Below are 43,138 nucleotides of genomic sequence, written 5' to 3' on the forward strand. Positions count from 1 at the left end.
ACAACAGTATAATAATGGTCTTGACCAATCAAAATATCTCTTTTTATAGAGTATATAATCCTTAGAAAAACAAGAAAAAGTAGGGAAATAATAACAATGGTAAGTAACAATTCTTTTTTATTAGAACCTTCGGATAGTCCTATTACTGACGAAGGTATTATTGTAACGATGGCTATCCCAATTCCTATAAAAAAACTAAATCTGCTATCATTTAATTGTCTATAATAACTTAGCTCTTCTAATAAATGAGTAATGGTATCATTAAGCGATAAACTTGTCGTTTTTAAAATGTGGTTTTTAATTTTTTCTAGATTTTCTTTATAGTTATCATTTTTAAATTTCTTTTCTATATTCCAAATCTTTTTCAGATAATGTTGATATAGAAAAAAAGCTACGACAACTAGTAGTGAAAGAGAGAGGATAAAAATAATATATAAATTCCATCCCATTAAAAAAATCATTTCAAAACTTAAAACAGTAATAAGTAATAGAGGCGTCATCACTACCAAACATATCAAAAAATAATTCTTTGTATACTTAACAAAATCTTGCATCTTAAAAATATCATTGATTTTATTCAGAACATCATTAAAAAAATAACTTACTCTATCATTTGGTACAATAACAGCTTGTTTATCCTTCTTATTTTTACTATCTTTACTCAAAATCAATTCCCCTATTAAAACAAAAAATAGCCAAAACCCTCGAAAATTGTACGTCAAAAAGACCTACAATTCTCATGAGCTTTGACCATCATGATTATTGTTATCTTTATTTTATCATTCTGGAACAATTTGTCAATAATCATCTAAATCTAACATCAAAAAATAATTGACAAAACTGTCAAGTTAGATGTATTGACAAACCTTTTCTCCTTGATAAGCATTGTCAATCAATCCACCACCAAGGCATTCATCTCCATCATAAAAAACAACTGCTTGACCTGGTGTAATAGCACGCTGCGGTTCATCAAAGATAACTTCCGCCTTATCGCCCTTTACCTTGACAGTTACTTGACTATCTGGTTGACGGTAACGAAACTTGGCAGTACACTCCAATGTAAACTCATTAGGCATATCATGTGTAAAATGTACCTGACTAGCTGTCAAGCTAGTTGACATGAGTGCGTCATGGTAAAAACCTTGACCAACATAGAGAATATTTTGGGATAAGTCTTTTCCAACAACAAACCAAGGCGCATTATCTCCGCCTTTTTGACCGCCAATTCCCATGCCGCCACGTTGACCAATGGTATAATACATGAGACCATTGTGTCCACCCATATCACGGCCATCAACGGTCATCATACGACCCTTTTGGGCTGGAAGGTAGTTACTTAAAAATTCTTTAAAGTTCTTTTCACCAATGAAGCAGATTCCGGTAGAATCTTTTTTCTTGGCAGTTGCCAATCCGGCTTTTTCTGCAATTTCGCGAACTTGCGGTTTTTGTAAATGTCCCAAAGGAAACATTACTTTTTGCAGCTGTTCTTGAGATAATTGGCTTAAAAAGTAGGTTTGGTCCTTATTATTGTCTGCTCCGCGCAGCATGTGGACTGTGCCATCTTCATCACGCGACACTTGTGCGTAATGGCCGGTCGCCACATAATCAGCCCCCAATGTCATGGCATAGTCAAGAAAGGCCTTGAACTTAATTTCTTTGTTGCACATGACATCTGGATTGGGCGTACGCCCTGCACGGTATTCTGCCAGAAAATATTCGAAGACACGATCCCAGTACTCTTTTTCAAAGTTAACCGAATAATAAGGAATGCCAATCTGGTCAGCTACAGCTGCCACATCTTTATAGTCTTCGGTGGCTGTACAGACACCTGATTCATCTGTGTCATCCCAGTTTTTCATGAAGACGCCAATCACGTCGTAGCCTTGCTCCTTTAAAAGCAGAGCCGTTACAGACGAGTCAACGCCGCCACTCATACCGACAACAACACGTGTTTTTGAATTATCTGTCATTGATAATCCTCCCATCAAATTTTAAGATATATTAGCTAAAACATCGATAGAAAACAGAATATTGACCAAAAAATATAATCCTTCAGTCAGTATTATTTTCAGGACTCAGCTAATATTCAGTTTTTCTAACATAGACTTGAAGGGTCTAGTTTTCAAAAGTCGATTTGAAGGTCGATTTTGAAGCGCCGCAGCGCAAATCATATTATATCACAAAAGGCTCTAATCACCACTATATAACTTTAAGAAAAATTTCCGCATTTATTGATTGTCAACTTATTTATTACAGTTAACCAAAAAATTGACACTTTTGTCAATATCATCAATCTTATGGCTTATAAATTCAGCCTTAACAAGGTGTCAAATCTGTAAATCATTGTCAACCAATCTTTTACACTTAACCTTTAAGAAAGACGCTTAAAAAGCCATTAGCAAAATCCTAATGACTTTATTTTAAATTAAAATTTCTAAAATCTACATACCCCAGGCTGATAATCCTTGAGAATTGTAAGCATTAATGGCAGAATTGATTTGATCCTGAACAGTTGCTGTTGAACCCCAGCCAGGCATGGTTTGGAAAAGTCCTGAAGCTCCTGAACCATTAGCCGCATTTACTTGACCATTTGATTCGCGGGCAATAATGTATTCCCAAGTTGACTGCGGAACACCAGTTGCTGCTGCCATTTGTGCTGCTGCTTCTGAGCCAGTTGCACCAGCAGTATTACCATTAGCAAGATTGCTATTAGAGACTGCATTAGCCGCCTGAGCTTGCTGCGAAGCATAGGCAGTATTATTATAAGCTACATTGGTCGTGTTTTGAACAGCCGCAGTATCAGGTGCTGCAACTTCTGTCACAGGCTGCGCAGAAGAGACTTCCTCAGCAGCAGGCTGACTATTTTCAGGTGCTGCAACAGTCTGAGCTTGAGTTTGATCAGTATTTTGAGGCTGTACCACTGCAGCCTGAGCGAGAACAGATTCTGATTTCTTAATATGTGCTTCTGTATTTACAGATTCTCCTGTAAAAAGGGTCGCAAATCCTACAAAAAAAGGTAAAACTAAAAATTGGCTTTTAACAACTTTTTTGAATTTCGATTTTTTGACTCTACTGTACATAAAAAAACTTATTTCCTTTCATTATCTCGCTTTCTATCATATAAATTAATTGTTACTTTAACTTTATTTTTATATTAAAAATATTACAGTTACATTTAAAATAAATAAAAAACGCCCAAAACTATTGAAATTTTGAGCATTTTAGACATTTCTTCAAAATTAATACCAGCCATTAGCATTCCAAAAGGCTTGAGCTGCTGTCCATGAACCATAGCGGCTAGTGACATAAGCATCCGCCACACGCTCTTGGTTCTCAGCAGATAAATCTCCATTTAAATAAGAGCTGCTCAGCTGATAACGGCCATAATACTGCCCGTTCTGAGCACTATAGTTGCCGCCTGATTCTTTTTGAGCGATAAATTCTTTTGCAGCTGCATCCGATGCACTCAAACTGCTGCTGGTTGATGCTGATGATGTCTCAGTCTTCTGCGATTCAGCAGGAGCTGCCGTTGTTGCCTCTGTAGTCTGAGGGGCTTCGGAAGCTGTTGTTGCAGCTTCGCTAGTTTGTGTTGTTGCGGCTGGTGCTGCTGTCGTTGCTTCACTTGACTGGGTTTCTGCAGGAGCCGCCGTTGTTGCCTCTGTGGTCTGAGGGGCTTCGGAAGCTGTTGTTGCAGCTTCGCTAGTTTGTGTTGTTGCGGCTGGTGCTGCTGTCGTTGCTTCACTTGACTGGGTTTCTGCAGGAGCTGCCGTTGTTGCCTCTGTGGTCTGAGGGGCTTCGGAAGCTGTTGTTGCAGCTTCGCTAGCTTGTGTTTCTGCTGAAGCAGCCGGTGCTGTTTCTTCTGCTGCTTGAGGTACTTCGGTTTTTTCATCTAACTCTAAAACTTGATCAATATAGATAAGGTGGACATCCTTAATCTTATTTATTTTAGCAAGCTTTTTAACCGTTGTTCCATGAGCTGAAGCTATTTCTGATAGAGTGTCCCCTGATTTTACAGTATAGCTTTCTGCATGTGCCGCAATGGGCAGGATTAGACTGGCAGCTGTTGCAATTCCTGCAAAGCTAGTTTTTACTGTTTTACTTTTATTTTCTAAAATATTTTTTAATGACATAACTTACTCCTTTTAGTGTTATACATCCCATCATACAGCAGATATATTACTCATTTTTTAGAGTAAAGTTAAATATGTTACAATTAAGTTTTAATTAGAAAAAGAAAACGCCTTCTTTTGCTTTGTCAGCAATTATTTAAACTTGGTCAAATAATTACATCTCCGTACTTATTAAACGTTTTTCTCATTTTTTTAATAAAAATAAGATTAATCCAAGACAGCAGATACCAATAATAGCCATGCTGTCCTTATAGGTCCATTTTAACAATCGGTATTTACTGCGGCCTTCCCCCCCTTGATAGCCGCGCGCTTCCATTGCTGTTGCTAAAGCATCAGCTCTTTTAAAGCTGGAAGCAAAGAGAGGAATTAGGATAGGAATGATCGACTTTACTTTTTGAATGAGATTCCCTTCTCCAAAATCAACACCGCGTGCTTTTTGAGCATTCATAATGCGTGTCGTATCATCCATCAGTGTCGGTACAAAACGCAGACTCAGCGACAGCATCAAACCAATCTCATGCACAGGAACCTTCAAAGGTTCTAGAGGTTTTAAGAGAGACTCTACTGCATCTGCTAAACTAAGAGGAGTTGTTGTCAGGGTCAACAGTGTTGAAAAGATGATAATCAGCACAAAGCGCATAAAAATCAATGCCGCCTGCCCAAGACCGTAATCGGTAATTTTGATAATCCATAATTGGACTAAAACATCTCCTGCCTGAGTGAAAAAAACTTGAAACAGGGTCGTAAAAAGAATCAATCCTATCATAGGCTTTAAGCCTTTTAGGAAAAAACCAATTTTAATACGAGATAGCAACACCAAAACCATGGTAAAAGCAAACATTAAAAGATTTGTAATGACATTATTGGCCCAAAAAACAATAATAATGAAAATAAACATTGATAGCAGTTTGCTTCTTGGATCCAGACGATGAATGAACGAATCTCCGGGAATATAACGGCCAAGGATAAGATTATTCATTCTTAATCGCCTCCACAAATTCTTCTAGGGTAATGGGCAGAGAATCAAAAGCCATTCCTTTTTTCCTTAAATCAGCTGCAAACTGAGTAATTTTAGGAACGCCTAGTTGTTTGCTTTCTAAAAATTCGATTTCTTGAAAAACTGATTTAGGACTACCCGATAGAACAATCTTCCCCTTTTCCAAAACATAAACCCAGTCTGCATGATTAGACACATCATCCATTAAGTGAGTGACTAAAACAATTGTCATCCCTTGCTGGTGAAGCTCTTCAAACAAGTTCATCAGCTCACGCCGCCCCTTGGGATCAAGGCCGGCAGTGGGCTCATCTAAAACCAAAATACTCGGCTCCATAGCCAGAATACCTGCAATAGCAACCCTGCGCATCTGCCCGCCTGATAATTCAAAAGGATTTTTTTCAAATAAATGCTCAGCAATGCCAACTAAAGCTAGCTTCTCACGGGCTATTTTTTCAGCATCTTCCTGAGAAATACCAAAATTCTGCGGCCCAAAAGCAACGTCTTTTAAAACCGTTTCATCAAAAAGCTGACTTTCTGGAAATTGAAAAACTAGGCCAACTTTTTTACGAATACTTTTGATATCTTTATTTTTAGAATCGGGCTTGATGGCTACATCATCAACATAAACAGTTCCTTTAGTCGGTATGTTAAGACCATTTAAAAGCTGCATAATAGTAGATTTACCGCTGCCTGTGTGCCCTATAAAAGCTGTGAAACTGCCATCTTTAATTTCTAAATCAACATCGAAAAGGGCACGCCCTTCAAAAGGGGTTCCCGCCTGATAAGTATAACTTACTTTTTGGAGAATAATGCCCATAACTTATCTTCCAATTCCTTTTCTGGCAAATAACCTTCATTAAAGGTAAAACCGATTGGCTCCAAAGCTTTAATAATCGCTGAGGCGAAAGGAATATCCAATCCTAAGCTTAGCAGCTCATCTCCCCGAGAGAACAATTCTCGCGGGGTTGAACTGGATTCTATCTGACCTTCCTTCATCACCAAAACCCGATCGCTGAGAGCCACCTCATCTAAATCATGAGTGATGGATATAACCGTCATCCCACAGTCATCACGAATTTTTTGGATAATCTTAATTAACTCCAGACGCCCTTCCGGATCCAGTATGCTGGTTGCTTCATCCAAAATAATGATACTCGGCTGCATGGCCACTGCACCTGCAATCGCTACTCTTTGCTTTTGTCCCCCTGACAGTCTAGCGGGCTCTCTTGTCTTAAAATCAAGCATACCGACAAGACTTAAAGCTTCTCTAACACGTTCTTGCATTTTCTCGAGAGAAACACCTTGATTTTCCAGACCAAAAGCAACATCGTCTTCTACAGTTGCACCAACAAATTGATTGTCTGGATTTTGAAAAACCATGCCAATCTTATGACGAATATCCCAAATATTGCTGTCTGACAGCTCTTCGCCTTCTATGAAAATTTGTCCGGACTCAGCTTCCAGCAGGCCGTCAATCAAGCGAACAGCTGTTGATTTGCCGCTGCCGTTGTGACCGATAATGGCTAACCACTCTCCATGTTTCACGTGAAACGAAATATTATTTAATGTCGGTTCTTTTTGATTCTCATCATAACGAAATGTAACGTTTTTTAATTCAATCGTTTTATCTGCCATTGTCTATTTAAAAGTATCCTTGAAAAGGAAACCGGCTCCTTTGAAATAATCGTAACCTGAGTAAAGAGTGAAAAACAAAGAGATATACAGCAAAATAGTTCCCCAGGGTTCAAAGTGACAGAGCAAAAAAATGATGGAAAACATTTGAGTGGCTGTTTTAATTTTTCCGGGCATAGCAGCAGCCAAAACTTCCCCGCCCGTTTCAACCAACAGCAAGCGCAGACCTGTCACCGCCAATTCACGGCAGATGATAATTGCTGAAATCCAGGCCGGTGCTAAATCAAGACCAACAAGCATGATGAAAGCACTCATGACCAACATCTTATCTGCCAAAGGATCAGCAAATTTACCAAAATTAGTCACAACTTTCCATTTGCGTGCTAAGTAACCATCCAAATAATCAGTCAAACTTGCTACAGCAAAAATAATGGCTGCAGCAATATGCCAGGCTGTGCTGTTGCTTACAGAGGTTAAAAGCAAGAAAACCGGTATCAGTAAAATACGAATAAGCGTTAATAAATTGGGAATATTTTCTTTTTTAGCCATTAAAAACTCCTTTATTGGACAGTCACATTGATATTGGTCAAACCGGCATTAATGAGATTAGAAGTATCCAGTTTTTGACCATTTATGCTTATGTCAACACCATTCAGCACAGCAACTGTCAGCATGGAAGTTGTTGAACCTTCTGCCAAAGTTACTGTATAAGTCTTCTCAGCCGCCGTCAGAGTCGTTCCGGCTTCTCCGGTATCAGTATTGGTAGCTGAAACCCAGCTGTCTTCTGCTCCTGTCAAGGTAAAGGTAATTTCTACTTTACCATTTGTATTGCTCAAAGTGACATTATTTCCGCCTTCTGCGAAATCTGTTTCAATATTTGTCTGACTTTGTGCTGTTGTTGACGTTGAAGATTGATCGGTATTCTTTTTCTTTTTAGAAGAAGTGGTGAGTTGGGTTTTATCAGAATCACTATGCAATTGATTATAAGCAATATAGCCGACATAGCTGACAATAGCCAAAGCTAACAACACAAGCAAAATCAAAGCCCAAGGGAATCGTCTGCTTGGTTCTTCTTCATAATCATATTTACTAAGGCGAGATGGAATTTTTTCAGCTGCAGTATCTGTTTGCTCAAGTTCTTCCTCGGGGTCTTCCAATTGCGGTGTTTCCTCTGTCAAACTGATATTTTGAGTAACATCCAAATCAATGGACAAATCCTGAGGGGCCTCAACTGATTTTTCTTCTTTTTTAGCTTTAGACTCATCTTTATCTGCAGCTATTGTATCTGCTGAAGATGAAGAAGCGGACTCATCTTCTGAAGAAGGAAGGATCAAGTCATCGCTTAGCTCTTGATTGCGGTAGCCGTGGATGATGGAAACTGGATCCAGACCAACTACTTGGGCATACTTTTCTAAATACTCATTGGTCTTTCCTTCCGGCAGTAATTTAAGCTGATCCAGCTCCATAGCCAATATGTAATGAGGTCCAATGCCCGTTTTATCGACCACATCATCAAAGCTCAGTTTTTTTTCAATCCGCGCATCACGTAAAATATCACCTATTTTATTCATTTTAGTCTACACCAGTCCTTCCCGTCTCTATTAATCCTGTTTATTATAACAAATTTTAGACCGTTTTTCTGCCTATTTTGGAAATAGTGTAAAATCTGTCACTTGCATCTCTGTCATAATCTGCCGTCCAAATTCCATAACTTCTTTTATTTCCAGACTTTGCAAAACTTTTGGAAAATCAAAGTAAGTTTCTTTTTGCCATAAATTGTCAATAAATTGATTGGCAAGTGTATCAATGGTATCTAAACTGCTGATAAAATCTCCATACAGCTCATTTTTCAGAGTTTGTAAGTGGGTTTCCGATAAATTCTCATCTGTTTCAAACTTCTTAACTGCTTGGCGAATTTGATTGGACATGGCAATGGGTTCTTTTGTATCAAGCATGATGACAACAAATTGATAGGAAGCTGATACTTCAATTTTCATATCAAAAGAATCGTCAATCTTTCCCTCTTCATACCATTTTTGATAGCGCTGAGACGTCCAGCCAAACAAAAGGGAGAAAAAGAGCTTCAAAAGCAGTTTTTCTTTTAGCAAAGACTTGGTTTTCTTTCCAATAAAATTAAAACGAAATCCTACAGCTAATTTGGGAAGCGTGATGTCTTTTTGCAGTGAGCTGGCTGATGTAACAGGTAACAGCTTTAAGTCTGAGTGTTCAATTTGAGGGGGCTTGGTTTGAGGCCGTTCCTTTTGAACAGTGACAATATCCTTGTAAACCTGCTTGACATCAAAAGATCCTACAACTAAAAGAATAAGATTGGAAGGATGGTAAAAATAGTGAAAGTTTTCTTCCAAATCATGCTTGCTTAAACTGAGAATGCTCGCTTGACTGCCGGCAATATCTTTTGCCAGAGGACTTTTAGGATAAAGCTTAGCTAAAATACCTTGATATAGAAAGTCATCGGCATCGTCTTGATACATATCAATTTCCTGAGCAATGATGTTTTTTTCCTTTTCAATTGACACATCTGTAAAGACAGTTTTACTGGTAAAATCCTGCAGCAAGGCAAGATTTTCTTTAATGCTGTCAACTGCTGAAAAATAATATACCGTTTTGTCAAAATCTGTGTAGGCATTGCTGTCTGCCCCTAATTTTGTAAATTCATAGGAAGCATCTTTGCTGTTTTCCATTTCAAATAACTGATGCTCTAAAAAATGTGCAATACCTGCCGGATACTTCTTGGCTTTACCGTCTACTGTAAACTCTGTGTCAATAGAACCAAATCGGCTGCTTATGGCAGCAAAAGTTTCTTTAAAATCTTTTTTGGGTAGCAAAAAAACAGTGATTCCATTGTCCAGCTGATTGAAATAAAACTCTTCACCACTGTCTGGAAATTGACGCTTTTTTAATCTCGTTGCAGCCATTTATTCTCCTTCCAAAAAATAGATAGACTGTAGCTTAATAAGATTAGCCACCCTGACAACATCTTCTTTACTTATCTCATTAACCTTATCAATCCAATCTTTTGCAGCCAAGCACCGCTTTTTTAAAAATTGACAATTGTAATGATAGTTAATCATACTTTTAGGATGATCTTCTGATAGCTGGACGTTATTTATCAGCATTTTCTTGGTCTGATTTAATAAATGACTGGAAAAACGCCCCAACTTCAAATCATTAAACTGTTTATTGATTAACTGAAAAGTCTGAGGTCTTTTTTTACTGTCAATACCCGTGTAAATTTGCAGTAAACCTCTGTAACTGTCAAAATGACTGCCGATACTATAGGCCAGACCTTGTTTTTCTCTGATTTCAGTAAACAATTTTGAATGCGGAAAGGCACCTAAAATACCGTTAAAAACCAGCAAAGCATGGTAATTACTGTCACCGTAAGTTACTGGCAGATGGTAGCCCAACTGCAAAATGGATTGCTGATTTTCTCTTTGTTCAACCTTTTCCTGAACAACTTTGGAGTAATGCTGCTGATAAAAAAAGTTTAATTCTTTCTGCCGATCTTTTAAAGGAAACTCTTCAACCAACTGCAAAACGTGATAGTCATCAAAATTTCCTAAAGCAAAAATATCAATGCGGTCTTCCTTTAGCATTTTTTGAAATTCTTGATAGGCGGTGTAAGAATTTTCAGCGGCCACTAAATCAGCTGTCGCATCCTTTGAATGCTGCATGACTTTTTCTTTGAAAAAAAGTTTTTGCAGTTCCAAATGGCTGTAGTAAAAGGGATCCTCTTTATCAGCTTTTAAATACCTCATTAAGTTGGCTTTCTCAAGGTCAAAACTCTTGCTCTGATAATGCTCCACTGAAGCTAAAGGATTGAATAGGACTTCTCTTAAAAAACCTACTATTTCCTCCAAAATAGAACCGTCTTCTGGCACAAACCGATCCGATACAAAAGAAATGTCAATATCAACAATATGAACCTGGCCTTTGGCTGAGACCTGTGTGGAAAAACGAGCGCCATAAAGATTGGCCAATTTTTCTCTGAATATCTGCGGTGTTGGGTAGGCATTGTTTGCTGTTACTAACATTTGAGCAACCAGAACACGGCGGGCTAATGTTTTGCTGTTTAATTCTCCGGAAAAACGAAAAGTAATATGATTAGTCTTAAATTTGGTCGTTTTAATCAAGTGTAAATGTACATCTTGGGCTAATTTCATGGGACTTCCTTTAATATGTTATTCCGTTCAATTATATCATTTTATGCTATAATTATCCTTAGAGAAAGTTGAGGAATTTATGGAATATAAACTTTTTGGAGACTATATTACATTGCAGGCACTTTTGAAAAATTTAGGCATTATTTCAAGCGGAGGCGCCATTAAATCTTATCTGGCTAATACAGAGGTCTTATTTAATGGCCAAAGAGAAACACGCCGCGGGAAAAAGATTCGTTTAGGAGATCAAGTTGCTATTCCTGCATCAAATATTCTTATTACTATTGTTGAACCATCGTCAAAAGAGAAGGCAGAGTACCTTAGTCAGCTGGCAGAAAAAGAAAGAGTGGCGGCTCTTGTAAAAGAATTGAACCAAAAAAATAAAAAAACAAGCAGCATAAGGGATCAAAAATAGTCCCTAAAACTAAAAAAGCTGTTAAGTTCCCTGGCACTTAACTATGTGGATAGAAGAAATTAACTTAAAAAATTATCGTAATTATGAATCTGCTCAAGCTGTTTTTTCGCCAAATCTCAATGTCTTTATTGGCCAAAACGCTCAAGGAAAAACAAATTTCCTAGAAGCCATCTATTTCCTATCCTTAACACGCAGCCATCGAACACGATCAGATAAAGAACTTATTCAGTTTAACGAAAAAGAATTGAAAGTTTCTGGTGTTCTTCATCGGGTAAACGGTAAAATTCCTCTGGAAATCAATCTTTCTGATAAGGGACGAACAACCAAGGTAAACCATCTTAAACAATCTAAACTCTCTGATTATATCGGAATTATGACTGTAGTTCTGTTTGCTCCGGAAGACTTACAGCTCATCAAAGGAGCACCTAGTCTTAGAAGAAAGTTTATGGATATCGATTTAGGCCAAATAAAGCCTGTCTATCTAGCCGACCTATCAAATTATAATCACGTCCTAAAACAAAGAAATGCCTATTTGAAAACATCTGAAAAGGTTGATAACGATTTTCTTTCTGTCTTAGACCAGCAATTAGCTGATTATGGTGGAAGAGTGATTGAACATCGCTTTGATTTTATTCAAAATCTAACCAAAGAAGCCGATAAATATCATTTTTCTATTTCAAATCAACAAGAGCATCTAAAAATTTCCTATCTTTCTTCGGTTAAATTTGATTATAAGCAAAACATTCGAGATAACTTTTTGAATCAGTTACAAAAAAATCGACAGGGAGATATTTTCAAAAAGAACACTAGTATCGGACCTCATCGTGATGATTTGCTGTTTTTTATTAATGACATGAACGCTAGTTTTGGTAGTCAAGGTCAGCACCGCAGTCTTATTTTATCGCTGAAATTAGCTGAAATTGAGCTGATAAAAAAGACTACCGGTGATTATCCTATTCTCTTGTTAGATGATGTTATGAGTGAACTTGACAATTACAGACAAACTAAACTTTTAGAAGGTATCAAAGAAAATGTTCAAACTTTCATTACAACGACCAGTCTTAATCATTTACAACATCTTCCTAAGGAACTAAAATTATTTACAATTAATCAAGGACATATAACATCAGATTGACTAGGTGTCAATTTATTGTAAACTTACTTGACTATAATGTAATTTTTTTGTCAAAGTATCTATCAAAAAGCTCTCTAAAAGAGTATTATGTCTCAAATAATTGTAAATATATCATTGACAACCAAAAAGAGCTAGAATGGAATGTTCTAGCTCTTTTTATCAAACTTAAATTATTATTGTACCGAATAGTTGGGTGCTTCATTGGTAATTTGAACATCATGAGGATGACTTTCAATCAAACCAGCTCCTGACATTTCGATAAACTGAGCATTTTCACGAAGTTCCTGCAAATCAGCAGCTCCAACATAACCCATACCTGAGCGAATTCCTCCAAGCATTTGGAAAACAATATCTGCTGCCGCACCTTTATATGCTACACGGCCTTCAATCCCTTCTGGAACAAGCTTGTTAGCTTCATTGACAGAGCCTTGGAAATAACGATCACTTGAGCCTTTCTTCATAGCTGCAATTGAACCCATACCGCGGTAAGTCTTAAATTTACGGCCTTGGAAGATTTCCGTTTCACCCGGTGCTTCATCAGTACCGGCAAACATTGATCCAAGCATGACAGCATTGCCACCAGCAGCAAGAGCTTTGACAATATCACCTGAATACTTGATACCACCATCAGCAATAATTGTCTTACCGTATTCACGCGCAACACTGGCTGCATCATAAATAGCTGTAATTTGAGGAACACCAACACCAGCAACCACACGTGTTGTACAAATTGAACCAGGTCCAATTCCTACTTTAACCACATCAACACCAGCTTCATAAAGAGCACGAGCACCCTCAGCAGTTGCAATATTGCCTGCAATCAAAGTACGATCTGGGAAATGTGCTCTAATTTCAGCAATCTTACGAAGGACACCGGCAGAATGACCGTGAGCTGTATCAATAACAATAGCATCTGCACCAGCTTCAAAAAGAGCCTCTGCCCGCTCAAAAGTATCTGATGTAACGCCAACAGCACCAGCAACTAGAAGACGTCCAAATTCATCTTTTGCTGCATTTGGAAACTCGATAACTTTTTCGATATCCTTGATAGTAATAAGTCCAGACAGACGTCCTTTCTCATCGACTAAAGGCAATTTTTCAATACGGTGCTCATGCAAGATACGTTCAGCTGTCTCAAGATCTGTCCCGACAGGAGCTGTAACCAATTTTTCACTGGTCATATGCTCTGAGATAGGCGTATCGTAATTAGAAATAAAGCGCATATCGCGGTTGGTAATAATTCCAACTAATCTACGATTATCAAGAGTCTCAACAACAGGAACACCGCTAATACGATAACGCTGCATCAGTTCTTCGGCTTCAGAAACCTTATGTTCTGGTGTTAAAAAGAAGGGATCAATAATAACACCATTTTCTGACCGTTTTACTTTACGAACTTCCTCAGCCTGCTCCTTAATAGACATATTTTTGTGAACAACACCAAGACCGCCTGCACGCGCAATGGCAATAGCCATCTTACTGTCAGTAACAGTATCCATAGCTGCAGTGATAATTGGAATATTCAATGTCAAATTTTTTGCCAATTTCGTCTGCATATTGACTTCATTTGGAAGAACATGGCTTTCAGCCGGGATGAGTAATACATCATCAAAAGTATAACCTTTTTTCAAAAATTTTCTGTCCCAATTTGACATTAAAATAATCCTCTTTTCTATACATTTTTCGCCTATCGGCTATTTATTGTTACTATAATAACACGCTAAAATCATTTGTCAATGAATTCCAGAAAATTTACGAAAGAAAGGAGCAGAGTAAAAAACATTCTAAACTTCAGCTTTCCACTCCCTCTTTTTCGTCTTAGAAATAATTAATGCCCATAGCTGATTTAACTTCATCCAATGTTTGAGCTGCAACAGATTGCGCCTGTTCACTGCCTTTTTTCAGCATATTAAATACCTCTCCCATATCTTTAGCATATTCTAAACGGCGTTCACGAATTGGTGTTAACTCTCGTTCAAGAATTTCTAAAAGATAGCGTTTAGTTTTAACATCCCCAAGACCTCCGCGTTGGTAATGTTCTTTCATGGCAGCAATCTCTGCTTGATCCTCTTTACGGCCAAAAATATCAAGATAATGGAAAACCATATTACCTTCAATCTGACCTGGATCTTCAACACGAATATGATTTGGATCTGTGTACATGCTCATAACTTTTTTACGAACAGTATCAGCATCATCAGATAAGAAGATACCATTCCCCAAAGATTTAGACATTTTAGCATTGCCATCAAGTCCAGGCAATCGTCCAGCCGCTTCATTTTCAGGATAAATGCCTTCTGGTTCGACTAAAACATCGCATTTGTAAGTGTGATTAAAGCTGCGTGCAATCTCACGTGTTTGCTCAATCATTGGTTTTTGGTCATTGCCAACTGGCACATAATTTGCTTTAAAGGCTGTAATATCAGCTGCTTGGGAAATAGGATAAACTAAAAAACCTGTTGGAATAGACTCGCCAAACCCTTTTTGAGCAATTTCCGTTTTAACAGTTGGATTGCGCTCCAAACGAGCAAGAGAAACTAAATTCATATAATACATGGTCAATTCGGCTAGTTCAGGAATTTGACTCTGAATAAAAATAGTCACCTTTTGCGGATTAAGGCCTACTGCCAAATAATCAAGAGCGACATTGCCGACAGACTCCTTGATTATTTCAGATTCTTTAGCGTGATCGGTGAGGGCCTGCTGGTCTGCCAAAAAAACAAACATATCGTACTTGTCCTCATTTTGCAAAAGGACACGGTTTTTAAGGCTGCCGACATAATGCCCTAAGTGAAGTTTCCCTGTCGGACGGTCACCTGTCAAAATAATAGGTTTTGTCATTTCTGTTCTCCTAAATTACAATTAGTTCAATTATAACATAATTATAAGCAGCAGGAGGACAAAAGCAACAGTCAAAATTTAACAGACGAGGGATTTAATTGAAAAATAAGGGCTTTTCCTGTAAAATGTAGTAGTATCAAAAGATGAGGTGAAAAATTGTTAACTGTATCAGATATTTCGCTGCGTTTCAGCGATCGTAAACTTTTTGATGATGTCAATATTAAATTTACAGCAGGAAATACTTATGGATTGATTGGTGCTAATGGTGCTGGAAAATCAACATTTTTGAAAATTCTAGCTGGTGATATTGAACCGACAACCGGACATGTAACTCTCGGTCCTAATGAACGTTTGTCTGTTCTTCGTCAAAATCACTTTGACTATGAAGAAGAGCGTGTCATCGATGTTGTTATTATGGGCAATCAAGAGCTCTATGATATTATGAAAGAAAAAGATGCTATTTATATGAAGCCCGATTTTTCAGATGAAGATGGTGTTCGTGCTGCTGAATTGGAAGGACAGTTCGCTGAATTAGGCGGATGGGAAGCTGAAAGCGAGGCCGCTCAACTACTGCAAAATCTTAATATTCCTGAGGATCTCCACTATCAAAACATGTGTGAACTGTCTAACGGTGATAAGGTCAAGGTTTTGCTGGCTAAGGCTCTTTTTGGCAAACCGGACGTTCTCTTGCTTGATGAGCCCACTAATGGTCTTGATATTCAGTCCATTAATTGGCTGGAGGATTTTCTTGTAGACTTTGAAAATACGGTTATCGTTGTTTCCCATGACCGTCACTTTCTCAATAAGGTCTGTACCCATATGGCTGATTTAGATTTTGGAAAAATCACGCTCTATGTTGGTAATTATGATTTTTGGAAAGAGTCCAGCGAACTGGCAGCCAAACTTCAGGCTGACCGCAATGCTAAAGCAGAAGAAAAAATCAAAGAATTGCAAGAATTTGTAGCACGTTTTTCAGCCAATGCTTCTAAATCAAAACAGGCAACATCCCGTAAAAAAATGCTGGATAAAATTGAGCTGGAAGAGATTGTGCCGTCAAGCCGTAAATACCCATTTATTAAATTTCAAGCTGAACGTGAAATCGGCAATGATCTTCTAACAGTAGAAAATCTTTCCGTTAAAATTGACGGTGAGACCATTCTTGACAATATCAGCTTTATTTTAAATCCGGGAGATAAGACTGCCATCATCGGTCAAAATGATATTCAGACAACAGCTCTTATGCGCGCGCTTATGGGGGATATCGACTATGAAGGTACTATAAAATGGGGAGTTACAACAAGCCGCTCTTATCTTCCAAAGGACAACAGCAGTGATTTTGCAAGCGGGGAATCTATTTTAGAATGGCTGCGACAGTTTGCCAGCAAAGAAGAAGATGACAACACTTTTCTTCGCGGTTTCCTGGGCCGTATGCTCTTTTCCGGCGATGACGTTAACAAGTCTGTCAATGTCCTTTCCGGAGGAGAAAAGGTGCGCGTGATGCTCTCTAAATTAATGCTGCTCAAATCTAATGTGCTCGTCCTAGATGACCCTACCAACCACTTAGACTTAGAGTCTATCTCAAGCCTAAATGACGGTCTCAAAGATTTTAAAGAATCTATCATCTTTGCCAGCCATGACCACGAATTCATTCAAACATTGGCCAACCATATCATTGTCATCTCTAAAAACGGTGTTATTGACCGTATTGATGAGACTTATGATGAATTCCTTGAAAATGAAGAAGTACAGGCAAAAGTTGCTCAACTCTGGCAAGAGAATGGGGGAGAAAATCGGTAAATCGTCATGAAATGGCGATTTCGATTTCGTTGTCCCATCTCCGTACAGTTTAATTAGGATGACCGCTATCACTTGCCTAGCGGAACAAGGACTTCCAATAAGCTACTGCATCAAACATTTGATGCTGCATAGATGGAAAGAGTTTGAATTTTTTGTCCTAAACTCTTTTTTTATATCTAAAATTTATGATGAACTATTTAAAAAAACACAAACAGAGCTTTATTTTTTATTGTATCAGTTTTGTACTGCCCGCTTTTATCATGTTTACTGTTCTTTTTACCAAAAGCATTTACTGGGGCAGCGAGACAACTCTTTTAGCCAGCGACGGCTTTCATCAGTATGTCAATTTTGATACGCTTATTCGCAATATTTTTCATGGAACAGACAGCTTATTTTATTCTTTTAAAGGCGGACTAGGGTTTAACGTTTTCGCTCTGATGAGCTATTACTTAGGCAGCTTTTTGACACCTTTGACTTACTTTTTCACTGTTCAAACAATGGCTGATGCCTTTTACCTTTTTACCTTGATAAAATTCGGTTTGATTGGCTTGTCTGCTTTTTATTGTATGAACCAGCTTTATCCCAGCATAGCAAAACATCTGGTTCTGATACTGTCAACTTCCTATGCCCTGATGAGTTTTACCACCAGTCAGCTGGAGTTAAATAACTGGCTGGATATTTTTATTTTGCTGCCGCTTATTTTGCTGGGCTTGGATCGCTTAATAAACAAAAAAGGACTAACACTTTATTTTCTTACCTTAAGTTGTTTGTTTATCCAAAATTATTTTTTTGGCTTTATGACAGCTATTTTTCTGTTGCTTTGGTTTTTTGTCCAGACATCATGGCACTTTAAGGAAAGAATTAAAAGATTTACTGATTTTGCTTTGGTTTCTCTTTTTTCAGCCTTTACCAGTGCTTTCATGCTGCTTCCAGCCTTGTTTGATCTGAGCAGTCATGGAGAAAAAGCGGCTGATCATTTTGCCATATTGTCCGCAGATTTGAGCCTCTTTGACCTGTTTGCTAAAAATATGGTTGGTAGTTATGACACAACAAAATACGGATCCATCCCAACAATTTACATTGGATTATTCCCCTTAATTTTAGCTCTTGCTTTCTTTTTTATAAAAACTATTAAAGGTTCTGTCAAGATAGCCTACTTGCTTCTTATTGTTTTCATTATTGCCAGTTTTATTTTTCAGCCTCTCGATCTCTTTTGGCAGGGCATGCATTCACCCAATATGTTTCTTCACCGTTATTCTTGGGTTTTGTCCATCGTTATACTGATGATGGCAGCCGAAACCCTATCTAGAACAAAGTATTTGACATTCAAATCTTTTTTCCCTGCCTTTGTTCTGTTAGGCCTTGGATTTACAGGCGTCTTCTTTTCTAAGGAAAATTATGATTTTTTAACACCTGCTCAATTCATACTGACCGGGCTCTTTCTAACTGGATACGGTACAATTCTCTTCATTTTTTTCAATAAAGGAATTTCTCAAAAGCTGATTATTTCCTTTACACTTATCTTTACAGTTTTTGAATTGTCTTTAAACAGTTTTTTCCAAATTGAAGGGATTGAAAATGATTGGAACTTTCCTTCCAGAAATGTTTATGAAGATAATGTCAAAGAAGTTGACAATTATGTCAAGTTAGCTGATCGAGAAACATCTGGTTTTTTCCGTCTGGAGAAGCTGTTCCATCAGACTTTAAATGATGGCATGAAATTCAACTATAACAGTATTTCTCAATTTTCATCCGTCAAAAACACCCTGTCTGCTGAATTATTAAATGCTCTAGGTTACTATTCCCAAGGCAATCATGCTTTCATCAATTACCATAACAATACGGTTTTAATGGACAGCCTTTTCTCAGTTGCCTATAATATTAGTAGCCAAGAACCCAATAAATTCGGATTCCAGCTAAGAAAAAGTGGCAAACATTACAGCCTTTATAAAAATTCTTACCGTCTGCCTTTAGCGCTTATGTCAAAAGGTGTTTACAACGATGTCAAGTTAAATTCCGATCCACTAAACAATCAAGAAAAAATTGTCAAAGAATTAACAGGAGTAAAAGATAGGTTCTTTACAGAAATTCCTATTCTCTCAAGCAAAAATGGCCAAATTTTAAATGGCCGCACAGCTGTTACTGATTTTAAAGGAAGTCAAGCAAAAGTTTACTATAATGTAAAGGTACCTGCTAACAGTCAGCTTTATGTCAACCTTCCTAATATCAGTTTTAGCAATAAAGAAGAGAGAAATATTTTATTGACAGTTAAAAACCGAAAAATGCAGCAAACAGCAGATGATAGCTACTATTTGTTTAATTTAGGCCATTATAAACAAGAACAGCTTTTGACTTTCAAATTTGATTTTCCTAATAATAAAACAGTCAGCTATGATTTACCGCATGTTTATGCCTTAAATTTAACAGCCTACCAAAAAGCAATTGCACAATTAAAAGATTCGGCAGTTAAAGTATCAACTCGAGGAAATCAAATCGTTACGTCTTACACAGCTAAAAAGAAGAGCTCGCTGATTTATACCCTACCTTACGACAAAGGGTGGTCAGCAGTACAAAGCGGGAAAAAGCTGAACATTCAAAAAGCTCAGAAAGGCTTTATGAAAATCACCGTTAAAAAAGGCCAAGGCAAAATTACCATGACCTTTATTCCTCAAGGTTTGTATCTAGGAATTCTAATTTCTTTTTTGGGTCTCTTTCATTTTATACTTTATTCGCTTTATAACCAAAAATCTATTAGGGCTGACCCGCCATCAAGAGACTGAAGAACTCTAAAAAGGTGCAATAAAAAAACCTGCAATTATGCAGGATTAATGTCTTATCACTCCGGCAGTAGGACTCGAACCTACGACATCATGATTAACAGTCATGCGCTACTACCAACTGAGCTATGCCGGAATTAATAGTCCGTACGGGATTCGAACCCGTGTTACCGCCGTGAAAAGGCGGTGTCTTAACCCCTTGACCAACGGACCATTATTGATTAACACTCTTACTATTATAACAAATATCTTTGATTTGTCTAGCTTTTTTCAAAAAAATTATGAGAATATTTCTCCTTTACTGCTAGACAAACAGCTTAAAAATACACCAATCTGTAAAGATTGACAGCAGCCCATGAATTTTGGTAAAATAATATAGTTATAAGGTCTCATAGCTCAGCTGGATAGAGCATTCGCCTTCTAAGCGAACGGTCGCAGGTTCGAATCCTGCTGGGATCAAAAAACAGGACTGACATGTGCCAGTCCTTTTCTTATTGTCATGCTTAATGTTAATGTCCAAAAGCAGCTCATGAGTCCTTGATCTTATTTTCTTTTCGTTCCATATTTAGAAAATATACCAATACTAACATGGGTAAAAGCAAGAGATAAAGGCTGCTTTCAGTCAGGTAGCGGCACATAGCAGCGGACACCCATACACCAGCTATAAAAGTAATAATAACTGCAATGATATAGCACGACTGCTTTAAAATCTGCTCATCTTTTTCCACACTTCCTTTAAGAAAAAGATAGGCAGCATTTTTTATGTTTCCTGTCATCATCGTATTGGTATAAGCATATCCTCTGACCCGCTTAAAAGTCGCCAGCTGAATAGAGGCAAAAGTTGCCAACCCTGCAATCGTAAAAATAGAGGGCAAAAGAGGACTTAATACAGCTATCACCGCCAACAGAATCAGCAGCACATAAGTGCTAAATTTATGCCATCTCACGTTTTTAGGTGTGATCCATTTTTTAAGAAAATAATAGAAAAACTGTCCTAAAATAAAGAAAACAATGGGAATCAAAAAACTAAAGGCCTCTTTTAAATGTCCCTCTGCAATATTAATGGTCATATACAGTAAATTTCCCGTCTGCATGCTGGCAAAGCGCCCTTCTTGAGTGATAAAGGTATAAGCATCAATAAAACCACTAATAAACGTTAAGAGCATTGCGGCCCTCAATCCTTCAAAATTTTGATACTTTTTTGCCATTTTTCTCCTTTTTGTTTCACGTGAAACACCTTTCATAGATATTTACTGGCTTCTCGGACAGATAAACGGTTCATTTGTTCTTGATGGTTTTCAATAAAGTTATGAACCCAATTGGGATTAGTCTTTGAATACTCCCGCAAGGCCCAGCCAATAGCCTTGTTAATAAAAAACTCTTTAGCAAAAACAGAATCGGATAGATTATTTTCAATGATAGCTGCCAAAAGATGTTCATCAGTAGCTTTTTTAAAGGTCAGCTGATGGTCAATAGCCAAACGCCGCAGCCAAAAATTATCAGCCGCAGACCACTCCAACATAATCTCTTTAGCCTGAGGATTCTTTTTAACAATGACTCCAGCAACTTCATCCAAATTATCCACAGAATCCCACCACGCTTTGCTGACAGCGAGCTCTTTTATTTTGTCTAGATCAGATAGGAGCAGCTTCGCGCTGACTCTTGGCATCTGGAGATAATCACAGGCTAGATACTGACATTCACGGCAGTCTTCCTGCCACATTTCAAAAACAAATTTCCAATCAACAGCTTCCTCTAAAGACTTCTCCTTCAAAAATGCTTTAGACAGCTGGCGCCGCAATGGTGTTGGAATCCCATAAAACGCAAAATGATTTTTTTGATATTTAGCCATTTTAGCAGCTTTTTCTGAATCAGAATTCTTTTCAAATAGTTTAATCATTTCAGAATAAGTCATCATGTCTCCTATTTGTGATAAGGGCTTCCTTCCTGAATCATAAAAGATCGGTAAATTTGCTCTGTCAGCACTAAGCGCATCAGCTGATGGGGCAAGGTCATAAGGCCAAAACTAAGGAGCAGATCAGCTCTCTTTTTGACTTTCTGAGAAAGTCCAAGGCTCCCACCGATGATAAAAGTAATATTAGAATAACCTTTAAGTTTGGCATCAGACAGAATTTGACTGAACTTTTCAGAAGATATCTGCCTACCCTCAATGGCTAAAACAATCGCAAAATCTCGATTAGAAATTTTAGATATAATCCGCTGACCTTCTTTATCGAGAATCTGTTCATTCTGAGTCTGGCTGGCATTATCTGGCGTTTTTTCATCTGGCAGCTCTATCATTTCAAACTTAGTAAAACGGCTCAAACGCTTACTGTATTCGGCAATACCATCTTTTAGATACTTTTCCTTTAATTTGCCAACCGTTATTAATCTTACTTTCATACTTTCTATTATAACATCTTTTTCAGCAGACTTATCCACAGTTTTTCAAAGAAACTGCTTTTCTAAAAAACACTTATTTGCAAATATGAATCAACATTTTCAGAAAGTTTTCCACAACTTGTGGATTCTTTCTTTTTTTACTGTTTTAAGGTATAATTAAGTCAAATTTCTTAGACTGTTTCAGACTAATGATTGAAAAATTTGGAGGTTCTAAAAGTGAATAATGCAAAATCCCATACCTTCCTAAAATGGTTTATCCCTTTTCTGCTTATTTTTTTAAGCTTTATCTTAGGAATTGTCTCAACAGCGGTATTTTACTGGGTATCAGGTAACAAAACATTGTCTAACGGTGGAAAAACAACTGTCAGCAATGTGGTCTATAATACCAAATCTGACACCACTGAAGCTGTTAAAGATGTTAAAAATGCTGTTGTCTCAGTTATTAATTACCAAAAAACTGACAGTAGTTATTACAATGACTATGGCGACTATGGAGATGACTCACAAGACGAAAATAATTCAGAAAATGGTTTAAATGTTTATGGTGAAGGATCCGGTGTTATCTATAAAAAAGACGGAAGCAGTGCCTATTTGGTAACCAACAACCACGTCATAAAAGATGCTGAAAAACTGGAAATCATGCTGGCTAACGGGAAAAAAGTTGTCGGAAAATTAGTCGGTTCTGATACCTATTCTGATTTAGCTGTTGTGAAAATTTCTTCCAAAGAAGTCAGCACTGTTGCTAAATTTGCTAATTCAGATAAGATTAAGGTCGGCGAACCTGCTATTGCCATCGGTAGCCCTCTGGGAAGCGATTATGCTAATTCAGTAACGCAAGGTATCGTCTCCAGCCTCAGCCGCACGGTAACCTCACAAAATGAAAATGGCGAAACCATTTCAACCAACGCCATCCAAACCGATGCTGCTATCAATCCTGGTAATTCCGGCGGAGCTTTAATCAACATCAAAGGACAGGTTATCGGTATCAATTCAAGTAAAATCGCATCGAGCAGCAATTCAAGCAACGGGGTTTCTGTTGAAGGAATGGGCTTTGCCATCCCATCAAACGATGTGGTTTCTATCATTAACCAATTAGAAGAAAACGGTGAAGTTATCAGACCGGCTCTAGGTATTTCAATGGCTAATCTGAGTGAAGCTTCAACCAGCGGCAGAGAGTCCTTAAAACTTCCAAATGATATTACAAGCGGTATTGTTGTTCTTTCAACTCAAAATGGTATGCCGGCTGATGGTAAGCTGAAAAAATATGATGTCATCACAGAAATTGATGGCAAAAAAGTGTCTTCCATCAGTGATCTGCAAAGCACTCTTTACAAACATAAAAAAGGTGATACAATTAAAATTACCTTCTACCGCGGCAAAGATAAGAAGACAGTTGATATTCAGCTAACAAAAACAAGTCAGGATTTAAATAATTAATGGTGCAAAAATCGGCGAACAGCAACTGCTGTTAAAGCCGGTTTTTAAATCTGAATATTAATCCTTTAACAATCAATACCTGCTATTAAGCAAGATTTTTCAACTGTATCAGGAATGGACAAAAGAGTGTTCCTTTTAAACTCTAGCACATTTTTGTCCTTCCTTTTTCATGGAGTTAATGATGCCTGAAGAACTAAAATACCTTGACCCCAAAGATATTAATCCCAATCCTTATCAGCCAAGACTTCATTTTGAGCCTAAAGAACTGAAAGAGCTGACACAGTCCATTAAAGAAAATGGACTGATTCAGCCTATTATTGTCAGAAAGTCAGATATTTTCGGTTACGATTTAATTGCAGGAGAGCGGCGGTTAAAAGCGGTTAAGATGGCTGGATTAGATAAGATTCCTGTCATTATCAAAGATGTTTCCGACAAAGACAGTATGAAGCAGGCTATTATTGAAAATTTACAGCGTTCCGATCTTAATCCGATTGAAGAGGCTAAGGCCTATCAAAATCTTATCATCAAAAGTCAAATGACTCATGATGATATCGCAAAAGCCATCGGAAAATCCAGGCCTTATATTACTAACAGCATCAGACTCCTAAATCTGCCAGCTGACATCAAACAAGCCCTTGAAAAGGGAGTAATTTCTCAGGGACACGCGCGCCTGCTCTTAAGCATTAATAAGCAAGAGCTGCAGAATAGTTGGTTTCATAAAATTCTTGATGAACAGCTCAGTGTCCGCCAGCTTGAAAGAGCTTTGAAAAATCTGTCCAAAAAAGAAAACAAGAAAAAACCGCCAAAAGATATTTTCATTTCAGAAAAAGAAAAAGAAATCAGCCAGCTTCTGGGTCTGCCTGTTTCCATTCACTACAATAAACAGAACCAGGGACAGCTGAAAATTTCCTTTACATCTGAAGAAGAATTCAACAGAATAATGAACAGGCTTAATTAGCTTGTTCATTTTAACTTTTTTCTAACGCTTTTTTCCACAGCAAAAAACAGCTCAAACAGCTGAATTAACTGTTTTTATTTCTTTTTCCACAACTTGTGGAAAACTTTTATTTACAATGTGGATTTTTCATTTGCAGCTGTGGAAAACTTTTGTCTTTTATGGTAAAATTTTCTTATTACAAATCTTTATAGGAGCACACTATGACAAAAAATGACGAAATTTTTTGGAATAGGGTCTTAGAACTTGCACAAAGTCAATTAAAACAAGCTACATTTGATTTTTTCGTTTCAGATGCTAAACTGCAGAAAGTTGAAGGAAGCACTGCAACCATTGTGCTTGATGATATGAAAAAGCTGTTCTGGGAAAAAAATCTGCAGCCTGTTGTGCTGACAGCTGGTTTTGAAGTTTTCAATACTGAAATTTCTATTGACTATATTTCTGAAGAGGAAGAGCAACCACCAAACACTGATTCCCAAACTGATGAGTCTGCACCTTCAGTCCAGTCTCTGCCCATTGTGCAAAACGATCTTAATCCAAAATACAGCTTTAATAACTTTGTAATTGGTGATGAAAATCGCTGGGCCTTCACAGCTTCTGTATCTGTAGCAGACCTTCCGGGAACGACCTACAATCCTCTTTTTATTTACGGAGGACCTGGTTTAGGAAAAACCCATCTGTTAAATGCTATCGGCAATGCCGTTTTAGCCAATAATCCTAAGGCTCGGATTAAGTATATTTCTGCTGAAAACTTCATCAATGAATTTGTTGTCCACATCAGACTGCAAAATATGGATGAACTTAAGCAGAAATTTCGTAATTTAGATTTGTTGCTGATTGATGATATCCAATCTTTGGCCAAGAAAAGTTTGGCCGCTACACAGGAAGAATTTTTCAATACCTTTAATGCCCTTCACGATAATAATAAACAGATTGTTCTAACCAGTGACCGAACACCAGATGATCTTAATGATTTGGAACAGCGTTTGGTTACGCGCTTTAAATGGGGACTGACGGTTAACATTACACCCCCTGATTTTGAAACCCGTGTCGCTATTTTAAATAATAAAATTCAAGAATATAACTACAGCTTCCAGTCAGAAACAATTGAATATCTGGCAGGACAGTTTGATTCCAATGTCCGGGATTTAGAAGGTGCTTTGAAAGATATCAGCCTGGTGGCCAATTACAGAAATCTTGATGTTATAACCGTTGAAGTTGCAGCAGAAGCGATCAGAGCCAGAAAACAAGACAGCAGTCCTAAGATGATCGTTATTCCTATTGAAGACATTCAAAAGCAGGTAGGAAAATTTTACGGCGTAACTGTCAAGGAAATCAAATCGACCAAACGAACACAAAACATTGTTTTGGCACGTCAGGTTGGCATGTATTTAGCGCGTGAAATGACTGACAACAGCCTTCCAAAAATCGGGAAAGAGTTTGGCGGACGCGACCATTCAACCGTCCTGCACGCTTATAATAAAATAAAAAATATGCTAGCTCAGGATGACAGCCTAAAAATTGAGTTGGAGACGATAAAAAATAAAATAAAATAGGCATCTGTGCATAAGTCTAAGAAAACTAACTTTTTATCCACAAATTGTGAACAACTCTTAAGCTAGGCCGTAGCTCAGTTTCTCAGACTTATCCGCACTGTGCACAAGACCTACTACTACCACTAACTTAATACTTATAAAATAAAGGAGTATTCCATGATAAAATTCTCAATTAATAAAACCTTTTTCCTGCAGGCTCTAAATGCAACCAAACGAGCTATCAGTTCTAAAAATGCTATTCCTATTCTTTCCAGCTTAAAAATCGAAGTTCGTTCCCAATCAATCGTTTTAACCGGTTCTAACGGTCAGATTTCCATTGAAAATACCATTTCAGCCGATGATGAAAATGCAGGGCTGCTAATTACTTCTCCTGGTTCAATCCTGCTTGAAGCCAATTTCTTTATTAACGTTGTTTCCAGTCTGCCGGATGTTACTTTGGATTTTGAAGAAATCGAACAGCATCAAGTAGTTTTAAACAGCGGCAAATCAGAAATTACTCTCAAAGGAAAAGATGTTGAACAATATCCGCGTTTGCAGGAAGTTGTCACCAACAATCCTTTAATTTTGGAAACAAAACTGTTGAAAACGATTATTTCTGAAACAGCTTTTGCTGCCAGTACCCAAGAAAGCCGTCCAATTTTAACAGGTGTTCATTTAGTATTGACCAACCATAAAGAATTTAAAGCTGTGGCAACAGACTCTCATCGAATGAGTCAGCGCAAACTAATCCTAGAAAATTCGACTGATGATTTTGATGTGGTTATCCCTAGCCGTTCTTTGCGTGAATTTGCAGCGGTTTTCACTGAAGATGTGGAAACTGTAGAGGTGTTCTTTTCCAGCAGCCAAATCCTCTTTAGAAGTGAAACAATCAGCTTTTACACGCGCCTTTTAGAGGGCAATTATCCAGATACTGACCGTCTGCTGGCTAATAATTTTGAAACCGAAGTTGTTTTTAATACTAATTCTCTACGCTATGCCATGGAACGGGCGCATCTTATTTCCAATGCAACACAAAATGGCACAGTAAAATTAGAAATTATCAACAATCAAGTGACAGCCCATGTTAACTCACCCGAGGTCGGAAAAGTTAATGAAGAGCTTGACGTTGAAAACTTATCAGGAAATGATTTAACAATCAGTTTTAACCCAACTTATCTTATCGAAGCTCTAAAAGCTCTTAAAAGTGAGACGGTTACTATTCGTTTTATTTCGCCAATCCGTCCTTTCACTCTAACACCGGGTGATGACAGCGAAAACTTCATTCAGCTGATTACACCTGTCCGTACAAACTAAATAACGCAATAACGCCTGCAGCAGGCGTTATTTTTTATCAATATGATATAATGAACTTATGCTCTATATTTTAGTAAATCCTAATTCAGGGGATAAAAGCGGTCTAAAAAAAGCAACATTAATCAAAGAGACTTATCCACAGTTTAAGGCGAAAATTTACCAAACGCGCTATTTTAATGACGAAGCACACCAGCTAAAAAGAATTCTTGAATCTTATGATTCTCATCAAGATCAATTGTTAATTATTGGTGGAGATGGAACTTTATCTAAGACCTTGTATGTTTTACCCCAAGACATTCCCTTTGCTTACTTACCATCAGGTTCAGGCAATGATTTTGGTCGAGGTTTTTATTCTTTTCGTTTAGAAAAAATGATTGGAGCCTTACAGCAGCAAAAAACACAAACTATTAATGTTTTTCAATCAGCCAATCATCTCATTTTAAACAGTCTAGGCATTGGATTTAATGCGCGTGTGATTGTTTTATCTGAAAATTCAGCTTGGAAAAAACGATTAAATAAGATTCATTTGGGAAAATTAACTTATTTGTTTTTAGGAATACGTTCTATTTTTAATCAAGAAAGTGTCTCAGTAACAGTTACTGATGAAGAAGGAATGACTAAAACTCTTTCAAATTTATTCCTTTTTGTTTTAGCAAATAATGCTTATTTTGGAGGTGGTATTATGATTTGGCCAGAAGCCTCTCTTAAAACAAACCAACTTGATTTGGTTTACTTAGAAAAAGGGAATACTTTTCAAAATATAATGGGGCTGCTGACTTTGGTTTTAAAAAAACACCGTAAAAACGATCGTTTGAAGCATCAATCATACAGGACAATAACATTGAATTTTTCAAAGCCAGTCGTAGCACAAATAGACGGCGAAGTGGTTGAGCTATCGACTGAAAAATTTAGCGGTTATCAAAGGAAAATTTATCTGTAAAAGGAGAAAAAATGTACGAATTAGGATCTTTAGTTGAAATGAAAAAGCCGCATGCCTGTACCATCAAGGCGACAGGTAAAAAAGCTAATTGCTGGGAAGTAGTGCGTCTCGGTGCAGATATCAAAATTCGCTGTACCAATTGTGATCATGTCGTCATGATGAGCAGACATGATTTTGAAAGGAAGATGAAGAAAGTCTTATAAAAATGTTGCGCAACTTTAACTACTATTTTGCTTACAGTTGCTAGTAAGCATTAAATAAAAGATTTATGATAGGGAGGAGAAGGAGGAGCTACTATGTTACAGTTTTCAAATCAATTAAAAAAATTACGAACTGAGTGTGAACTTTCGCAGGAAGAACTGGCTAATCAACTTTTCATCTCCCGTCAAGCAATCTCCAAATGGGAAAATGGCGAAGCAGCGCCTGATATGAACAATCTGATAAAACTGGCAGATATTTTTGAAGTTAGCCTAGATAAGCTTGTTTTAGGAAAAGAAGATGAAAAAGTTGTTGAGAATGCTGTGGAGAAAAAAACTGAAAAACATATGAACGGCTGGGAATTTTTAGTAAACTATTGGTGGCTGTTATTTCCTCTTGGAGGTTTGGTATTATGGTTTCTAAGAGGTATTGCTGAGATTTTACATTAAGCTTGTTAATTGGCAAGCTTTTTCTTATCTTTTTTGCTATAATAGTCATGATTGAATAAAATAACGGAGACTAGAATTTATGGCTTTAACGGCAGGTATTGTTGGTTTGCCAAACGTTGGGAAATCAACTCTTTTTAATGCGATTACAAAGGCAGGTGCGGAAGCTGCCAACTACCCTTTCGCGACAATTGATCCCAATGTTGGCATGGTTGAGGTGCCGGATGCACGGCTGCAAAAACTGACAGAATTGATAAAACCTAAGAAAACTGTTCCAACAACTTTTGAATTTACTGATATTGCAGGTATTGTAAAGGGAGCGTCAAAGGGTGAAGGGCTTGGCAATAAATTTTTAGCTAATATCCGTGAAGTTGATGCCATTGTCCATGTTGTCCGTGCTTTTGATGATGAAAATGTCATGCGTGAACAAGGGCGTGAAGATGCCTTTGTTGACCCGATAGCAGATATTGAAACGATTAATTTAGAATTGATTTTAGCAGATTTGGAATCTGTCAATAAACGTTATGCTCGTGTTGAAAAGATTGCACGTACGCAAAAAGATAAGGATTCTGTAGCTGAATTTAAGGTACTTGAAAAAATCAAGCCAGTTCTTGAGGACGGTAAATCAGCCAGAACCATTGACTTTACAGAAGATGAACAAAAAATTGTCAAGGGCTTGTTTTTACTGACAACAAAACCGGTACTTTATGTAGCCAATGTGGATGAAGATAAGGTTGCTAATCCTGATGACATCGAATATGTTCAGCAAATTCGTAATTTTGCAGCTACTGAAAATGCTGAAGCTGTCGTGATTTCAGCGCGTGCTGAAGAAGAGATTTCAGAATTAGACGATGAGGATAAGGGAGAGTTTTTGGAGGCTCTTGGTTTAGCAGAATCTGGCGTGGATAAGTTGACACGTGCAGCCTATCAATTACTTGGTCTTGGAACTTACTTTACAGCAGGAGAAAAAGAAGTACGCGCTTGGACCTTCAAACGTGGAATAAAAGCTCCACAAGCTGCTGGTATCATTCATTCGGATTTTGAAAGGGGTTTTATCCGCGCTGTGACGATGTCCTATGATGATCTTATCAAATATGGCTCGGAAAAAGCTGTTAAAGAAGCTGGCCGGCTGCGTGAAGAGGGGAAAGATTACGTTGTTCAGGATGGAGACATCATGGAATTTCGTTTTAATGTTTAAAGTGCTAAAAAGAGGTATAAAATCACCTATAACCTAAAAAGAGTTGGGAAATTTTCCCAGCTCCCTTTTGGTCTTTGAAAGGAAAAAATGACAAAATTAATTGTTGGATTAGGCAATCCGGGAAGTAAGTATAAGGATACAAAGCATAATGTTGGCTTTATGACGGTTGACAAGATTGTCAACTCTTTGAATGTTAACTTTACAGAAAATAAAGTCTTCAAAGCAGAGGAAGCCAGTGCTTTTATTGATGGTGAAAAGATTTATTTTATTAAACCTACCACATTTATGAATGCCAGCGGCCTAGCTGTCAGAGCTTTTTTAGCATATTATAATTTAGGTCCTGAAGATTTGATTGTTATTTATGATGATTTGGATATGGAAGTGGGGAAAATACGCTTTCGGCAGAAAGGCTCTGCTGGTGGTCATAATGGAATTAAAAGTATTATTAAAGAACTTGGAACACAGGAATTTGATCGTGTTAAGATTGGGATTGGCCGTCCTAAAACTGATGTGAATGTTGTTCACCATGTTCTTGGAAAGTTTGATAAAGATGACCGTATAACCATTTTAAAGACAATTGACAAAGTTGACGAAGCTGTAAAGTATTATTTACAGACTAAAGATTTTAATATGACCATGCAAAAATTCAATGGATAAGATGACTATAATTGATTTATTTAAAGAAAATACTAAACTTAAAAAATTGACTGAGCTGCTGTCTGCTCCTAACAGACAGTTAGTAACAGGACTGTCAAACGCTAGTAAGGCTTTGGCAATAGCGGCAGTTTGGAGCGGCCGCCAAGGAAAAATAGTAATTGTTACTTCAACACAAAATGAGGCTGAAAAGCTATCAGATGATTTAATCAGTTTGATAGGCGAAGAAAAAGTCTATCGTTTTTTTGCTGACGATGCAGCGGCAGCTGAATTTATTTTTGCATCTCAAGACAAGACAAATTCTCGTGTCAAGAGCTTGAATTTTCTGTTAGACGAGCAAAAAGAGGGGGTCTTGATTACCAGTATTGCAGGAACTCGAATATTGCTGCCAAATCCACAAGATTATCAAGCTGCCAGATTAAAACTAGCTGTTGGTGAAGAATATGACCTTGACAATCTTGTAAAGCAATTATTAAATAATGGTTATGAAAAAGTGTCTCAGGTGTATAATCCGGGAGAATTCAGCAAAAGAGGAGATATTTTAGATATCTATGAAATTGAGCAAGAACTACCTTACCGCCTTGAGTTCTTTGGTGATGAAATAGATGGTATTCGTACTTTTGATGTTGATAGCCAAAAATCCCTTGCTAATCTTGATTCCTTCATTTTAACACCATCTGATGACATTGTTCTTGCGGAAAGTGATTTTGAGCGTGCCTGCCGCCAGCTGGAGAAAGTTCCCGTTACTGCTAGTGAGAATTTAAAATCCTATTTGAAGGAAGTCTTGGCAGTTACAAAAGATTATCATCGGCATCAGGATATTAGAAAATTTTTATCTTTTTTCTATCAAAAAGAATGGACGCTGCTGGATTATCTGCCTAAACAAATACCTATCTTTTTTGACGATTTTCAAAAGATTATAGACAGAAACAGCCGTTTTGATTTGGATGCGGCCACTCTTTTGACAGAAGATTTACAAAATGGTAAAGCGGTGTCAAGTTTATCTTATTTTGCGGATACTTATGGTTATTTGCGGCAGTATCAACCTGCTGTTTTCTTTTCAAATTTCCACAAAGGATTGGGAAATTTAAAGTTCAACTGTGTTTATAACTTTACGCAATATCCCATGCAGGAGTTTTTTAATCAGTTTCCCTTATTAGTTAGTGAAATCGAACGTTATCAGAAATCAGGCGCTACAGTTCTTTTACAGACAGATTCACAGCTCAGTCAAGAACGTTTACAAGAAACTTTACAGGAATATCATTTGATTTTACCAATGAGTGAAGCTGATAAGATCCTTGAAAATCAAGCACAGCTGATTATTGGAAATCTGTCCAGCGGATTTTATTTTGCTGATGAAAAGATTGCTCTTATCACTGAGCGTGAAATTTTCCATAAAAAAATCAAGCGAAAAATCCACCGTAAGACTGCCAGCAATGCTGAACGTCTTAAAAATTACAATGAGCTGGAAAAGGGAGATTATGTTGTTCATAATGTTCATGGAATTGGCCGTTTTCTGGGGATTGAAACTATTGAAGTATCAGGTGTCCATCGCGATTATTTAACCATCCAGTATCAAAATTCTGACCGTATTTCTATTCCTGTCGAACAGATAGAAATGCTTTCAAAATATGTTGCCAGTGACGGAAAAGAACCAAAGATTAATAAGCTAAATGACGGCCGTTTTCAGAGAGCTAAGCAAAAGGTATCGCGCCAGGTTGAGGATATCGCTGACGATCTTTTGAAACTGTACGCTGAACGCAGTCAGCTAAAGGGCTTTGCTTTTTCTGCGGATGATGACAGTCAAGAAGCTTTTGATAATCATTTTTCCTACATTGAAACTGAGGACCAGCTAAGATCTATTCAGGAAGTTAAAAAAGACATGGAAAAAGAGCAGCCCATGGATCGTTTACTTGTTGGAGATGTTGGTTTCGGAAAAACGGAAGTAGCCATGAGGGCAGCTTTTAAGGCTGTGAATGATGGCAAACAAGTAGCTGTTTTGGTGCCAACAACTGTTCTGGCTCAGCAGCATTACAATAATTTCAAAGAACGTTTTGAAAATTTTCCGGTCAATATTGATGTCATGAGCCGTTTTAAAACAAAAGCAGAGCAGCAGGAAACTCTGAAAAAATTAGCAAAGGGCCAAATTGATATTATTATTGGTACCCACCGTCTGCTTTCCAAAGATGTTACTTTTAAAGATTTAGGTTTTCTGGTCATTGATGAAGAGCAGCGTTTTGGCGTTAAACATAAGGAAACGCTGAAAAAACTGAAGACAAAAATTGATGTCTTAACCTTGACAGCTACTCCAATTCCGCGAACACTGCACATGTCTATGCTTGGAATACGTGATTTATCAGTGATTGAAACACCGCCAACTAACCGCTATCCTGTCCAGACTTATGTTATGGAAAACAATCAAGGGGTCATCCGTGAGGCCATTATCCGCGAAATTGACCGTGGCGGTCAGGTATTCTATGTTTACAATAAAGTTGACACAATTGACAAGAAAGTCTCAGAACTTCAGGAGTTAGTTCCAGAAGCCAGCATTGGTTTTGTTCATGGACAAATGAGCGAAATTCAGCTTGAAAATACTTTGATGGATTTTATTGATGGGGAGTATGATATTTTAGTAACAACGACAATCATTGAGACTGGTGTTGACATTTCAAATGTTAATACACTTTTCATTGAAAATGCGGATCATATGGGATTATCAACCCTGTATCAGCTTCGGGGCCGTGTTGGCCGAAGCAGCCGTATTGCTTATGCTTACCTTATGTATCATCCAGATAAAATTTTAACTGAAGTTTCAGAAAAACGTTTGGAAGCCATCAAAGGATTTACAGAACTTGGTTCAGGCTTTAAAATTGCCATGCGGGATTTGTCTATCCGCGGTGCTGGCAATCTTTTAGGGTCATCACAGAGCGGCTTTATTGATTCTGTAGGCTTTGAAATGTATTCGCAGCTGCTAGAAGAAGCTATTGCAGCAAAATTAGGGAAATCACAGGCTCGCTCCAAAGGAAATGCAGAAATTAATCTGCAAATCGATGCCTATCTGCCAGACAGCTACATTGCTGATGAACGGCAAAAAATAGACATTTATAAGAGAATCCGTGAAATTGACAGCCGTGAAGATTATCAAGAACTTCAAGATGAGCTGATAGATCGTTTTGGCGAATATCCAGACCAGGTAGCTTACTTGCTGGAAATCGGCCTTGTTAAGTCTTATATGGATAAAGCTTTTGTGATTTTATTGGAGAAAAAAGACGATCGTATTAGTGTTTTATTTGAAAAAGCCTCTCAGAAATTTTATCTGACTCAGGATTATTTTGAAGCCTTATCTAAAACCAGTCTTAAAGCTCAGATTAGTGAAGAAGAAGGACAGATTAAGATTATTTTTAATGTAAAAACAAAGAAAGATTATGAAATTTTAGAAGAGCTGCTCAAATTTGGAGAGGGTTTAAATGAGAAAAGTTAATCATTAAGTTAATGCCAATAAATTTTTTTAGCAGTTTTCAACAGAAAATATAGGTATGCAGCTAAGCTCTTCCTATCTTTTTAAAAAGAAAAATGTTAGAATAAAAAAATAGACTTGAGGTGATTAGTTGAGATTAGATAAGTATTTGAAAGTATCCCGTATTATAAAACGACGCCCGATAGCCAAGGAAGTGGCTGATAAGGGACGTGTCAAAGTTAATGGTATCTTGGCCAAAAGTTCAACAGATTTAAAAATTAACGATACTATTGAAATACGCTTTGGCAGTAAATTGCTGACAGTCCGTGTTTTAGAAATGAAAGACAGCACTAAAAAAGATGATGCTGCCAATATGTATGAAATCATAAGTGAGACGAGGATTGAACCAGATGGAGAAACCTAATATTGTTCAGCTTAATAATAAGTACATTAATGATGAAAACAGCAGAAAACGCTATGAAGAAGAGGAGATGAGACGCCGCCATCGCTTCATTGGTTGGATTTTAGTCTTTATTATTTTGCTTTTTATTTTGCCGGCCTACAATCTGGTTGCCAGTTATATGAATTTACAGGAGAAAAAAGAACAGATTGTCAAACTGCAAAAACAGCAAGAGCAGCTAAATGCTAAAACAGAGGCTGAACAAAAATTTGCTAAGCGTCTGAAAAATGACAGTTATGTTGAAAAGTATGCACGTGCTAAATATTATTACTCCATTGACGGAGAAAATATTTACCCTGCACCAAGTTTATTGCCGAAATAATGGAACATTTAATTGAAACAGTCGAAAAATTTTTAGCTTATTCTGATGATAAATTGGAAGAATTAGCTCAAAAAAATCAGGCTTTGCGAGAAAAGCCATCTCATAAAATTAAGGTTCAAAATAAAGTAGGAGGAGCAAAATGAAAAAACTGTTAGCCCTTATGTTAATGTTTGTTTTTTCTGCTCCTATTTTGGCGATTAGCACGGAAAAAGAACCTGCGGCGTTTTTTAATCACATTCCGACAAATCCCAATGTTTATCATGCTATTTCCAGTTTTCCGAAGGCTGATCTGACAGGAAAAACTCAAAAAATTAAGCCCGATTCTGCTTTGAAAATCAAGGCCTTGATTACAAAAAATGTCAAGACACCGGTCTTTAAGCTATCAGATGGCCGCTTTACAAAGGCTAGTTATGATAGTGTCTATGCTGATATTGTTCTTCGGCAGGATTATTTTTCCAGAAATTTTTGGCTTAAAAAAACATTTACCATTTATCAAGATCCTTATGTTGCAGGTGTAAAAAAGGTCAAAACGAAACTTACAGGCTACAGTAAGGTACATGTTTCTAAAAGAGCCGTTACCAACCATGGAATCTATTTAAAAGCTGACGGCCAAGGCTGGATTAATGAAAAAGATTTAGATGTCGCAGACAATCGTATGGAAAAAGTTCAGGATTTGTTAAATAAAAAATACAATAAATCTAACTATTCTATCTACATCAAGCAGCTGTATACGCAAAAGACAGCCGGGATTAACGAAGACAAGGCAATGTACTCTGCCAGTGTGACTAAGCTTCCTATTTTATATTTTGTTGAAAAACAAATTAAAGACAAAAAAGTAAAATTAACGGATAAACTGACCTATACCGAACAAGTTAATCAATTTAAAGGAGCCTATAAGACTGAGGGTAGCGGTAAAATGCCTAAAAAAGCAGATAATAAGGCCTATACTGTAGATAGCTTATTAAAAGCGGTAACTCAGCATTCAGACAACGTTGCCAGCAATATTTTAGGTTATTATATTGCCCACAAATATGATAGAACTTATCAGGAAACCATTCAAAGAGCAGCTGGTGCCCAGTGGAATATGGACACTCGAAAGGTTTCATCAAGGACAGCAGCAAACGTCATGGAAGCTCTCTATAATCAGAGCGGCTCAGCTTTAAATTATTTAAAAACAACTGAGTTTGACAGTAATCGGATTTCTCGTGATATTGCTGTTCCTGTTGCTCATAAAATCGGGGATGCCTATAACTATAAGCATGATGTAGCTGTCATTTACACTAGTGAACCCTTTGTCTTATCTATTTTTACAGATAAATCATCTTATAACAATATCTCAGCAATCGCTGATGATGTGTACGGTATCTTAAAATGATCTACGACAAGATTTTTAAATATGTTGAACATAAAAAGTTTTTTGACAAGCATGACAAAGTTTTAATAGCTGTATCAGGTGGAGTAGATTCTATGAATCTGCTGCACTTTTTGCATGCTTATCAAAAGCAGCTAAATATAAAAATAGGCCTAGCACACATTAATCATAAGCAGCGCCTTCAGTCTGATGAGGAAGAGACTTACCTTAAAAATTGGGCTGAGAAAAAGCAGCTCCCTTTTTACAGCGATACTTATAAAGGACCGTTTTCCGAAAAAAAAGCGCGTGATTTTCGTTATGCTTTTTTTAAAAAGATTATGTTCAAGTATGGTTACACAGCTCTTGTCACTGCCCATCATGCTGATGATCAGGCTGAGACGGTTTTCTTGCGTTTACTGAGAGGATCACGCCTGCGTTATTTAACTGGAATTAAGGAAGTGCAGCCTTTTGCCTGCGGTCAGCTAATCCGGCCCTTTTTGACTTTTTCTAAAAAAGATTTACCGTATATTTTTCACTTTGACGACAGCTCAAACAAGGAGAGCCGCTATTTAAGAAATAGAATCAGAAATACTTACCTACCAACGTTAAAGCAGGAAAATCCTCAAATAGCTCGGCATTTAATTGACCTAGGCGCAGAAACAGACAAGCTTTTTCAGGCCTTTGCTGATTTAAGCAAGCAGTTGGATCCTCAGGACTGTCAGGTTTTTCAAAACCAAAGTGAGTCCGTTCAGTATTTTTTGCTACAAGGCTATCTCGAAAAATTTCCTGATTTAAATATAAGCAAGAAGCAGTTTAACGACCTGCTGCATATTCTTAGAACAAAAAATTATTATCACCATTACTTAAAAAATGGCTATTATTTAAAAAAAGATGATAAAATGTTTGAAATTGCTAAAATAGGTCTTAAGACGGATGGAGATGATGAACAAAGAGTGCTAGAATGTGACAGTATGGTCAAATATGGTCAGTACATTTTTTCTTTCCAAAAAGAGTCAGATTCTAAAGAAGGGTTTCCTTTAAAGAGTGACGCTCCTATTTTGATCAGAAAACGCAGACCGGGGGATAAAATTCAGCTGGGATCTTATTCTAAAAAAGTACGGCGCCTGTTTATTGATGAAAAAATTCCTCCTGCTAAACGCTCAGAAGCGGTTATTATTGAGCAGGCTGGCGAAATCATTTTAATTCTTTTAGATGATGTTACTTATTTGAGAAAAGATTTTAAAGATGGTATAATGAAAGGCAGACTTTATATTCAAAATAGAAATTGGTGAGAGATGCTCGAACAAGATATTAAAAAAGTTCTCTATTCTGAAGAAGAAATTATCCTTAAAACCAAAGAGTTAGGTGCTCAGTTAACCAAAGACTATGCCGGAAAAAATCCTCTTTTAGTCGGTGTTTTAAAGGGTTCTGTTCCTTTTATGGCTGAGTTAATGAAACATATTGATACGCATGTTGAAATTGATTTCATGGTTGTATCAAGTTATCATGGCGGCACTACCAGCAGCGGTGAAGTCAAGATATTAAAAGATGTTGACACTAATATCGAGGGCCGCGATGTTGTCTTTATTGAAGATATTATCGATACCGGCCGCACTTTAAAATATCTGCGTGATATGTTTAAGTACCGTCGGGCAAAATCTGTCAAGATTGCTACATTGTTTGATAAACCTGAAGGCCGTGTCGTTGACATTGATGCTGATTATGTCTGTTACGATGTTCCAAATGAATTTATCGTTGGCTTTGGTTTGGATTACGCTGAAAATTACCGTAATCTTCCTTATGTAGGAGTGCTGAAAGAAGAAGTTTATTCAAAATAAGAAAAAAGGTTGTTAGTAATACATGAAAAATAATCGAAATAATGGATTTGTGAGAAACTCCTTTGTTTATATCATACTGATTTTGGCTATTGTAACTGGTTTTCAGTATTTTTTTAGAGGAACAGGTTCACAGAGTGAAAAAATCAGTTACACGACCCTTGTTAAACATGTCAAAGCAGGTGATATAAAATCAATTACCTATCAGCCCAGCGGCAGCATCGTTCAAGTAACAGGTGAGTATGAAAAGGCTAAAGAAATAAAGACAAATAGTGACTTGGCCTTCTTTAACGGCAGTACTACAAAAGTTAAGAAGTTTACATCAATTGTTCTGCCTAACAGCGCTTCTATTGAAAAAATTGAAAAGCTGGCAGAAGATCAAGGAACAAAAATTTCTGTTAAGCAAGAGAGTTCAAGCGGTGCCTGGATTTCTTTCCTCATAAGCTTCCTGCCAATTCTCATTATGATCTTCTTCTTTACCATGATGATGAATCAAGGCGGTGGCGGTGCCCGCGGCGCTATGAGCTTTGGTAAAAACAAGGCGCGTTCATCTTCTAAAAGTGATATTAAAGTGCGCTTTTCAGATGTTGCCGGTGCAGAAGAAGAAAAACAAGAACTTATTGAAGTGGTTGATTTCTTAAAGGAGCCAAAACGCTATAAAGCTTTAGGAGCTCGTATTCCGTCAGGCGTCCTCCTTGAAGGGCCTCCAGGTACTGGTAAAACCTTGCTTGCTAAAGCAGTAGCTGGGGAAGCAGGTGTTCCTTTCTTCAGCATTTCAGGCTCAGATTTTGTTGAAATGTTTGTCGGTGTCGGAGCCAGCCGTGTCCGTTCCCTCTTTGAAGATGCCAAAAAGGCTGAGCGTGCTATTATCTTTATTGATGAAATCGATGCTGTCGGACGTCGCCGCGGAGCCGGAATGGGAGGCGGAAACGATGAGCGTGAACAAACCCTCAACCAGCTGCTGATTGAAATGGATGGTTTTGAAGGGAATGAAAATATCATTGTTATTGCTGCAACCAACCGCAGCGATGTTCTGGATCCTGCGCTTCTTCGTCCCGGACGCTTTGACCGTAAGGTTCTTGTCGGTAGACCGGATGTTAAGGGCCGCGAAGCTATCCTTCGCGTCCATTCGAAGAATAAACCTCTGGCTAAAGATGTTGACTTAAAAGTCATTGCTCAGCAAACACCAGGATTTGTCGGTGCAGACTTAGAAAATGTTTTGAATGAAGCTGCTCTTGTCGCAGCCCGCCGTAATAAGAAAACAATTGATGCCAGTGATATTGATGAGGCTGAAGACCGTGTTATTGCTGGTCCTTCTAAGAAGGATAAAACCATTTCTGAACATGAGCGTCAGATGGTTGCTTATCATGAAGCTGGACATACTATTGTAGGACTTGTTTTATCAAATGCGCGTGTTGTTCATAAGGTTACAATTGTTCCGCGCGGCCGCGCCGGCGGTTACATGATTGCACTTCCAAAGGAAGATCAGAATCTGCTGTCTAAAGATGACTTGAAAGAGCAACTGGCTGGACTCATGGGAGGCCGTGTTGCCGAAGAAATCATTTTTAATGCTCAAACAACGGGTGCTTCCAACGACTTTGAACAGGCAACACAGTTAGCTCGTGCAATGGTAACCGAATATGGTATGAGTGAGAAACTCGGCCCTGTTCAATATGAAGGCGATCATTCAATGATGCCAGGTCAGTTTGCGCCTGAAAAGACCTATTCAGCTCAGACAGCCCTTCTTATTGATGAAGAGGTCCGCGATCTGCTAAATGAAGCTCGCAATAAGGCAGCTGATATTATTAATGGCAATCGGGAAACACATAAATTAATTGCAGAAGCCTTGCTTAAGTATGAAACACTTGATGCTGCACAAATCAAGTTTATTTACGAAACAGGAAAGATTCCTGAAAAGTCAGATGATGATTCAGAGGAAGCTCATGCATTGTCTTATGATGAAATCAAAGAAAAAATGACTGAAGATAAGGCTGACTGATATTAAAAAAGAGGCTGGGTAAAAACTCTTTAGAATAGCAAAAGTCCTAAAATCAACGTTTTTGACAACACGATTTTAGGACTTTTTAGCATTATTCTTTTTAAAATTTGAGTTTTTACCCAGCCCTCCCATAGACTATAATTCAAATTTCTAAGTAAGCTGTCGATCGTTGCTAGAAAAGTCTGCCTTGATATGCTAAAATAAAGGCAACAGAACAAGTCAAAGGAGGTAAAAAAGTGGACTTATACACAAAAGTAGAAGAAACCTTAAACAAACTAAATATTCCATTTGAAATTGTGGAACACGAACCGGCACTTACGACCGAGCAAGCAGATAGCTTTATCGAAGGTATTGAAGGTGTCCGCACCAAAACCATGTTTCTCACTAACAAAAAGAAAACTGCTTACTACTTACTCATCATGGACGACAAAAAACGCTTGGACATGGACTTGTTTAAAGAACTGGTAGGAGCCAATAGAATCCGCATGGCGTCCTCTGACAGTCTATTTGAAAAAATGATGTTGCCGGCAGGCATCGTCTCTCCTTTTGGATTGTTGAACAATGAAGATAAAGATATTCAAGTTTATTTTGACAAAGAAATCATGTCGGAAAAACGAATGAGTTTTCACCCCAACACCAATGAAAAAACACTCTTTTTAGACACGACAGATCTACTCAAATTTCTAGAGGCTATTGGCTACGAACCGAATATTATCGAATTATAAAACAAAGAGAAAGTGGGACAGAAATCAAGTCTTAATTCTAGTTGCTGAACAAAAACGGTCTATCCCCAGACCGTTTTTGTTCAGGTTCTTTTTTTTGCTCAATTAAATTTACAAGGACTGTTTACTGTGATAAACTAATATGGTTGTTAAAACTATTTAGGAGAAATGATGACTATATTCAGAAAGAAGAATACAAAGTTAGATAAAACAGAAATGAAGCGCCACCTCAAAATAGTGGACTTGATTTTTCTTGGTTTGGGTTCAATGGTAGGAACAGGAATCTTTACGATTACTGGTATAGGTGCTGCGCAATATGCAGGTCCAGCTTTGGTAATTTCGATCATTATTGCGGCAGTGGCTGTTGGAATTTCGGCTCTTTTTTATGCAGAATTTGCATCAAGAATTCCGGCAAATGGGGGAGCGTACAGTTATTTATATGCTACTTTAGGAGAATTTCCTGCTTGGATGGCCGGTTGGTATATTATCATGGAATTTCTGACTGCGGTATCCAGCGTTGCTTCTGGCTGGGGAAGCTATCTCAAGGGGCTGTTATTGAGCTATAATATAAAGCTGCCAACATCTTTAAATGGTACTTTCAATCCAAGTAAGGGCAGTTATATTGATTTGCTGCCGGTTTTAGTTGTTCTGCTGGTTACGGGAATTGTTCTTTTGAATTCTAAAATTGCTCTGCGCTTCAACAGCAGCCTGGTTATCATGAAGTTTTCTGCTTTGGCTCTTTTCATAGTTGTGGGGTTTTTTCACCTAAAACCTGAAAATTGGTCTAACTTTTCTCCTTTTGGCTTTGGCCAAATTTACGGAGGACAGACAGGAATAATGGCCGGTGCTTCTTTGATGTTTTTTGCTTTTTTAGGATTTGAATCTATTTCGATGGCCGTCGATGAGGTTCAAGAACCACAAAAAACAATTCCTAAAGGCATTATAACTTCCTTAACTATTGTAACAATTCTTTATGCCAGTGTTACTTTGGTACTGACAGGAATTGTTCACTATTCTAAATTAAATGTGGCTGATGCAGTCGCTTACGCCCTTCGCCAAGCAGGTTTAAATTGGGCAGCTGACTACATTTCTATTATTGCTATTTTAACGTTGATAACCGTCTGTATTTCAATGACTTATGCTTTGGCAAGAACAGTTTACAGTATCAGTCGCGATGGCCTTTTGCCGCAAAAATTTAGCGTTGTTACAAAACGCAGTAAGGTCCCTAAAAATGCTACACTTTTGGTAGGATTTGCCTCCATGATTTGTGCGGGGGTATTCCCTCTTTCCAGTATTGCAGAATTTCTAAATATTTGTACTTTAGCCTATCTTATTATGCTGGCAGTTGCTATTATTAAATTAAGAAAAGATCAAGGGGAACCCAAGACCGGAGAGTTTAAAACACCTTTTATACCAATACTGCCGATTATTTCAATAATTATATGTTTAGCACTGATGAGTCAATATATGACGATTACCTGGATTGCATTTGCGGTCAGCACTGTAATTGGTGTTTTAATCTATTTCATTTATGGTTATAAACATTCTACCATTTCAATGGATTAAAAAAAGAGGTTGAGACAAAAGGATTTTGATTTTTAAAAGTCTTTATTATCAAGTCCTTTGAATGGCTAAAATTAATAACAAAGCGAACAAAACAGAAGTTTAAATGTCAGAGAAACTCATTTTGTTCGCTTTTTATAGTGGATGTCGGACTTTTCGTCCTAGCCTCTTTTTTACTTTATAGTAGATGGCTGACACTGCCGCTGAAATTTCTCTGGTTTTTACAATCATTTCAGATAAGCGATGCAGTGTAAGGGGGATCTTTTTTATCATACTTACCAGTTTTACATCTCTATAGCTGACTGCATCTTTTAACCCCCCATTGCATATCTGTCGCCTAAGAATTTGGCCGCTTTTTTCAAATTCTCAATCAAAGTACCGTTCAGCTATTGTCCATGCTTTTTTGCTATCGTTAGTCACAACTTATTTGGAGGGCTCAGAATC

The 43,138-nt window shown here is 37.6% G+C and carries 38 protein-coding genes, 3 tRNA genes and 1 pseudogene (1 of these 42 cut by a window edge); 24 read left to right on the top strand and 18 right to left on the bottom strand.

Annotation, left to right across the window (positions count from 1 at the left end; translation table 11 throughout):
* From SRA_RS09010 to yfmF, 11 genes are all read right to left on the bottom strand, one after another.
* Positions 1–665, bottom strand: the 5' portion of a protein-coding gene (locus SRA_RS09010) for a hypothetical protein (RefSeq protein ID WP_003090060.1). The gene continues 163 nt to the left of window position 1, outside the view; 665 of the gene's 828 nt are visible here — the first part of the coding sequence; the start codon lies at positions 663–665; its stop codon lies beyond the left edge, outside the window.
* 183 nt (positions 666–848) lie between these two features.
* Positions 849–1,970, bottom strand: a complete 1,122-nt coding sequence (mnmA, locus tag SRA_RS09015; protein WP_003090063.1) for a tRNA 2-thiouridine(34) synthase MnmA — start codon at positions 1,968–1,970, stop codon at positions 849–851.
* Between the two features lie 471 nt (positions 1,971–2,441).
* Entirely contained in the window at positions 2,442–3,080 is a 639-nt protein-coding gene (locus SRA_RS09020) for a transglycosylase SLT domain-containing protein (protein WP_003090064.1), read from the bottom strand.
* Positions 3,081–3,239: 159 nt separating this feature from the next.
* Positions 3,240–4,130: an aggregation-promoting factor gene (gene apf, locus SRA_RS09025; RefSeq protein ID WP_003090068.1), complete on the bottom strand. Its 891-nt coding sequence runs from the start codon at positions 4,128–4,130 to the stop codon at positions 3,240–3,242.
* 184 nt (positions 4,131–4,314) lie between these two features.
* Positions 4,315–5,109, bottom strand: coding sequence for an energy-coupling factor transporter transmembrane component T family protein (locus SRA_RS09030; RefSeq protein ID WP_003090070.1), 795 nt, complete (start codon positions 5,107–5,109; stop codon positions 4,315–4,317).
* A complete protein-coding gene (locus tag SRA_RS09035) occupies positions 5,102–5,944 on the bottom strand; it encodes an energy-coupling factor transporter ATPase (RefSeq protein ID WP_003090072.1) in 843 nt (280 codons plus the stop codon). Before SRA_RS09035 ends, SRA_RS09030 begins: the two co-directional genes overlap by 8 nt.
* Positions 5,920–6,762, bottom strand: a complete 843-nt coding sequence (locus SRA_RS09040; protein ID WP_003090074.1) for an energy-coupling factor ABC transporter ATP-binding protein — start codon at positions 6,760–6,762, stop codon at positions 5,920–5,922. Before SRA_RS09040 ends, SRA_RS09035 begins: the two co-directional genes overlap by 25 nt.
* Positions 6,763–6,765: 3 nt before the next feature.
* The gene (pgsA, locus tag SRA_RS09045) at positions 6,766–7,308 is read right to left on the bottom strand and encodes a CDP-diacylglycerol--glycerol-3-phosphate 3-phosphatidyltransferase (RefSeq protein ID WP_003090075.1); all 543 of its coding nucleotides are present in this window, start codon (positions 7,306–7,308) and stop codon (positions 6,766–6,768) included.
* 11 nt (positions 7,309–7,319) lie between these two features.
* A complete protein-coding gene (locus tag SRA_RS09050; protein WP_003090077.1) occupies positions 7,320–8,330 on the bottom strand; it encodes a helix-turn-helix domain-containing protein in 1,011 nt (336 codons plus the stop codon).
* Positions 8,331–8,402: 72 nt separating this feature from the next.
* Positions 8,403–9,695 (bottom strand): EF-P 5-aminopentanol modification-associated protein YfmH, encoded by a 1,293-nt coding sequence (yfmH, locus tag SRA_RS09055; protein ID WP_003090079.1) that lies wholly within the window; start codon positions 9,693–9,695, stop codon positions 8,403–8,405.
* Entirely contained in the window at positions 9,696–10,943 is a 1,248-nt protein-coding gene (gene yfmF, locus SRA_RS09060) for an EF-P 5-aminopentanol modification-associated protein YfmF (protein ID WP_003090081.1), read from the bottom strand.
* A gap of 79 nt (positions 10,944–11,022) precedes the next feature.
* Here yfmF and yaaA point away from each other — a divergent pair.
* Together yaaA and recF are read left to right on the top strand one after the other, a co-directional pair.
* Positions 11,023–11,396, top strand: a pseudogene (gene yaaA / locus SRA_RS09065) (S4 domain-containing protein YaaA).
* A 2-nt stretch (positions 11,397–11,398) separates the two neighbouring features.
* Positions 11,399–12,490 carry a DNA replication/repair protein RecF gene (recF, locus tag SRA_RS09070; RefSeq protein WP_003090084.1) on the top strand — a complete coding sequence of 364 codons (1,092 nt, stop codon included), beginning with the start codon at positions 11,399–11,401 and terminating at the stop codon, positions 12,488–12,490.
* Between the two features lie 173 nt (positions 12,491–12,663).
* Here the strand turns inward: recF and guaB are convergent, their stop codons facing one another.
* Positions 12,664–14,145, bottom strand: coding sequence for an IMP dehydrogenase (gene guaB / locus SRA_RS09075; protein WP_003090086.1), 1,482 nt, complete (start codon positions 14,143–14,145; stop codon positions 12,664–12,666).
* 163 nt (positions 14,146–14,308) lie between these two features.
* Positions 14,309–15,331 (bottom strand): tryptophan--tRNA ligase, encoded by a 1,023-nt coding sequence (gene trpS / locus SRA_RS09080; RefSeq protein WP_003090088.1) that lies wholly within the window; start codon positions 15,329–15,331, stop codon positions 14,309–14,311.
* Between the two features lie 156 nt (positions 15,332–15,487).
* Here trpS and SRA_RS09085 point away from each other — a divergent pair, with 156 nt between their 5' ends.
* Together SRA_RS09085 and SRA_RS09090 are read left to right on the top strand one after the other, a co-directional pair.
* Positions 15,488–17,128, top strand: coding sequence for an ATP-binding cassette domain-containing protein (locus SRA_RS09085; RefSeq protein WP_003090089.1), 1,641 nt, complete (start codon positions 15,488–15,490; stop codon positions 17,126–17,128).
* Between the two features lie 185 nt (positions 17,129–17,313).
* Entirely contained in the window at positions 17,314–19,908 is a 2,595-nt protein-coding gene (locus SRA_RS09090) for a YfhO family protein (protein ID WP_174267031.1), read from the top strand.
* A 59-nt stretch (positions 19,909–19,967) separates the two neighbouring features.
* On the opposite strand, the gene SRA_RS09095 is transcribed toward SRA_RS09090, so the two are convergent.
* Positions 19,968–20,041: transfer RNA gene (locus SRA_RS09095), tRNA-Asn, on the bottom strand.
* A 5-nt stretch (positions 20,042–20,046) separates the two neighbouring features.
* Positions 20,047–20,118, bottom strand: a tRNA-Glu gene (locus SRA_RS09100).
* Between the two features lie 172 nt (positions 20,119–20,290).
* Here SRA_RS09100 and SRA_RS09105 point away from each other — a divergent pair.
* Positions 20,291–20,364: transfer RNA gene (locus tag SRA_RS09105), tRNA-Arg, on the top strand.
* Positions 20,365–20,432: 68 nt separating this feature from the next.
* Here the strand turns inward: SRA_RS09105 and SRA_RS09110 are convergent.
* From SRA_RS09110 to rlmH, 3 genes are read right to left on the bottom strand one after another with little or no spacing between them, the layout of a single operon-like run.
* Complete coding sequence (locus SRA_RS09110) at positions 20,433–21,113, bottom strand: YoaK family protein (RefSeq protein WP_037611265.1); 681 nt, start codon at positions 21,111–21,113, stop codon at positions 20,433–20,435.
* A gap of 32 nt (positions 21,114–21,145) precedes the next feature.
* Positions 21,146–21,820, bottom strand: coding sequence for a DNA alkylation repair protein (locus tag SRA_RS09115; RefSeq protein WP_003091068.1), 675 nt, complete (start codon positions 21,818–21,820; stop codon positions 21,146–21,148).
* A gap of 8 nt (positions 21,821–21,828) precedes the next feature.
* Entirely contained in the window at positions 21,829–22,308 is a 480-nt protein-coding gene (rlmH, locus tag SRA_RS09120; protein ID WP_003090094.1) for a 23S rRNA (pseudouridine(1915)-N(3))-methyltransferase RlmH, read from the bottom strand.
* Between the two features lie 216 nt (positions 22,309–22,524).
* Between rlmH and SRA_RS09125 the strand changes: the two genes are divergently transcribed.
* The 19 genes from SRA_RS09125 (at position 22,525) to SRA_RS09215 (ending at position 42,697) form a co-directional block, all read left to right on the top strand.
* Positions 22,525–23,745 carry a S1C family serine protease gene (locus SRA_RS09125; protein WP_003090107.1) on the top strand — a complete coding sequence of 407 codons (1,221 nt, stop codon included), beginning with the start codon at positions 22,525–22,527 and terminating at the stop codon, positions 23,743–23,745.
* 181 nt (positions 23,746–23,926) lie between these two features.
* Positions 23,927–24,703 carry a ParB/RepB/Spo0J family partition protein gene (locus tag SRA_RS09130; protein ID WP_003090109.1) on the top strand — a complete coding sequence of 259 codons (777 nt, stop codon included), beginning with the start codon at positions 23,927–23,929 and terminating at the stop codon, positions 24,701–24,703.
* 200 nt (positions 24,704–24,903) lie between these two features.
* A complete protein-coding gene (dnaA, locus tag SRA_RS09135) occupies positions 24,904–26,256 on the top strand; it encodes a chromosomal replication initiator protein DnaA (RefSeq protein ID WP_003090112.1) in 1,353 nt (450 codons plus the stop codon).
* A 156-nt stretch (positions 26,257–26,412) separates the two neighbouring features.
* Positions 26,413–27,549: a DNA polymerase III subunit beta gene (gene dnaN / locus SRA_RS09140; protein ID WP_003090114.1), complete on the top strand. Its 1,137-nt coding sequence runs from the start codon at positions 26,413–26,415 to the stop codon at positions 27,547–27,549.
* Positions 27,550–27,607: 58 nt separating this feature from the next.
* Complete coding sequence (locus SRA_RS09145) at positions 27,608–28,489, top strand: diacylglycerol/lipid kinase family protein (RefSeq protein WP_003090116.1); 882 nt, start codon at positions 27,608–27,610, stop codon at positions 28,487–28,489.
* Between the two features lie 11 nt (positions 28,490–28,500).
* On the top strand, positions 28,501–28,692 hold the full coding sequence (locus SRA_RS09150) for a DUF951 domain-containing protein (RefSeq protein ID WP_003090118.1): 192 nt from the start codon (positions 28,501–28,503) through the stop codon (positions 28,690–28,692).
* A 93-nt stretch (positions 28,693–28,785) separates the two neighbouring features.
* Entirely contained in the window at positions 28,786–29,136 is a 351-nt protein-coding gene (locus SRA_RS09155; protein ID WP_003090120.1) for a helix-turn-helix domain-containing protein, read from the top strand.
* Positions 29,137–29,215: 79 nt separating this feature from the next.
* Positions 29,216–30,331 (top strand): redox-regulated ATPase YchF, encoded by a 1,116-nt coding sequence (ychF, locus tag SRA_RS09160; protein WP_003090123.1) that lies wholly within the window; start codon positions 29,216–29,218, stop codon positions 30,329–30,331.
* Positions 30,332–30,418: 87 nt separating this feature from the next.
* The gene (gene pth, locus SRA_RS09165; protein ID WP_003090125.1) at positions 30,419–30,988 is read left to right on the top strand and encodes an aminoacyl-tRNA hydrolase; all 570 of its coding nucleotides are present in this window, start codon (positions 30,419–30,421) and stop codon (positions 30,986–30,988) included.
* Positions 30,981–34,466 (top strand): transcription-repair coupling factor, encoded by a 3,486-nt coding sequence (mfd, locus tag SRA_RS09170; protein WP_003090127.1) that lies wholly within the window; start codon positions 30,981–30,983, stop codon positions 34,464–34,466. The genes pth and mfd overlap by 8 nt, the downstream gene beginning before the upstream one ends.
* Before the next feature lie 127 nt (positions 34,467–34,593).
* Complete coding sequence (locus tag SRA_RS09175; RefSeq protein ID WP_003090129.1) at positions 34,594–34,866, top strand: RNA-binding S4 domain-containing protein; 273 nt, start codon at positions 34,594–34,596, stop codon at positions 34,864–34,866.
* Complete coding sequence (locus SRA_RS09180; protein ID WP_003090131.1) at positions 34,853–35,224, top strand: FtsB family cell division protein; 372 nt, start codon at positions 34,853–34,855, stop codon at positions 35,222–35,224. The genes SRA_RS09175 and SRA_RS09180 overlap by 14 nt, the downstream gene beginning before the upstream one ends.
* Positions 35,224–35,367: an SP_0009 family protein gene (locus SRA_RS09185; RefSeq protein WP_003090133.1), complete on the top strand. Its 144-nt coding sequence runs from the start codon at positions 35,224–35,226 to the stop codon at positions 35,365–35,367. The genes SRA_RS09180 and SRA_RS09185 overlap by 1 nt, the downstream gene beginning before the upstream one ends.
* A complete protein-coding gene (locus tag SRA_RS09190) occupies positions 35,364–36,599 on the top strand; it encodes a serine hydrolase (protein ID WP_003090134.1) in 1,236 nt (411 codons plus the stop codon). Before SRA_RS09185 ends, SRA_RS09190 begins: the two co-directional genes overlap by 4 nt.
* Positions 36,596–37,867, top strand: a complete 1,272-nt coding sequence (gene tilS / locus SRA_RS09195) for a tRNA lysidine(34) synthetase TilS (RefSeq protein ID WP_003090135.1) — start codon at positions 36,596–36,598, stop codon at positions 37,865–37,867. The genes SRA_RS09190 and tilS overlap by 4 nt, the downstream gene beginning before the upstream one ends.
* Positions 37,868–37,870: 3 nt before the next feature.
* Complete coding sequence (hpt, locus tag SRA_RS09200) at positions 37,871–38,413, top strand: hypoxanthine phosphoribosyltransferase (protein WP_003090136.1); 543 nt, start codon at positions 37,871–37,873, stop codon at positions 38,411–38,413.
* A 22-nt stretch (positions 38,414–38,435) separates the two neighbouring features.
* A complete protein-coding gene (ftsH, locus tag SRA_RS09205; RefSeq protein ID WP_003090137.1) occupies positions 38,436–40,409 on the top strand; it encodes an ATP-dependent zinc metalloprotease FtsH in 1,974 nt (657 codons plus the stop codon).
* 236 nt (positions 40,410–40,645) lie between these two features.
* The gene (locus SRA_RS09210) at positions 40,646–41,134 is read left to right on the top strand and encodes a prolyl-tRNA synthetase associated domain-containing protein (RefSeq protein WP_003090138.1); all 489 of its coding nucleotides are present in this window, start codon (positions 40,646–40,648) and stop codon (positions 41,132–41,134) included.
* Between the two features lie 165 nt (positions 41,135–41,299).
* Complete coding sequence (locus SRA_RS09215; RefSeq protein WP_126417892.1) at positions 41,300–42,697, top strand: amino acid permease; 1,398 nt, start codon at positions 41,300–41,302, stop codon at positions 42,695–42,697.
* The last annotated feature ends 441 nt before the right edge of the window (positions 42,698–43,138 follow it).

It is taken from the genome of Streptococcus ratti FA-1 = DSM 20564, assembly GCF_000286075.1.
Taxonomy (GTDB): domain Bacteria; phylum Bacillota; class Bacilli; order Lactobacillales; family Streptococcaceae; genus Streptococcus; species Streptococcus ratti.

Excerpts from the sequence above, each read along its gene's own strand:
- mnmA (WP_003090063.1), bottom strand. The coding sequence starts at position 1,970 with ATGACAGATAATTCAAAAACACGTGTTGTTGTCGGTATGAGTGGCGGC.
- SRA_RS09020 (WP_003090064.1), bottom strand. The coding sequence starts at position 3,080 with ATGTACAGTAGAGTCAAAAAATCGAAATTCAAAAAAGTTGTTAAAAGC.
- apf (WP_003090068.1), bottom strand. The coding sequence starts at position 4,130 with ATGTCATTAAAAAATATTTTAGAAAATAAAAGTAAAACAGTAAAAACT.
- SRA_RS09030 (WP_003090070.1), bottom strand. The coding sequence starts at position 5,109 with ATGAATAATCTTATCCTTGGCCGTTATATTCCCGGAGATTCGTTCATT.
- SRA_RS09035 (WP_003090072.1), bottom strand. The coding sequence starts at position 5,944 with ATGGGCATTATTCTCCAAAAAGTAAGTTATACTTATCAGGCGGGAACC.
- SRA_RS09040 (WP_003090074.1), bottom strand. The coding sequence starts at position 6,762 with ATGGCAGATAAAACGATTGAATTAAAAAACGTTACATTTCGTTATGAT.
- pgsA (WP_003090075.1), bottom strand. The coding sequence starts at position 7,308 with ATGGCTAAAAAAGAAAATATTCCCAATTTATTAACGCTTATTCGTATT.
- SRA_RS09050 (WP_003090077.1), bottom strand. The coding sequence starts at position 8,330 with ATGAATAAAATAGGTGATATTTTACGTGATGCGCGGATTGAAAAAAAA.
- yfmH (WP_003090079.1), bottom strand. The coding sequence starts at position 9,695 with ATGGCTGCAACGAGATTAAAAAAGCGTCAATTTCCAGACAGTGGTGAA.
- yfmF (WP_003090081.1), bottom strand. The coding sequence starts at position 10,943 with ATGAAATTAGCCCAAGATGTACATTTACACTTGATTAAAACGACCAAA.
- recF (WP_003090084.1), top strand. The coding sequence starts at position 11,399 with ATGTGGATAGAAGAAATTAACTTAAAAAATTATCGTAATTATGAATCT.
- guaB (WP_003090086.1), bottom strand. The coding sequence starts at position 14,145 with ATGTCAAATTGGGACAGAAAATTTTTGAAAAAAGGTTATACTTTTGAT.
- trpS (WP_003090088.1), bottom strand. The coding sequence starts at position 15,331 with ATGACAAAACCTATTATTTTGACAGGTGACCGTCCGACAGGGAAACTT.
- SRA_RS09090 (WP_174267031.1), top strand. The coding sequence starts at position 17,314 with ATGATGAACTATTTAAAAAAACACAAACAGAGCTTTATTTTTTATTGT.
- SRA_RS09110 (WP_037611265.1), bottom strand. The coding sequence starts at position 21,113 with ATGGCAAAAAAGTATCAAAATTTTGAAGGATTGAGGGCCGCAATGCTC.
- SRA_RS09115 (WP_003091068.1), bottom strand. The coding sequence starts at position 21,820 with ATGACTTATTCTGAAATGATTAAACTATTTGAAAAGAATTCTGATTCA.
- rlmH (WP_003090094.1), bottom strand. The coding sequence starts at position 22,308 with ATGAAAGTAAGATTAATAACGGTTGGCAAATTAAAGGAAAAGTATCTA.
- SRA_RS09130 (WP_003090109.1), top strand. The coding sequence starts at position 23,927 with ATGCCTGAAGAACTAAAATACCTTGACCCCAAAGATATTAATCCCAAT.
- dnaA (WP_003090112.1), top strand. The coding sequence starts at position 24,904 with ATGACAAAAAATGACGAAATTTTTTGGAATAGGGTCTTAGAACTTGCA.
- dnaN (WP_003090114.1), top strand. The coding sequence starts at position 26,413 with ATGATAAAATTCTCAATTAATAAAACCTTTTTCCTGCAGGCTCTAAAT.
- SRA_RS09145 (WP_003090116.1), top strand. The coding sequence starts at position 27,608 with ATGCTCTATATTTTAGTAAATCCTAATTCAGGGGATAAAAGCGGTCTA.
- SRA_RS09150 (WP_003090118.1), top strand. The coding sequence starts at position 28,501 with ATGTACGAATTAGGATCTTTAGTTGAAATGAAAAAGCCGCATGCCTGT.
- SRA_RS09155 (WP_003090120.1), top strand. The coding sequence starts at position 28,786 with ATGTTACAGTTTTCAAATCAATTAAAAAAATTACGAACTGAGTGTGAA.
- ychF (WP_003090123.1), top strand. The coding sequence starts at position 29,216 with ATGGCTTTAACGGCAGGTATTGTTGGTTTGCCAAACGTTGGGAAATCA.
- pth (WP_003090125.1), top strand. The coding sequence starts at position 30,419 with ATGACAAAATTAATTGTTGGATTAGGCAATCCGGGAAGTAAGTATAAG.
- mfd (WP_003090127.1), top strand. The coding sequence starts at position 30,981 with ATGGATAAGATGACTATAATTGATTTATTTAAAGAAAATACTAAACTT.
- SRA_RS09180 (WP_003090131.1), top strand. The coding sequence starts at position 34,853 with ATGGAGAAACCTAATATTGTTCAGCTTAATAATAAGTACATTAATGAT.
- SRA_RS09185 (WP_003090133.1), top strand. The coding sequence starts at position 35,224 with ATGGAACATTTAATTGAAACAGTCGAAAAATTTTTAGCTTATTCTGAT.
- SRA_RS09190 (WP_003090134.1), top strand. The coding sequence starts at position 35,364 with ATGAAAAAACTGTTAGCCCTTATGTTAATGTTTGTTTTTTCTGCTCCT.
- tilS (WP_003090135.1), top strand. The coding sequence starts at position 36,596 with ATGATCTACGACAAGATTTTTAAATATGTTGAACATAAAAAGTTTTTT.
- hpt (WP_003090136.1), top strand. The coding sequence starts at position 37,871 with ATGCTCGAACAAGATATTAAAAAAGTTCTCTATTCTGAAGAAGAAATT.
- ftsH (WP_003090137.1), top strand. The coding sequence starts at position 38,436 with ATGAAAAATAATCGAAATAATGGATTTGTGAGAAACTCCTTTGTTTAT.
- SRA_RS09215 (WP_126417892.1), top strand. The coding sequence starts at position 41,300 with ATGATGACTATATTCAGAAAGAAGAATACAAAGTTAGATAAAACAGAA.